The sequence below is a fragment of the Devosia sp. BK genome (genome assembly GCF_032907385.1).
In the GTDB taxonomy this organism is placed as follows: domain Bacteria; phylum Pseudomonadota; class Alphaproteobacteria; order Rhizobiales; family Devosiaceae; genus Devosia.
The window spans coordinates 1-55,604 of sequence record NZ_JAIMBX010000005.1 but is presented as its reverse complement, the minus strand read 5'-3'; the positions used below and the strand labels follow the sequence as shown (position 1 = coordinate 55,604).

Genomic DNA, 55,604 nt, shown 5'->3' with positions numbered 1-55,604 from the left:
GTTGCGGCGGCAATCATGAAGGCCGCGACGGTGTAGATGAACAGAGGCATGATGGCATATAGGATCACCTGATCGAGCCAGCCGGCGCCATATTTTCGGGTGTCCGGAAACAAAAAACAGGCGACGAAGATCGGCGCAGTGCCCAGCAATACCCACATGGCGAGTTTGGAGAGGATGAGCAGCGCCAGGGCAATTGCTATAAATATGCCCGCAGCAATCCAGATGATTGCGGCCATCACGCCGGGTAAAATCGCCCAAATGGAGGTTTGCGCGGAATAGGCGCCGGCGACCTCGTTGGCACTGTGCCAAATGTCGGAAAGTCCGCTCGTGGGTTCGGTCACGCCCGTACCTGACACGGTCAGAACAGCGCGCCCCGCATTCTCTGGAACGGTCGTCATCCACTCATAAAACAGGGTGTTGAAGTTACCCCAATTGCTCACCAGCAGCAGGATCACCAGCATTCGGCAAACCCGGCCGACAATGTTGGCAAAGCTGGCGGAAGCCGTGCCCATCATGATCTGCAAGCCGTAATAGCCAACGTAGAGATAGAACGCGATCGTCAGCAGGGGCACAACCTCGCTGCCCAGGACACCAAAGGCTGTCTCGCTAAAATTCGTGCCCGTATCGTCGATGCGCTGCAGCAGTTGGCTCAGAAAATCCATTCGACGCCCCTAGAGAGCCAGAATTGCAGCCGCGGCTTCAGCCGAGTTGACTGGTGACATCGGCCCGCAATCCTGCGGCTTGATCGCTGCATATGCCGATAGGTTGGCGGGGCGCTTGCATGGCGCGGACTTTGAGGGCGGGGGCGTCGTTGCGCACCCCGCCAACAGCCCTGCCACAACAGCGAGCATGACACTTTTCGCAAGCATCTTAGTTTTCGCTGCCGCGGTCATACTCAAGTCCTTTGGTGGTGTTGGAAATGTCGGTCAGCGTGCGAACATTGTCCGCCTGCAGCGACGACACGGCCCCGTTCATCACGCCGATCAACTCGTTGATGGTGAGGCCCGCTTGCACCTGCAACTGAGTGTTTTGGTCGATTGAACCTTTGATGTCCTCGGCTTTGCCGATCTGTTGGCTGGCCTGCTCAAAGGAATCCCGGCGGTTCGTGACACCCTCTTGGGTACCCTTCACAAGCGCGGAAACGCCCATGACAGTGTTCATCAACTGCTCGTAGGATTTATCCCCGGCAAAGTCGGAATTTTCCTCTCCCGAGAGCGACTTGACGAGCTTCATCCCGTTGATGAATAGGCTGGCAAATTGGGCAATATCGTCATTGCCCGATCCAAAATTGGGAACCCCACCCGACATGATGCTCGAAAGATCGGGCATCGAGCCGACAGAGAAACCGCTGCCTACGGCGAGGTCTTGCATTGGCTGCTGGACGCTTGAGCGGTCGCCAATAACCGCCTTTAGCGTGTCTTCTACTGTCGTCAGGATTTCCTTATTTGTATCGAGGATGTCGTTTGTCGTGCTGGCAGTGTCACGCGCAATGCTGAGATTTTCGCGGTCAATCACTGGCACTTGAGCCATTGCGGGCAGGGAGAACCCCATCATTACCGCGATGCTGATAAAACCGATTTCCTTGATCGTCATAGCTATAACTCCGGGGTCAGTTGCAGGGTTACGCGCCCAGCAGGTTCAAGCTCCGCCACACAGGACTCGGTCTCGTCGTCCCAGGTCGTGCCGGGCTCTTCGCAGATATTTTCGACCGGCTCGCTTGGGTCAGGTTCGACAGCCTTAGGCGTCGAATTGAGAGATTGTGCCGTGCTCGACTGATCGGTGAGCTGCATCGCGTTCTTGCTGTTGAGCAAGTCCGCAAAGACCGCTGCCATGCCAATTGCTTGGTTGAACAATTCGAGGTTGGCATTGCGAGCCGTCGAATTGTGATCGAACGATTCAATCATGGTACCCGGCTGTTGCTGGCCGAGCTGTGTCAGCCATGACGTGACATTGCCGAGGTTGGCGGAAGCACCCTGACTTGCTCCCATGGCATTCACCGTGGCATCGCGCATGTTGGTGTAACCCGAAGACCCGCCACCGTAATTGAGCGGAATGCTCAACATGTCGGAGCCGCCCAGAGCAGGAATCCAGCGGGTCGTGATGTTGCGAACATAGTCCTGGGTTTCCTTGAACGGCGGGATGCCGCCGTATTTGGAAACGTTGCCTGGGCCGGCATTATAGGCAGCCAGGGCGAGGGATACATTGCCCCCATGGGCGTTGAGCTGACGGCGAAAATAGCGTGCGCCGCCGCGTAAGTTCTGCTCGATGTTATACCGATTGACTCCCAAATCCTCTGCCGTTCCCGGCATAAGCTGAGCCAATCCGTAGGCGCCGGCCGAGGAGCCAATGCAGGGGTTCAGGCGGCTTTCCTGGTAGACCAAGGCCATGAAGATCTCTTCATCGATGCCTTCCTCGCGCGCTACCCGGCGAACCAGGCCCGCAATTTCTGGGTTGCGGGCCATTGCATCGTTCGGATCGTCTCGCGTGGAGGGGCGATACATGGAGCAGGTTATGTTGGTCGAAACGACCGCGCGACTGCTGTCCGTCGTACCAATTTCTGTCGTGGTGCTATCCCGTTCTGATCGTTCGCCCTCGATCGCCTCATCACTGACAGGCACTTGCGCCACTACCGGGGCCGGAGCCATCATTGCAGCCGCACAGATCGCCATCACAACAAGGGTTCGCTTCATCAGTTACTCCCCTTCATGAACAGCTCGAGCCAGTCCGCAGGGTCGTTGCCATGTTCCATGCGCAGCACTTCGCACTCGGCAATAGTCTCGCGTCTGCCAGAGAGAACCTTGACCATTTCCGGCATGGTGGAGAGATCGAGCTTGGCGATCACCGAGTCATTGCCATGCTTGATCAGAAACGTGCGCGACTCCGGCGCCGTGGTTTTGATGAAGCCAAATTCCTTGGCCGTAAGACCAAAGCGCTTGATGTAGCTTTCCTCGTCCGCCCGTGGATTGGGGAAATGGATGTTGGTCGATGACTGCTCGATCAAGGTGTGGGACACGGACGATTTGGCGATGTCGGCAGCCGACTGCGTGCCAAAACCCACGATGCCGTTGAGCTTACGGATCGTTTTCATCTTATCCATGATGAAGTGGCTAAAGGTCGGATCGGACAAAAGCTGCCAGCCTTCGTCCATGAAGAACATGACCGGCTCGCCGTTCAGCAACTCGTCCAGGCGATGATAGATATACATCAACGCCGGGGTCCGAACTTCGGTATTGCTCAGGATATTGGTCATATCGAAGCCAAAGCAGCGGGTGCCACCCAGGCTCAGAGCGTCGGTTGGGGCATTGAACAGCCAGGCCTTGTCGCCATCAAACCAGGGGCGCAGCCTTGCGGCCAGATCGTTGCTATCGGCTCGGTTTCGCCCCGCCATCAAAGCGGCCAGCGTCGCGAGATTGCGACGTTCCAGCCCTTGGCTCATGGTCTGGCCAATGCCCTGCTCGATCAGATCATTGTCCGACTGCGACAGGGTCAGCTCACCGCCTACCATCACCTTGATCAGCCGGTTCAAGAAATCCCGGTTTTCGGCATTGTCGGGCAGTTGGAGCGGGTTGAAACCCGTCGGCGTCCCGGGCGTCAGCACTTCATAGGAGCCGCCCATGGCACGGATGAAAATTTCCGCGCCGCGATCCTTGTCAAAGAACACGGCGCGGGGCCGTGGCGACACGCGGAAGCTCTGCGCCAAGAGGAAGGTCATTGCTACTGTCTTGCCTGAGCCGGTTGGTCCGGTGACAAGAAAATGGCCGATGTCGCGTTGGTGGAAGTTGAACCAATAAGGCGTTTGCGATGTGGTTTCGAGGATCGAAATCGGGAGATTCCAGTGCGGAGCCTCTTCCCGTCCCTGCGCAAAATTATGCATCGAGGACAGGCCGGTAAAATTGGAGCTCGAAAGCATCGCCCCACGCGCGATATAGCCGTGGTTTCCCGGCAATTGCGCCCAAAACGCCGCTTCAAGATTGAGGTCTTCACGCACCCAATTGATGTTCATGTCGGTCAGGCTTGCGCCCAGGTCCGACACCACCTTGCCCAGTTTTTCATTCGAGCGGCCGATTGCCAAAAGGCTCAGATGATGGACGCCAAAGACCGCCTCTTGATTGGCAAGCTGGTTAAGCGCCCGGTCGATATTCTCCTCGACGGCGCTGCCGGCCTCGTCGGATGCCGCGATCTGGCGCTTGAGGCGCGTGATGCGTTCCTGAGCAATCGGTTTGTCTGAGATTGAAAACGACTGGGTCAGGATGAATTCGTGAGGAAGCTGCAAGAGACCATCCAGCATCCCAGGCCCGGTAAAGGGTGGGTATTCCTTGATTGAGAGCATGGCGCCAAACCGATCATCGGCCTCGTCCGCCGCCTGGACCTGCATGGCGCGTTTGCCGAAGTGCAGCCGCGCCGACCCGACATAGCCATTGATCGCCATGCGGGGCAGTCGCATTTGCCGCGACACGCCACCGGACAGGATCAGCTCGAGGAATTCGCACGGCTCGGAGTACGGATCGCCGTCACGACGCACGATGCCGAGAACTCGCGCGCCATATTTGGCGAGACCGCCTGCGATATTGGCGACATGTTCCTCCAGATCGGAGGCAGACTCGCGCAGCTGCTGGGTGGTTACTGCGTTGCCGTTCGAGCGGTCCCAGAGGCGTTTGACCTGATCGCTGAGGCCGAGCGCGCCTTTCAAATCTGAGCGTACGATGGTGAGAAAAATATCGTTTGTGAACATGCGCTTTTGGGCCAGGCGGGTCTGATAGCGCTCGTCCAGTTCCCGGCAGAACGGATCGTCAAAGTCGCTCGGGAGCGACGGCTTGAGCTCCCGGCGCACCACGGTGGACCAGACTGAGAACCGGCTTGATCCGAGGGCGCGGATCAACGTGTTTTGTACCGCCGACCGAAGGTTGATTTCGGCCTGATCTTCAGTCTGGAAAAACAGACCGTTGAGCTTGATAACGCTCATCAGCGCGTCATTCTTCAATCGCACAACGCTATCCGCTACGTGTCGCGTATGGGGGATATGGCGGCTCATCAGGGCTTCGCCCTTCAAAGAGCTTCCGAAACCCATTTCATCGCGCAGCGCATTCAGCATGGTCTATGGTCCATATGAATTTGTGCCCCAAAACCCCTTGTTCCGGGTGCGGGGAGTACGGCGTGAAGTGACTTGCAGGACGTCCAGGATGCGGGCGTCGCGCGCGCAAAGGCTAAAAAGGACCAGATAGGCGACAGGCACGACGAGCAGCGACCAAAGCGAGTTGGTCGCCAGCCACGCGATAATGCCCAGCCCGACCACCAGAACGATCGCCATGTAGGGCACGCCCCAAAGAGTTGGCGACCGGGTCAGCCCGATCACCAAAGGGGTGATGTCTGGATCGACATCTTGTGCGTCCATCAGTTGCCGCCAACAGTGCCGATCAGCGCATCGACCATGGCCGGCGCGCCGAACACCAAGCCAATGCCGATCACAACGGCGCCTGCCGTGAACCAAGACAGCCGGCCAGCAAAGGCCATGAAACCAAGCGAGATGACGGCAATGATCGCCAGCGACCGGCCAAAAGGACCGGTCACAAAATCCACGATCATTTGGACGGCTGCTTCCAGAGGACCGAACGCGCCACCACTACCCCCCTGACCCTGTGCATAGGCATGGGATGGCAAGGCCATCTGCACCGCGACCGTCACCGGGACGGCCAGGCCATATTTGCGGAGGGTCTTGGTTGGCCAGTTTCTGAGCATGGATAGTCCTTTCGCTGCGCTAAAATTCCATCACCCCAGCGACAAATTCGCCGGGCTTGGTTGCTTGGATGATGCCGCCAATGGGCGCCGACGAGAGAGGGGCCGGGTCCGTAGCCGGGCTGCCCGGCGCAACTGCTGGTGTCGCTTTGCCACTAGGCTCGATCTCGATGCCCATCTGGTAATTCACGACGGTCGCAAGATAGTTGACCGTCTCGAATATCGGCGGCACTCCGCCATATTCCACGACCCTGCCTTCGCCTGCATTGTAGGCGGCAGCCACGAGCAGGGGATTGCCGAATTTCTCGGTCAGCCAAGCCAGATAGCGCACGCCACCGTCGATATTGGTTGCAGCATCGCAGGGATCCGTCACGCCGAAGCGGTCTGCTGTGCCCGGCATCAGCTGCATGGGACCGCGCGCGCCTGCCGGCGAGTTGCGCTCCCGGTCAAATCGGCTTTCCGCGTAAGCAATCGCTACGGCGAGCGAAATATCGACACTGTGGCGTTCCGCCGCCTCGGTCACCATCTGCTGGATCTGATCGACCGAAAACGGCGATGGAGCGCACTCAGCAACGTTAGAACTACCTCGATCAGGAAGATCATCCAAAAGCTCAAGTGACCTTTTAATAGGCTCGTCATACCCAATTTGGTTCGTGAAATTCTCCAGAACGGGTGACTGATCGACGCTTGAAGCCACCCCGTCAGCGCCAAACACGAAATCATCCACTGCTGGTTGAACCGATGCTGTGGGGGCGGATGCAGAATTCAACTCTGTCGATTTGGGCGGAAAAAACGAATTGATATCAATGGCTAGTGGCTGCCCATGGGTCGACGAATAGGGTGCGATGGCAGCCAAAGCGGCAACTGCTCCGCAGAATTTTAGAGGGGGCGCACTGCGTCGCATGACTGGTTCCGAGCGGTTGTCCAGGGGGTTACAAAGGGGCTAAAATCTGCTTATTAAGCTCTCGTTACGATTTCTAGTACCCCGATAGTTCCGAAATCGAAACCCCCAAACTTGTCTTAGCGATATCTAAATAGGGATACACCTAACATGACGCATAAGGGCAACACCGTTGGTCTGGCCGTCCTCATGCTTGCGGGAACGATTGGGTGGGCGCATGCGATAGAGCCCGTAGATCAGAGCTATGTCCGCTCACTGGCCGCTCCAGGCAAAACCGTACTGGTCATGGAGTATTCAGACGCAACCGGTGCCGTCGTTGAGCGCAAAGGATACGCGTCAGCCGACGGCTTTAAGGCGATCTCTGGCACTCAATTTCGCGTCAACGCAAACACGGTGGTCAAGCTCTACGGGCTTGAGGCGTGTAACGGCGACATGGTCAACCAGACGGAGGGCTATACGGGGAGCTGCGCAGACTGGGCCATGAGCGGTCTGAGCACCGAGCTGGAAAACCCCAAGGTCATCTATTGTCGAGCATTTGTGTCCGAGCAGAATGCGGCTGAGCAAGATGCTAGCTGCTATGTGTACGTCTACTTTCCCGGCGCCATGGACAGTGTCTACAACCTGGAGGAACAGCTTGTTTCCACCGGCTTTTTGAGGCTCGAAAAAGACCGTGCAGGAAATCTGCTGCGTCCCGATCTGGAGGACAGCGCTGCCATCGGTAAGGAAGGCTATGGCATGTGGGCTGACCCACGCGTGCAAGCACAATGAGCCGGTTTCCTCTAACTGCTCTCGCTGTGATCGCTGTCGGGTTTGCCTCCACGGCGGGTATTGCAGCGCCTCCCGGTTATTTTGACCTGGCGCCGGGGGTGACCCTCATGACGGGCGAGTCCTGGAGCGATGGCGCTAAGAACTACCGCCTATACGGCGTTCAATCCTGCCTACGCTCCACCACATATACGAACGGCGCTGGCCAGCTTGCCGATTGTGGCGACGCTTCGCTGGCCATGTTCGCCGCCTATATCAAGGACACCAAGCCGGTTTGCGCGCCAGTGATCGTCCTGGGCGAGCTGACCTATGTCATGTGTTATTCCAGCGTTGGCGACCAGCAACTGGATCTTGGCACCTTACTCATATCGAGCGGTTTTGCCTTCGCTGCGCTCGACAAGGATGGATTGCCCTACAGCGCTAACTACGCCGTCGCAGAGCAAACCGCCCGCGAAGAAAAACGCGGCCTTTGGCAGTTTTCCGATGTGCAGCACCCAGCCATTGCCCTTGCCATCCAGGCCAATAGACCTGCAGGAAACTCCCAGCAATGATCGCTCGCGCTGCTATTCTTACCGCTATTGGCCTGTCAGTCGCGTTGACCGGCTGCACCTCAAGCCAGCGATATATCGCAACCGACGCCCGGCTCGCACCTCCCGGCTTCTCCGGTCGCGTGAGTGTTGTTGACGGTCGAACCCTAATGTTCCCCGAGCATGGCCGGACTGTTCAGCTCATGAACATTGACACTTGCGAGCTTACGCAATGGGCGGTGGTGCAATCATCGTCCGGGTCATCCCCCGTTCCGTGCGGAGCAAATGCCAAAGCTTGGCTCACGCGGACAGTGGGAGCGCAATCGGTCGAATGCCTTGGTGCAGGTTTCACCCATTCGGGCCAAGTCCTGGCCTATTGCACTGTAAGGGGTAGAGACCTCGCGCTTGAAATGCTTCGGGTCGGTCTGGCCGTGATTAACACGCCAAGGCCGCTCCGCACTGAGTATTTCTCGGTTCAGTCCGAAGCCGTTGCCAAGCGGTACGGGATTTGGGGCACCTTTGTACTCGATATGGACGAGTGGCGCCGGCGCGCTGTCGACCAAACCCCCACACGCCAGCCGATTGCTGACTACAATCTTCTCGCTGATCGTCACCGTGACGTGACGCCGCCGATGTTCGAGAGCCGCAACCTTCCTAAAGTGACTGGCAAGTGACGCATGCCGATGCTGAACTACACATGTTCGTCGCCACCATTGTTCCAGGCGTCGCATTGGTCGCCGCACGGCTGAAACTCAACGGAAAAAAAAGAGTCTCAAGGTTGCCCCACTCAATGAGGGTCAACCGCCTCCCCGGCAAGGTGTTCACCCCCCCTGACCCGACTGACAATCATAAATCCTACGATGTATGTCAGTCGCTTGGTTTCGGTTTCCGTGCCATTCCCGCGCCCCTCCAAAAGAGCGCAGCGCAGCTCAAATTCGCGCGCGCTGAATTCCCGAAGATTCTCAACCGCCCCGCCGCGTTGCGCCCTCGTGAACAGCCCGTACGCTTTCATGTGGGCGTCTATCGCAGCTTCGGTCTGTTCGTAGCTCATACCTTTTGCGTCACTCTGTTCAGAGGGAGCTGGCGCCGCCGGCTCCCCTGCCTCGTGGTGAGCATCGGGTGTGCAAACGAAAGCCGAAGGCAGAGCCCCAGGCGTTTCCTCATCTTGATAAACAAACGACCGTATTCTTTGCGGCATGACGCCCCTATTCAATGCTCGGCGAAATGGCGACGGCAGCTTGAAATCCGACGACTCCCTAATCATTGCTGAAGCGGACAGTGTGAGCGATAAGGGCTACGCGCCGACGCGAGAGCCAAAAAACGTATCCGCTCAACCCACTGCAGACCGACTTCGAACGGTATGGAATTGAACACGTTCGGCCGCGCTTTGACCCGACGAGATTGCCGCCTAACGGAGCCCCAGACGGCGTAGTCCAACTCATAGTTTTTGTGGGCTGGAATCTGGTGTACCTGACGCTTTAGACGGACGGAACGGCTGGCTCTGCGAAATGCTCTATCTGCAATCCGCCGGCACGCTACCGGGTGCGCTTCCAAAAAAAAGGGATAGGGCTGTCCCTATTTGGGTCTGTTTTTCCATGTCAAACGTCACATTGACCCCTGAAAAAATGGAATGAAGCCGTGGAAAGCACGTACCGCGCACTGGTGGTAGAAGATCAAACCCTTATGCGCCTGGCGCTGATGGACCAGATAAGCACGGCTTTCGAGAACGCAGCGGTGCTAGGTGCGCAGACGCTTCAAATTGCTCTCTATGAGCTAGCCAAAGAAAATTTCGATCTCGTGATTATAGACCCAGGACTACCGGGTTTTGACCCAACGTCTAAGGATGACAGGCTCTCGGTAGTCAGCAGGATTATTGAAGCATCACCAACGGCTCTGCACGCGGTCATAACTGGCTCTGACAACACGGCCGAAGCTGACCAGTTCCGCGGATTGGGCGCAGTCGCCTATCTCGGCAAAACCGGGCTGGAACCAGGGATGCTCAGTGATGTGCTCGATGACATTTCATCGAGCGGATTCTCCATCCGCTTGTCCAGAGTGACGATGACCGTTCCCGATTATTGTCATTCTGCGCTGACCCCCCGTGAACAAGAAATCATCAACCTGATGGCTCGGCGGGAGCCAGGAATGTCGCGCATCCAGATTTATGAGCAGGTAGCGGGCAAGCTCGGAATCGATCGCGATTCAGCCGAAAAATACTTCAAAAAGGCCCGTGCAAAAATAATGAAGTCTGACCATAAATTGCCTGTTGGGATCTAATGCATGCATATTTTGAACGTTCACGGCGTAAAAGTTCCCGTTAAAAACAGCGACATTTCCCCGGTGATATGGCAAGCGCTCGAAAGCGGTTCCTACGAGGCAAAAGAGGCTAAAAGGGTCGCCGCTGTTGTGAAGCCAAACGACCGGGTTTTAGAACTTGGCAGCGGCCTTTCGGTCATCACAACGCTGATTTCCCGCATTGAGGGCGTCAAGGTCTGGGCAGTGGAAGCAAATCCGGCCACGGTTGCCCTAGGGCATCGGGTGCTGGAGGCCAATGGCGTCAATAACGTCAGTTTGACCCAAGGCTTACTCACTTCCGGGCCTGCCAGTGAACACACCTTCTACATTCGCAAAGACCTCTGGATGTCCTCGATCGATCAAGACCAGGGGCCTTATGAACAAACCATCACTTTGTCCTCATCCAACATCGACGAATTTATTACGGCTCACGCCATAAATGTTCTCTTCATGGATATTGAGGGTGCAGAAAGGGACTTGCTTGTTGGAGCCGAACTGCCCGGGATTCAGCGTATTTTCATTGAGCTGCACGATCACCTATACGGATTGGAGGGCATTCGCCGCATCACTCAAGCGCTGACCATTCGGGGCTTCGCTTACGACCCCCGAGCCTCCTTTGGGTCATGCGTGCTTTTTGCACAAAACGACGGCCCTCGCGAATATCAGTCAGAAGCCAGCAATGAAAATTTCAAATAGATCCGTACTTTTCGCACTTTCGCTTCTAGTTGCGCCACTGGCTGGCCCTGCGCTGCCTGTCTCGGCGGTCGACGTGTCGGACCCCAACATCATGACCATCAAAGACGCTCAAGGCGAGGATGTCGAAACTTTCAGCACGGAGCAGTTGAAGACAGTTTTCAGCCAGCAAACCTACAACACGCGCACGCCTTGGACAGCGGAGGGCGAAGCCGTTACCTACCGTGGCCCATTGCTTGCTGACGTACTGTCCAAGACCGGACAGGCCAACGGCGCGTCTGTGCGCGTGACCGCTTACGACGACTTTTATTCCGACATCACCATGGACGAGATTGTGAGCTATCATCCGATCATCGCGGTCGAACGGAACTGCACTGACCAAGATCGTCAACGTGCCGTATGTGCGCCGGAGCAAGAGTTCCGTCCCATCTCAATGGTCGAAAAGGGTCCGATGTTCATGGTCTGGCCGTATGATAGCTTACCCGACTATTACCATCCGTCGCGCAATGCCATCTGGGTCTTTTTCCCGATTTCCGTTCAGCCCCTTCCATGAAAAGGGTCATTCCCAAGCACTTCTTTGCCGCGCTCCCCTACATTGGACTACTCATCTTCCTCGCTGGCACGGTCTGGGCGTTTGTGCAGAGCGATAGTTTTAGAATTCAGACCAGTCAGTTCCTGACCCAAAGATCTGAGTTTCAGTGGCGAGCAGGTCAGGCTCGCGAAGCCCTCATTCGGCTCACCGGATACATAGAATTGTCTGCGGCAACCGGGAACGATCTCAATCCCGACGCGATGCGGCAGACCATGCTTGCACAGACCAACATCGCGCAGATTCTGTCGTTGTTATATCTGCCGACTTTGATTGATGAGGATCAAATTGCGCTCCTAGAACAGAGCCAGCATTCCTATGAAACTGCTGTTATGCCCACTATCCTGTCGGGAGCCGCCACGTCTGAGGCACTGTCTGAGCAAGTGCGTGAAATAACGAAAAACATGGCAACCACACCGCGTAATCACGCCACACAGATGATGGTTTCTGAGCAGATCAGGCAGGATATTGCACGAAACTGGATGTATCTATGGCTCGCATTAGGGCCGCTCGCACTCATCTACGTCACTATTTATCGACGCTACTCATACCTGTTTTGGCAGGACAAGCAGATCCGTGCTTTCGCTTCGCTGTTCGTCCATATGACACGATCGCGCGTGACAGCCTTGCGGATGTTCTTGGACAACGTTAGCGCCGAAAAACCCCCAAACAGGGAAATGGTGATTGCCGCCAGAAGCGCCGCACTTGAGCTCGAAGGAATAAATGATGACCTGCACCAGATCGCCCACTCGAAAAGCGAGCAACGTACAGAGGTCCTGGGAAAGTTGATGGGCGGCTTAGCCCAAAACGATACCGTGGACATCGTGGCAAACGCAGATGCTGTTCACTGGCATGTACCCGCAAGCGCCGTTAGCGTAGTGCTGGATGAGCTCGTTCAAAACGCGCTTGCGGCTGTCGAACAAATAGAAGCTCCCAAGGTCGCGGTCAAAGCGGCGATCAAACGCCCGACCTTCCCATTCCAGTCCCCCATGCTGCTGCTCCAGGTCACCGATAACGGGGTTGGAATGCCCCCTGAAATTGTCGAAAAGGCCACAATGCCCTTCTTCTCAACCAAGGCCGGCGAGCACACCGGCCTAGGCTTGACCAGTTGCGTTCAAATGGCCACGTCCCTAGGCGGCAAGCTGACGATCGTCAGCAAACCCGGCATTGGCACTACCATAAGAGTTCGAATTCCGCTTCCTAGAGCAGCTCGCTTTTCTCCTACTTAGGGGGAAAGACCGCCCGGCGCTCTCTCCCCCGCAAGAGCTGCAGCGGGGTTTCCCCATCCTTCACTTTCGGCCTTCGGCCTCCGTTGCAGGAGCGCCGAAGATCCGCATGCGCGGATTTTCGTCACCCCTTTGGGTGGGTGATCCCCCTCCCCGCTTCCGCTCTTGCCCCCCTCTCTCCGGTCCGGTCGCGGACACCTCGGAGGCAGAGGCGCGGCCTCTGCCCCTACGGGTCAGATCAAGGAGAGAAAGTATGACCACCCGCACACCCAAAACCGCCAATCGTGACACCGGAAACAGCAAGACCAATAAGGCTATCAAGACCTGCGAGGCTCCCCGTGTCGACGTTTACGAGCGCGTCACAGCTAAGATTATAGAGCAGTTAGAGGCCGGAACCCGTCCTTGGCATCGTCCCTGGGCTATCAATGCAGCCCCTCTCACCCGTCCGCTACGCGCCAATGGCCTTGCCTATCGGGGTATCAATACACTGTTGCTCTGGATGCAAGCGCAAACCTGTGGCTATCGGTCGAGCTTTTGGATGACCTACCGTCAGGCGCTGGGGTTGGGCGGTCAGGTCCGCAAAGGGGAGAAGGCGGCGACCGTTGTCTATGCCGGGGCCATCGAGCGCACCGAGCAGAACGAAAAAGGCGAGGACGAAGAAAGCCGCATCCCGTTTCTCAAAGCTTATTCCGTCTTCAATGCCGATCAGGTAGACGGCCTGCCTGAACGCTTCCATCCCGTTGCGGTAGAGCCAAACACGCCGCTTGATCAGATGCAGCGCATTGAGGCGGCGGACGCGTTCTTCACCAATATCGGCGCAGACTTACGCCACGGCGGCGACCGGGCTTTTTATCAGCCTGCCGCTGACTTTATTCAGATGCCACTCTATGAAGCCTTTGAAAGCGCAGAAGCCTATGTGGCAACCCTGGCCCACGAGGCCGTGCACTGGACGGCTCATACCAGCCGCCTCGATCGCGATATCAAAAATGGCTTTGGCAGCAAGGATTATGCCCGCGAAGAACTGGTGGCCGAGTTAGGCGCGGTTTTTCTAGGCGCAGACCTTGACCTTTTCATTGAGCCGCGCGCCGATCATGCCAATTATCTCGCTTCATGGCTGGAGGTGTTGAAGGAAGACAAGCGGGCAATTTTCCGCGCGGCAGCCCACGCTGAACGGGCCGCTACGTTCCTACATCGCCTGCAGCCTGATTATGTCGATGCAGCCACCAAGGCAGATCCCGAAAGGTCCGACCAAGCGGCCTAAGGCACACCGTCGGCCGGGCGCGACATGGTCCGGCCGACCTTCATCAGCTCGTGGACCAAGATTGATCGAACACCCATTTTGGAATGGCCGCTATCGCGAATCGCGGTACTTGCGAATAGTCGAATAAAGCGTATATTTCGTTTAATACGAAGGAGTGGTGCCATGAAGAATTTTTCCACGGTTGATCTGCTGCGCGATTTAAAAACCGTGACCATGGCGGCAGACCGCCAACCGGTCGCCATCACCCAGCACCGCAAACCCCGCTATGTCCTGATGACCTACGATGATTTTGCCGCCATGAAGCAGGACGGCGATCCGCGCCGCGTCTATGGCGCAGGGGAAACGCCACCGGACCTGGCCGCGCAGATCGATATCGCCCTGGACAAAATTATTGCCGAAGGCACTGAACCCAATGGCTGATATCCCGCCCAATGGCTCAATCATCCGCTATGCCTATCTTTGGAAATGGCAGCGCGACAATCACGAGACGGAGGGCCGCAAAGAGCGTCCCGTGTGTTTGACACTGTCATTGCCGCATGGCGACCAAACCGCCCTGATCCTGCTGGCCATCTCAGGCACCCCACCCCGCGCCGACCAAACCACGCTGGCCATCCCCGAACTCGAGCGGCGCCGCGCGGGTTTGAGCGCGTGGAAAGACGCCTGGATTACTGTTTCGGAATATAATTTCGATATCGCCGAGAAGTCCTACTATTACGATCCCCAACCCGAAGTCCTGGGCACTTTCAGCAAGGGGTTCCTGGCGCAAGTGGCCATTGCCTTTAGGCCATTCACGACGAGCAAAATTGCCCGCGTCAATAGGGTCGACTGATCAGCAGGTGCTGACCTCCTGAGGAAGGGCCCCTGCCCCACCGGGTATTCAAGGATCGCTCCTGACCCGATGTCAGATATTGACCCACGGATTCTGATTTCTCAAAGCTGCCAAACAGTGCGATGCTTTCTGACGATTGATCCTTCCGGTTGCACTTGCCAAAGCATTACCGCCATGCCTTATTGCAAATGATTTGCAAAAGCATGGATCGGCAATGGAAGCGCGCGTACCGAAGGTCTTCACAGGTTGGAGCCGAAGCGGCGGGGAGGCGTCGTTATCTGACGTACACAGATCCGTTCCTGTGAAAGGTCAGTCCTCGGTCTGGCGCCGTGCCGCTGCGTTCGTCGGCCCCGGCTATCTGGTGGCGGTGGGCTACATGGATCCCGGCAACTGGGCGACGTCGCTGGCTGGCGGCTCCAAGTTCGGTTATGCCCTGCTCGTGGTGGCGCTAGTCTCGAACATTTTCGCAATCGTCCTGCAGTCGCTCTGCGCAAGACTGGCGATAGCCTCCGGACGTGACCTGGCCCAAGCATGCCGTGATGCATTCCCCAAACCGGTGGCCTACGTGCTGTGGGGATTGGCGGAGATCGCCATCATCGCTACCGACATCGCCGAGGTCATCGGCACCGCCATCGGCCTCAACCTGATCTTCGGCATCCCGCTCGAGATCGGCGTGCTTATCACGGCGCTCGACGTCTTCCTCATCCTCTACCTGCAGAAACTCGGGTTCCGCTGGGTCGAAGCGCTGGTCATCGCTCTCCTCGCGGTGATCGCAGCCTGCTTCGTCGTGCAGATCGCCCTGGCCGACCCCAACTGGGGCGACGTCATCAGGGGTTTCGCACCGACGAGCGAAATCGTCACCAACCCGGAGATGCTCTATCTGGCGCTCGGCATCCTCGGCGCCACCGTGATGCCGCACAACCTCTACCTGCACTCCGGCATCGTGCAGACCCGCGATTACGGCGACAGCTTGCCGGAGAAGCGCGAGGCACTGAAGTTCGCCACCATCGACTCCACGGTGGCACTGATGTTCGCGCTGTGCATCAACGCTTCGATCCTGATCCTTGCCGCCGCTACCTTCAACGTGGCCGGCCAGACCGAGGTCGCCGAACTTGGCGAGGTGCACAGCCTATTGGCACCAATGCTGGGCCTGGCGATCGCGCCGACGCTGTTCGGCATCGCTCTGCTTTGCTGTGGCATCAACTCCACGGTAACCGCGACATTGGCTGGCCAGATCGTTATGGAGGGCTTCCTCGATATAAAGCTGGCGCCATGGCTGCGACGACTGATCACCCGGGGCATAGCTATCGTACCTGCTGCCGGCGTAACAATCTGGTTCGGCCAGTCCGGCACCGCTCAGCTATTGATCCTCACCCAGGTCGTGCTGAGCCTGCAGTTGTCGTTCGCGGTGTTCCCGCTAGTGATGTTCACCGCCGACAAGACCAAGATGGGTGATCTGGTGGCGCCGAAATGGCTGATCGCCCTGGCGGTCCTGATCGCAGTGGTGATCGCCGCGCTGAACGTCAAGCTGCTAATGGACTTCGTCTTCTGAGACGTTGCTGTGGAAGCCTTACGAATTAACCACATCCTGTATCGAGCGGGCACATCGGCCCGCCGGTAAGGTTCGGTTAACCGCCGCAGATTGAAATGGCGGCCATGAATGCGATCCGCCAAAAGTTGAGGTCATTGCTTCCAGCACTTTTTGTGTTGGTCCTCGTCTTCGCCTTGCATCCTGGCGCTTCCCACCCTTTAGCGATCGAGACGGCTGGATATCCCTCTATTTACGCGACGGTGCAGCACCAAGTCAGTCCCGCCGGAATGCCGGGAACCGGTCATTGTGCCACTGATTACGCATTGAGGCTTCATGCTAGCGACGGGCTCTCCTGCGATAGTGATGCGGGCAATGCCGCGTGGCCCCTGCTCGATCAAGCTTTGCAGTCCCGGGCGTTGACCTATCCGCCGAAGCGGCCACCCATCAAGACCTGATCACGCAAACGGCGCAACCTCGCGCCTCGTTTCCTGACGGGCCTTGGACTGGTGCCCCGCGTCATCACGGAATTGCGTCATGGATACCACCGATCAGACGATCGTCCTCGAAGGGACGAACAGCATACGTGCGGCCACCACGCGTCGGCGCATTACAATAATGGCCATAGTCGTGGCGATAGGTTTTGCGGTTGTGATGGGACGGCTTGTCCAACTCGGATCGACGAAGACCGAGACTGTCATCGAGGGACGGACCATCAGCGAAATCGAGGCGTCGCGTCCGCCTATCCTTGATCGAAACGGCCTGCCTATGGCCGTCGATGTCCGTGTCCCTTCCCTTTACGCCGAACCTCGGCGCATTATCGATGTCGAGGAGGCCGTCGTTGCGGTCCGATCGGTCCTGCCAGAACTTGACGAGGCCTGGCTGCGAGATCGCCTAACCGGCGATCAGGGTTTCGTGTGGGTAAAGCGTGAGCTTACACCGGCCATACGCGAGCGGATCATGCGGCTTGGCATTCCGGGTCTCGATTTCCTGACCGAAAGTCGCCGCTTCTACCCAGGCGGGACCGACGCCGCCCATATCCTGGGCACGGTCAATATCGACAGCGAAGGCATCGCAGGTATCGAACGCGGCATAGACGACGGTGGCGTCGCTGCTCTCCAGGCAGTCGGACTTGCGCGAAACCAAATCCTCGAACCGATCGAGCTCACGATCGACATGCGGGTGCAGCATGCCATGCGAACGGAGCTGGTCGACGCCATCGAGCGCTACAAATCGATCGCCGCCGGCGGTGTGATGCTGAACGCTCGGACCGGTGAAGTGCTGGCCATGGTTTCCTTGCCCGACTTCAACCCCAATGTTCCGTCCACCGCCCTCGAGGAGGGGCGCTTCAATCGGATCACCGCTGGAAACTTCGAACTTGGATCGGTCGTCAAGACTGTGTCCTTCGCCGCTGCGCTCGACAGCGGTGCCGTGACATTGGACGACACCTTCGATGCCCGTTTCCCGGTCAGGTTCGGTCGTTTCGCGATCAACGACTTCCGCGGAGAGGGAAGGATCCTAACCGTGCCCGAGATTTTCCGTTACTCATCCAATGTCGGCACGATCCAGATGATGCAGCAGCTGGGAAAGGACAACTACCACGGGTTCTTCAGCCGGATCGGCTTCGACCAGAGCATAGTCACGGAATTGCCGGAGCGGACACCGCCACGTGTGGCGACCAGTTTCTCGGAGGTGGCTGCAGCCACCGCATCGTTCGGTCATGGGTTCAGCGTCTCGCCATTGCACATGGCCCGGGCGTTGGCTGCATTCGTGAACGGCGGCAACCTGATCTCCCCGACCTTCTATCCCCGGGACGAGGAGACCGCGTTGGCCGGGTCGACGCGGGTCATCTCCGAGGCGACGAGCGCACAGATGCGTCAGCTCCTGCGGTTCAATGCGGTGGTCGGGTCCGGCTCTCGTATGAACCGCCTGGCACTCGGCTATCGTGTCGGCGGCAAGACCGGCACGGCGGAGAAGGTGATCGACGGGCGATACGGCACCGGCAAGAACCTGAACGTCTTCGTGACGGCCTTCCCGATGGAGGACCCGCAATACGTCATGTTGATCCTGCTGGACGAGGCATCGCCGGAGACGCCGCAGTCAGGGAACACCGCCGGTTGGAACGCCGGGGAGGTCTCGGGACGCATCATCTCGAAAGTCGGGCCCATGCTCGGCATCGTTCCGGAAGACAGCAGGAGCTTCGACGACAGGATAATCGCCGGCCTGCAGTAGGTAGGCTAACAGAAGGTGACCGGTGAGACACGGATTCTTAACCATGTCCGAGGAGTGTGTGGGCATGCGCGACAACCGTCCACATCGCAACCCGATAGGCCTGATCGTCACCGTCCTGGCAATGGTGCTGGTGCTGCTCGCGCCCGGTCATGCCACGGCGGCTGCTCCCTTCAGCGGAAAGCCCTCGGTAGTTCACTCCTATTCGACAGAGACCTCCGTGGTCTCGTCACACGCTACCCACAAGGGCAACACGCATGACCATTCGCATGATGTGCTTGCTTATGCGCCGCCGCCACCCCCATCGGTCTCGCCGACAGTAGAGCATACCTGTCTACGCTTGCCCGAAACTCCCACCGACGTGGAACGCCTTCCCGAGCACAAGCCCAAGGCCTGACGCGGAAGCTGCGCCAAGCTGGCGCCAACCCGTCTTGTTTTAGCCTCGCGTCACCGGATGCCAGGCTCCAAGGGCAATTCCCAAATGGATACCGACTCCATCGTCCGCTCATGGACGACGAGCGCGCGCTCGACCTCGCGCACATACGACCGCGCCGCTATTGATCATCTTGTCTCCGAGTTCGCAGGGAGGCGACCATGCGCTTGATCGTCGGCAGCATAATCGTGCTGCTCTGCGTCTTCGGCGGCTACATGGCCCTCGGAGGCCACATCGCCGTACTCTGGCAGCCTTTCGAATTCGTCATCATCCTGGGCGCCGCGATCGGCGCCTTCGTCATCGGCAACCCAGGCCATGTCCTCAAGGGCACGATGGGTAGCTTCGGTGCCCTGTTAAAAGGACCGAAGTTCAGCAAGACGGACTATGCGGACATGTTGGGCATGCAGTACGCCATGTTCAAACTGATCCAGTCGAAGGGGATTCTCGCACTCGAGCAGCACATCGAGAACCCCGCGGAGTCTCGACTTTTCAACGCATTCCCTTCGTTCGCGAAGAACCACCACGCGGTCGAATTCGTCTGCGACTACATGCGTATGGTCACCTTGGGATCGAACAACGTCCATGAGATGGAAGCGCTGATGGACGAGGAACTCGAAACCCATCATGAAGAGCAGGAGGAAATGGTAGGGGCGATCCAGTCCCTGGCTGATGGCACTCCCGCGCTGGGCATCGTCGCGGCGGTTTTGGGTGTCATCAAGACAATGGGCTCCATCAGCGAACCGCCTGAAGTCCTGGGCCACATGATCGGCGGCGCTCTGGTCGGCACTTTCTTCGGCGTTTTCGTGGCTTACGGCTTCTTCGCCCCGATGGCCCAATCGCTTCGCAGCACCTTCAACTCCGAGTCCAAGTACTACGCGTCACTCAAGGCGGGCCTGCTTGCTCACATTTCGGGACAACCGCCGGTGATGGCCGTCGAGTTCGCTCGCAAGGCATTGATGAGCAACGTCCGACCGACCTTCATCGAAGTCGACGAACTTACCCAGAACCTGCCGGCCACGGCCTGAACTCGATGGGACCGGTCACCTGGACCGGTCCTCTCACCACCCTAAATGCTATGAAGGGGTCTGATCCTTGGTGTGGACGGCAGAGGGATGTTCGGGCTCGACGAGCCGAGCGTAGACGATGACCCCTACAGCCACCAGCACGGTCACGGCGACGGCGAACGCGATGACCCGATGACGCCTAGTCATGACGCCAGAGGGCCAAATCGTACAAAGGATCGCACCCGGCTACGTCGCATGATTCGCTTCCCCGTCTGGCGCCTCTGCAGCAACGCCCACTTCCATTGTGTGGGCCAGCATCTGCAGCAGCACGGTCCTGATGTGGTCGTCCGAAACCCCATAGGCAACGCGTTTGGCACTACGCTTTCCGACCACAAGCCGGGCCGAACGGAGCAGTCTCAGGTGCTTGCTGACCAGTGACGGCGACAGCCCCAATTCCGTAGCAATGTCACCAACGGATTTCGGTTCATTTAGGCACCCCAGCACGATGCGCAGCCTGGTCGGATCGCCCAACAACTTGAAAATGGTGGTCAAGGCGACGCAATGCTCGACGTGCGCCTTAGCGAGGAGCTGGTCCGCGATATTCAAGCCTTGGCCGCCGAAGTTCTGCCTTGCGATCTAGCCGAAAGCGGGGCGAGCCAGCGACCGAGGGGTACTTCGAGCGACCTGTGGAGGAGCAGCCCCACACCCGAGGCGCAGGCGATGGTCGAGATCGCGACCGCCATATACACAACGCCATTTCCGGACGGCAGGACCGCGTAGGCTAGCCAGGACAACGCTCCCACGACATAGATGTGGGACAGGTAGGTGGAATAGGATGCATCGCCCGATCGCTCCAGCAGCGAGATCTTCGGAAGCACAGCTTCAAGCTGCACACCCAGAAAGACGGCGGCACTGGCGAATAACAGGCACCCGAGGAACGCGGTCCAGTCTTCGACCTCGGTTGCTGGCCACGCCAGTCCGAGAACCAATCCCGAAAAACCCAGCACGCCGATCGCAATCAACAGGCCCGTCGACGCGCGGAACGTCGCGTGCAGCGCCAAGAGACCCAACCCCATCCCCGCGCAGAAGGCCAAGGGCATAAAACTGGTGTAGAATATCGCCAGGTCCGATGACGGCTTGGCTACGCCCCCGAACACGGCAAGCCCGACGAACAGCACCGTCAGCGTCACCACCCGGGCGGTCGCCCCCAGAAACCAGAGCAGCGCGAAGCAAAGGTAGAAGTACACTTCGTAGTTCAGCGTCCAGCCCAGCTTGTAGATGGGGTGGATGCCGCCGCTGGTCTCGTTGAAGAACGGGATGAAGAGCAGCGACCGCCACAGCTGGGAGAAATCGAAGGTCATCGTCTTGAACAGCGACGGGGCCCAGAGGGCAAGGCCTGCGGTGAACAGCGTGACCGCCCAGTACAGCGGGATGACGCGTACCGCTCGACGGCGGATGAAGAGTCTGCCGTCGAACCGGTCGTCTCCGGTGACGGTCACCATGATGAACCCCGAGATGACGAAGAACAGGATCACCCCGAGCCATCCCCAGCGTCCGTACAGCATCGGCTTATCCGCAATGGGATACAGGAAGGCGTGCGAAGCCACGACCAAAGTCGCTGCCACGCCCCTGAGATATTGGACCGACCGATACCGGCCAGTCATTCCGCGTCCTCCGCTTGCTGGATTGACACGATCAGGTCATCCAGCGACTTCCTGTCCAGCGGGCCGACACGCCGGGTGAGAACGACCCCGTCCCGGTTGACCAGGAAGGTTTCCGGCACGCCATAGACTCCCCATTCTATCGAGGCGCGTCCGTTGGTGTCGGCGCCGATGGCGTCAAAGGGATTACCCAACTCGTCGAGGAATGCACCGGCGTTCTCTTCTTCGTCCTTGAGATTCAGTCCGAACAGCCGAACCCCGGTCCTCTCTTTCAGTTCGACGAGCAAGGGATGCTCGTCCCTGCACGGGATGCACCAACTCGCGAAAACGTTGACCACGCTGACCTGTCCGATCAGGTCGACACGGCTGAGGCCCGGGACCCCCGAACGAACAAGCGGCGGCAGCGAGAATTCAGGCGCCGGCTTACTGACCAAAACCGATGGGAGGTCGGTCGACGGGTTTCTCAGGGTGAAGGCGAAAACTCCGACGAGACCGAGCAGGGCCACCAATGGCAATCCTGCGAGCAGCAGCCGACGCGTAGGCTTGGGCGGTGCACTTTCCGGGCTCAAGGGGTGGTTGCCGCGGGCGTGGGTTGCTGGACAGGCACAGAGGAATCCGCCCCCGGCGTGCTCGTTGCCGAAGCATCGGGGGCTGGATCTGGCAGCAGCGTTGGTTCAGGCGTGGTGACCCTGAGGAAGATCGGGATGAGCAGGAACCATGCCAGAAGGAAGAGCATGAAGGCCCACAGCGCATAGTGGAATATCCGCATGGCGAGCGGTGCTTTATAGGCCATCGACGGAATCCGTTGTCCGAGTGCGAGATTTGGTCATTACGTGTGTTTCTCTCGGACAGGATCGGTTTTCCGAAGATCGAGCAGTGCGCCGCCGAACAGGATCGCCACCCCCAGGGTGATCCAGATGTCCGCGAGGTTGTTGGTGAAGAGCGGTGCGTTCACGCTCCCGAACGACAGGAAGTCGGTTACCGCCCCGTTGATCAGGCGATCGATCAGGTTGGAGGCCGCTCCCGCCATGATGCACCCGATCGCGAGATATTCCCGCTCCATGCGGGAGCGGTAGAACCAGACGGCAAAAGCCACAGTCATGACGGCGGTTACCAACGTCACCGGCCATGGCGAACCGGCGAACAAGCCAAACGAGACCCCCGGGTTGGACAGGAGACGCAAGGAAAGGCCCGGCATGAGCGGCGCCGTTTCTGTCAGGCCACTCAGATTCTGGATGGCCCAAAACTTCGCGCCCAGATCGACCGCTACAAGGATGGGAACGACATAGAGACCGACCGTGAATTTCCTCACGCCTTGCTCCCCAATCCCTTCCAGCCAAGCAGGCGCATGGCGTTGGCAGTGACCAGAACGGTTGCCCCCGTGTCGGCAAGAATAGCTGGCCACAGGCCGGTAACCCCGATGACGGTTGTGACCAGGAAGAAGGCCTTCAAGCCAAGCGAGATCGTGATGTTCTGCGTGATGTTCGACATAGTGGCCCGCGACAGCAGGATCATGTTGGCGACGTCGATGACCCGTCCGTGCAGCACGGCGGCATCGGCGGTCTCGAGGGCTACGTCCGTGCCGCCGCCCATCGCGATGCCGATGTCGGCTGCTGCGAGCGCGGGAGCATCGTTGATGCCGTCGCCCACCTTGGCGACGATCTTGCCGCTGGCCTTGAGTTCGCCGACGATGCGCTGCTTGTCCTCAGGCAGAAGTTCGGCCCGGGGCTCGATGCCCAGCGCCTTTCCGATGGCGGCGGCGGTTCGCTTGTTGTCGCCGGTCAGCATGACGATATCGGCGCCGAGATCTTTCAAGGCTTTCAGGCCTTCGACCGCGTCCGGACGCGGCTCGTCGCGCATGGCGATCAAACCGGCCACTACGCCATTTGCCAACAGAACGGAAACCGTCTTGCCCTCGTCGTTCAGTGTAACGATACGGGCATCCAGTTCGGCACCTAAAGAGATTTTCTCGGCAGCGGCCTTGGGCGATCCGAGGAAGAGCTCGACGCCATTGACGGTGCCGACGACACCCTTGCCACCGACCGCGCCTGCCTTGGTGGACTGCGCAGGCTCGATGCCATCGGCCTTGGCCTTCGCCAGAATTGCGCTGGCCAACGGATGACTGGAGCCCACTTCGAGCGCAGCGGCCAATTCGAGGACTTCGCGCTCGGTTTTCGCTCCGGCCACGATGTCGGTGACCTGTGGTTTGCCCGCGGTGAGCGTGCCGGTCTTGTCGAGGGCGACCATGTTGATCTTGCCCAAAGACTCGAGCACGGCGCCGCCCTTCATCAGCAGTCCGCGGCGCGCGCCAGCAGATAGTGCTGCCGCGATGGCGGCGGGTGTGGAGATGACCAGGGCGCACGGGCATCCGATAAGCAGGATGGCGAGACCCTTATAGATCCACTCGTCCCATGAAGCGCCGGTCAACAGCGGCGGCAAGATGGCGATCAACGCCGCGACCACCATCACGCCGGGAGTGTAGTAGCGCGAGAAGCGGTCGATGAAGCGCTCGGTCGGCGCCTTGGATTCCTGGGCCTCCTCGACCAGTGCGATGATGCGGGAGATGGTGTTGTCGGCAGCAGCAGCGGTCACCCGGATGCGCAGGGCACCTTCCTGGTTGATGGTGCCGGCGAATACAGGGTCATCGACCTGCTTGCGCTTAGGCACCGATTCACCTGTTACCGGCGCTTCGTCGATCGCGCTCTCGCCCGAGACGATGATGCCATCGGCAGGCACCCGATCGCCCGGACGCACCAGGATGATATCCTCGAGCGCGAGTGAATCGGCTGGCACTTCCTCGGTCTTGCCGCCGACTTCTTTGAAAGCTGTCTTCGGCACTAGGGTAGCAAGCGCCTTGATGCTGGCACGGGCCCGACCGGTAGCCACGCCTTCCAGCAGTTCGCCGACGAGGAACAGCAGCACGACGATTGCGGCTTCCTCGGCAGCGTTGATGAACACCGCGCCTACAGCAGCGACGGTCATCAGGGTCTCGATGGAGAACGGGGTGCCGTTGATGGCGCCGACGAAGGCACGCCGCGCGATCGGGACGAGACCGACCACCATTGCAGCGATGAAGACCCACTGTTCGGTCTGCGGGAAAATCCGGCCCGCCACGAAGGCGACCGCAACGGCGATCGCTGCAATGATCGTCAACCGGGCCTTGGCGGTTTTCCACCAAGGGCCCTCCTCGAAGGAATGGTCATGGCCGTGCAAGCCCTCGAGCGCAGCCTCTTTGCTGTCTTCGTCAGTTGCAGGAGCCCTGGTCGATCCGTGCAATTGTTCATGGACACCAGGGTCTCGTCTCGAATGATCGTGCCCTTCATGGGAGCCGTGATCGTGACCCACATGATCATCGCCATCGTCTTCGTCGTGAGCTTCTACGATGGGCTTGGATGCCGTTGATGATGTTGGCTTGGGTGGTAGCGCCGTCGCCTTGTAGCCGAGCTTGGACACCTTTCCTGCCACTGCGGCGAGGTCGGTTGCGGTGGAGTGCTTTACCGTCATCGTGCCGGAAACGACCGAGACCGAGACGTCCTCGACGCCATCGATCCTGCGCACCGCGGTATCGACCTTGGTGGCACAGCTTGCACAGTCCATGCCCTCTACACGGAAGCGTGTCGTATCATTTCCTGCGCTCATTGCACCGACTCCTTGAATTCCTTGCACTCGGCGTACATCCTCTAGCCACTCTAGGAGCAAGCATTAAATGAGTAACGGAATCGCGATCGGCAAAGTGTCCGAAGCCACCGGCGTCAAGGTGCCGACCATCAGGTACTATGAACAGATCGGGCTGTTGCCGGCGCCACCGAGGACCGAAGGGAACCGGAGGACCTATGACCTGAAGGACACCGAACGGCTGACCTTCATTCGCCATTCCCGAGAACTGGGTTTCGATATCGGCGAAATCCGGACCCTGCTGTCGCTGCAGGACCGTCCCGATCAGTCTTGCCAGGACGCCGACGCCATCGCGAAGACGCATCTGGTCGAGGTCAAGGAGAAGATCGCCAGCCTGACCGCGCTGCAGCACGAACTCGAGCGCATGGTCGTCGGGTGCAGCCATGGCCGCGTCGAGACATGCCGTGTCATCGAGATTTTGGCCGACCACGGCAAGTGCGCGCACCATATGCACGAAGCCTGATCGTCTGCACTATCAGGTCACGCCGACTCGGAGCCTACGATGACCAAAGTGTTCTTCTCCTATTCCCACGTGGACGAGGCCCTGCGAGATCAGCTTGAGATCCAGCTGAAGATGCTCAAACGCCAAGGGATCATCGAAACCTGGCATGACCGCCGCATCGTCGCCGGTCAAAAACTGGACGGTGCGATCAACGAAGAACTCATGAGTGCCGACATCGTGCTGCTGCTCGTCAGCCCCGATTTTCTGGCCTCCGAATACTGCTACGATCGCGAAATGACGGCTGCGATGCAACGGCACGACCAGGGAGAGGCCGTTGTCATCCCCGTCATCCTCCGCCCGTGCGACTGGTTTCCGGCTCCGTTCGGCAAGCTGAGGGCTACTCCTAGCGATGCCAAGCCGGTCACCCAATGGCCCGACCGCGATGTGGCCATGCTGGACGTGGTCAAGGACATCAGGAAGGCCGCCGAGCGTTTCAGCAAGGTCGAGTCAGCTTCGCCCCGACCAACGGACGGGTTTACGGCTTCGGTATCTGTCTCGGCGATTGCCCCTCGTTCCAGCAATCTCGGCCTGGCCAAAAGCTTCACGGACCGCGACAAGGACAAGTTCAGGGTTGAGGCCTTCGATTATTTCGCCAAATATTTCGAGAATTCCCTGACCGAACTCGCCAAGCGGAACGAGGGCGTCGACGGCGATTTTCGGCGTATAGATACCAACCGGTTTATCGCAGCGGTCTATCGTGGAGGAAAAGCCGTTTCCCGCTGTACTATCTTCATGGGTGGCGGGTTTTCTTCTACCGGCATCAACTATGCGGACGGAGAGACATCGTCGTCCAACTCGATGAACGAAAGCCTGACCGTGCATTCGGACGATCAATCGATGTTTCTACGCAGCATGGGCATGCAGACGTACGGTCGTGACAGGGACGAGCACCTGACCATGGAAGGGGCCGCAGAGGCCTACTGGAGCCTTTTCATCCAGCGCCTACAGAGCGAGCGATATTAGGATCAGGTAGGAGAAAACGGTGGCGATATCTCGCCACCGCCGAATATGTCAGGAACGCAGCCAGTCCAGCAATTCCGGCCCGAGCAACTGGGCGTTGATCTCGTCGTCGGAAAGGTCGACGAAACCGTCTAGGTCTCGGACGATGACGACGCCGGTGTTCTTGAACCGCGACGCGATGGTCCGAAGGAACTTGAAGTCCACGTCGTGTTCGCAGGCGCCCATGAACAGGAAATAGACCTGATCGCCGCGGCGCTCTGACGCCTCAAGTATGGATATGGTGCGGGCGTGATCGGCAGGGTCGTTTTCGCCATCGGTCACAAAGATCACGATGGATCGCTTCTTGCTCGACTGATCAGGGGTCGGCTCGAAGCCGAAGAACCGACTGACGATGCTGCCGAAGGTCTCGTCGCGCTCCAGCCAGCCGAAGTGCTGAAGGTTGCGTTCGAGTACATGGCTGTACTCGGTGCCGCCCTTCCAGCCAGGCACCCGGTCGATGACCTTGCGAAGGATGTAGTCATCGGCATCGTCGGGCGTCACCGTTCCGACGTGATGCGCCGAAGCGCGGCCATTAGCGAATGTGAAGACGTCCATCTTGCCATCGGGGTCGAGCACCATGCCGTAGGGGACGAGGCGGGCAATGAGCTTGCTTGTCGTGCCTTCCTCATGTTCGTGCTCGAACGAGCCCGACACGTCGATGTCGAAGATCAGTTCGGCCTTGATGTCGGGGGCAACGCCGGCCTTGTCGAGGGACAGGCGCAGCTTGTCGGCGGATTTCCGCAGGTCGAGTTGGAGGGTCATGGCAGTTGCTTCCTCATGATTTCAGCTGTTGCAGGATGTGGCGCAGACGATGGTCGAGTTCGCTGGCCTCGGTGGGAGTAGGACGGCGCTGGTTCCGCAACATGGTCGTCATGGCCGACAGGCTGGAAAGCCATCCCGGGACGGTGACGAGGGCGATCTCCTGAACCGCTGCTATCAAGGAGAGCGGCTGGGCGGCCTGGGCGCCGCGCAGTGCCGCCGTCTCGCGGATTTGGGCCAAGGTATGAGTAAGGCCGATGCCGCGGTCGGTATAGATGCGTGCCAACTCGGGAATCCTCGGCGACGGGCGCCCAGCCAAGTAATCCGCGGCGATAGACATCGCCTCGATCTCGACGGCCAACCGTTCGGTTTCCGCGATCTGGCGCTCGATGGCATCCTTGACAGACAGCAGCGGCTCCATCGTGCTGGCCATGAGGGCCACCAACTGGTCCAGTTCGAAACGTGCGCCGTCGAGTTCGTCCGGCGTATCGATCCGTTGGTTCAAGCGCTTGAGATATTGACCGACGCCCGGGGTCGTCTCGGCGATGGCCTTCAGGTCGATGGCCGCAAGGATCGACGACATCCGGTTCACGTATCCCGCGGCCTTGACCATGACGGGATCGTGCGAGAGTTCCAGCATGCGAGATACCGATCGACCGTATTCCTCCTGGAGCGCATGTCCCCACAGGATGGCCGAGCGTTCGGTCGCGGCATCGGCCACGACTTCCTGCAGGATGGCAACCGCACGGCGCAGCACGTCTTTGCCGGCCAAAGGGGCGATCCTGGCCAGATCGGAGACCGTTACTTCGAGCCTTCTGCGCTGTACGCCGGGAATGGCGGTCGGCTTCATAGGACCCGACGATTTCGGCGCATGCTCGATCGGCACGGGCACCGCATTGCGCGTGGCTCGGCGATCGCCAGCCGGCTTGATCACCGTTGGTCTTAGAGTTGAAGCGATGGTCGCGCCGGGCATGTCTCCCGGCTTCTTGTCCATCTTGCTGCCGATCAGGAGAAGTGGGTCAGCACGTCGTTGAAGTCGCCGTTGAAGCCGTTCCCGACCGCGGCGTATTCCCAGCCGTTCTCGCCGAGCAGCAGGCTGCCGAGCTGGACCACGTTGAACTCCTTGAATTCCTCGGAGAGGCGGTAGGCGCCCAGCTCCTTGCCGGCATCGTCGAGCAGGGTGATGGTGCACACGTCGATATCGCCGAACGCGGCTTCCTCCTCTTCCTCGTCGCCGCCGTCATGCCCGTCGCCGTGCTCGGCTTCGTGCACCGTGACGAGGATGGGAATCTCGTTGACGCCGAGCGGCAGTTTCGACCCGTCGATGAGGATGGTCTCGGTATTGTTCTGGACGCGCTTGTCGCCGCTGTGGGAAAGGCCGCCGCTCGGCGTCCTGAACGAGCCGTCAGGTTCCGCTGTCAATGCACCGCCGCGCGGATTCATCAACTTGGTGTTGTAGGTCGACAGGACGCTCGCCAGCTCGGTCACCTTGGCGCCGTTGCCGTCGTTGCGTGCCTCGAGGGCATGCACGTCGACGTCGTCCTTGTGGTCGGCATCGCACTGCCATTCGACCCGGACGGTGAATTGCGCGCCCTTGTTGAGGGAGAGACGTAGTTTGGGGGACGCGGTGCCGGGCTTCTCGAGCGATAGGGTCAGCATGTCGATCTCTTCGTGCGTGTGAATGTACCGTTGCGGCGGGCGCTAGCTGGACGCCAGTACAGCGAGGTCCTGCCGTGCCGAAGCAAGCTTCTGCCGGGCCTGGTCGAACTTTTCCTCGGTGCTCTTGCGGGCCGTCGCGACGAGGCCATGGATTTCCTTGGTCGTGGCGATGATCTGTTCGATCTGCTGCGCCTGCGCCAGGCGATTGTCGCCGGGTGCCGTGGCAGCGGTGACCGCGACGTCCTTGAGGGCGCGACCACGAATTTCGGTCAATTGCCGATCGAGCTTCTCCTGCCGACCGGCCATCTGCTGCACGCTCTTGACCGCGAACGCGCCATGGATGGAGAGCAGCGTCATCTTGATGGAAGCGAAACGCGACGCCACTGTGGTCGCGGTCTCCTGCAGCGTAGCAATGCCGGCCTGCTCGATCTGCTGGATTACCATCTGGTCGGCAGGAAGGCGTGTGTAGGTGCCTTCCAACGCCAAGGCACGGCTTTCGAGCAGGCGCAGCTTGTCGCGGAGCTCGCTCAGCCGGCCCTGTTCGACGACATCGGCGGGATTGGACTTGGCCTCCGTGGCCGCCACCTCTGTCTTGGCATTCTCCAGGAGGGCTCGGGAAACCGCAGCGGCAACAGTGAAGTCGCCGAAATGCTCGGCATAGCTCTTCTTGAGGACGTCGAGCTGCTGCAGTTCGGAGAACAGGCGCTGCATCTCGGCTGACAACTCGGTCTCGAGCTTGCCCAATTCATCGGCCAGTGTCCGGGTTCGACCGGCCACCATGTCGCCGATCTCCTCCATCAGCTCGGACGCCATGTCCTGGACGTCCTTGCCGCGAAGCTTGCCGAACAGCGAACCGAGCAGGCCAGGCTTCTCGCCGTTCTCTATGCGATCGAGGATTTCGGGAAGCTTGGCATCGTCCACGCCCTTTTCCAGGCGGTCGAACAGCGCGAAAACTCTGGTCGCCGACTTCTTGTCCAATCGGGCGAGGAAACCGTCGAGGGTACGCTGCAGCGCCTGTTCGGCTTCAAGACCGATCTGGATCACTTCGCCCGAAGGCATGCTTTCGAAGTCGATGGTTTGGAGGGCCTCACGAGCCTTGGGCTCCTGGTCGGGCCGCAGCACGACGGCGCCGGTATTCATCTGCACCGTGGGCAGTGGCGGAGCCGCCGCTTCGGTGATCGTGCTTCGGCCCGTAGATCCTATGACGGTAGGCTTCATCGACAATGTCCTCAGCACGTTCGGCTTGCGCAATGCTAGCCGCAATCATGTGGTGCTGGGTAGTCAGATCCTGCGTGTGGCAAAAGGAAGGCCGCCTTGCAACAAAGGCGTCGGCGGCTAAAGATCGGAGATGGCCACCGCCGCAGTGGTCAGGACGGGACATGCGCCGTTCGCGTCGAGCGGCGCCCCGCCGGCGGCCTGACGATTGAACACATAGCGCTTTTCGCACACGTCCACGGATGGCGGCAGCTTGGTGGCGTCGAAGATGTCAGTGCCTTCCTTGAGATTGCGCCAGAACGGCACGTGCGGGCTCGCTGCGTTTGCAGTCAGGTTGGCCTCGGTCATGCGGAACGGCAGCAGCTGCAGCTGGAACGATCGATTGCCGCCCTTGAAGGTCTCGCGCGCCATCGCGTAGATTTCCTTAATGCCGTCGTCCGTCATGGCGTAGCAGCCCACCGACTTGCAGTCGCCGTGCACCATCAGATAGGTGCCGTTTCGGCCCCAGGCCTGGTCGAACTTGTTCGGGAAGCCGACGTTGAACGACAGGAAATAGTTCGACTTCGGGTTCATCAGGCCGGGCGTGACGTCATAGAAGCCTTCCGGCGACTGGTAGTCGCCTTCCTTGACCTTGGGGCCCAGTGCGCCCGACCATTTGCAGATCGGGTAGGTCTTCAGCAGGGCGTACTGACCGGTATTGGTGCGCTTCCACACTTCCAGTTCGGAGGACTGCTTGTAGACGCGGATCACCATTGGCTCGCCCGGGGAAGACCCGATGGCGGCCATGCGGTCTACCAGCGCCTTGGGCACTGGCACGTTGTGGCGATTGTCGCCGACGAACTGGCTGCACCCGGACAAGACGAGCACGGCAACCATGGCAGCGAGCAGTCGAACAAAGGCTGGGAACATGGACATGCAGAGGACCTATCTATTGCGATGCACCCTAAGGGCGCATGGTTAGCCTGGGGTAAACTCGCGCCCCCACCTCGGAGAAACGATGTCACGGTTTCGCGAGAACGTGGTGCATTCCATTGCGACTTGTCGAGGAGGTGGCGCTCGATGTCGCAGGTCCACATCTTGCGTTGCATGACGGTCGGCATCCGTGGCAACCTGCGGCCATGAGAACATTTGCCTCGATTTTCGTCATAGCTTTCGCCGGTGTCGTTCTACCGGCCCGGGCGGTCGAGCCTCTAGTCGTTGGCGAGGGCGTGATCGTCGAGGAGGCGTGGGCCCGTTTTGGCGAAGCGGGTGCCACCGAGATCTTCCTGGTGGTGAACAACCGCAGTGCCGGCGAAGCAGTTCTGGGCGTGAAGGTCCCAGGAGCGACGGAAGTACAGGTGATCGGTGCAGCCGGTCGCGCCATCGAAACTTCGATACCGATCCATTCCGAACTGTATATGGAACCGGAAGGGGTCCGCATCGTCGCGACAGGTCTACCGCCTATGTCGACGGTGCCGGTCGAAGTCACGGTAGGAAGCGGCGACCCCGTCGTCATCCAAGCCCAGGTGCTGACGGATGGCCAGGCCGTGCCCGACCATCACGACTACCAGCACGGGTAATCACCACCGAGTGCATCGCTGCTCACTGCGATGCCGCAACCTCGTTCGCGACGAGATCGGCCAGGTTCTGCGGATCGGTCCCGGTCGGCGCTTTGCCGTTGACGAAGAAGGTTGGTGTCTGGACCACGCCCAGCGTTTCCACATCGGACATATCGGTGTTGATGACGCCGAGGATCCCGGGGCGAAGGGCATCCTGACGTGCTGTGGCGACATCGAGGCCGGCTTCGCCCGCGATCTGCCATGCCAGTTCAAGATCGGGATCGCCGTGTGCGGCCCATTCGGGCTGCCGTGCCAGTAGGGCTTCGAGGACAGGGATAAAGAGATCCTGCAGCCGGGCAGTCTCGAGGATTTTTACGGCCTCGTCCGATCCGTCGTGGAACGGTGCATAGCGCAGGACGAGCTTCACCTGGTCGGGATGGCGATCCATGATCTGCTTCACGATCGGATAGTACGCCCGGCAGGCCTCGCAGCTCGGATCGAAGAATTCTGAAATGGTGACCGGGGCATCGACCGGTCCTATGACATAGGAATGGGGTCGGACATAGCCGGCGTCCTCGAAATTGGCCACGATGCGCGAGGCCGGCTGGCTGGGCTGGCCGCCGTAGAAGAATGCGGCCACCCCGAAAACGGCGATGGCGACGATCGCGATGGATATGACGACGATGCGGGAATTCATGCGGGTCTCCTGGTGAGGGGGACGAGAAGGACTGTGATCGCGGCAAAGGCGACGGCTGACAGGAAGGGAATAGGCAGACCGAGCACGACCATGCCGTCTCCCGAGCAGGACGGGCCGGCGCTGCACGGAACAATGGGGGACGGAAGGACGCCGGCGTACATAAGAGAATGATAGGTGGCGATGCAGAGCCCGATCACGGACAGCGGCAGCGCATAACGCCATATGCCGAAGTCCGCGCGGTAGGCGGCAACGCCCAATATCAAGGCGAGCGGAAACATCGCGATGCGCTGGTACCAGCACAACACGCATGGCATCTGGCCCATGACCTCGCCGATGAAGAGCGCCCCGAGCGTCGAAACGCCGGCCACCGTCCAAGCCGCGAACAGAGCGAATGATTGGCCTTTTGTCAGAATAGGTCTCCCTTATCCGGGTGACCGTACGACCTCAAGCCACTAGAGGAGCAAGCGACTTGCTGGATGACCATCGAGCCAAAACGTCGCACGGCGGATGCGTGTGGCTCGCCTCGCCGATTGCCTGCACGATGACGAAATGCCCCATGTGCACGGGGGAAGAGGCCGAGTACCCAGTTGGGAACAGAACCCTTGGATCGGCCTAACCCATGAAGAAGACGTTGTTCGCGACCCTGTTGTTCATCATGTCGCCCATGACTGTCGGTGCCCACGACTTTAATGCCGGCTCCATCTACATCGATCACCCGATGATCCAGGAAGCGCCTCCGAATGCGCCCGTGCTGGGCGGCTACATCATGCTCCAGAACAATGGAGCGGAAGACGACCGCCTTCTAGGCATCGAGAGCGATGCCGTCGAAAAGGTCGAACTGCATCAGACGGTCATGACCAACGACATCGCCAAGATGACGCCCATGACCGAAGGGTTGCCGTTGCCTGCCGGCGCCATCGTCTGGTTGGGCGATGCCGGCACCCACGCCATGTTCATCAAGCCGAACGCTCGGTATCTCGAAGGCGACGAGGTGCCGGCCACTCTGGTGTTCGAGAAGGCGGGACGCATCGACGTGATGTTCAAGGTCGAGAAGAGGACCGGTTCGGATATGGCGCCCGGTCACCAGGGCATGGACATGGGCGAACCCAATGGCCAGTAACCCCGGACGCAACCTGCGCGCCTTCAGGCTGGTCCTCTGGGGGCTGGTCGCCGTCGCGGCGATCGGTGCGACGATGCTCTTCATAAACCGTCCTGGTACGCAGGCAGTCGAGGCATTCTACGCCAGGCCCTTTGAACTGGTCGATCAGGACGGCGCCGTCGTCACCGAGGCGAGCTATCTGGGCAAGCCCTCTGCGTGGTTCTACGGCTTCACGCATTGCCCCGACGTTTGCCCGACGGCGCTGGCCGAAATGTCGGCCATCCTCGAAGCCCTTGGGCCCGATGCCGACAAGGTTCAGGTGGTCTTCGTATCTGTGGACCCCGAGCGCGACACGCCCGAGATCATGAAGGACTACGTCGAGTACTTCGACCCGCGCATCGACGGCCTGACAGGCTCGCTCGAGGGCGTGTCGGCAATGGCGAAGGATCGCTACATCTTCTTCGAGAAGGTGCCCATGGAAGGCGGCGACTACCAGATGGAGCATCAGGCTTCGATTCAACTGGTCGATGCCAAGGGCCAGTTCTTCGGCACCCTCGCCGCCGAGGAGGGCTTCGACGTTCGGCTGGCCAAGGTTCGCCGGCTCATCGGTTCGTGAGGTCGCGAACAGTTGCTCACCGAAAGTCCTGATTGCCGCCCGATTTAACGCTAGGCTAACGATATTCGGCTGCAATGGCCGGACTTCGCGCCGAGTGAAAAATTGATCGTAGGGTTTCGCAGCGGGCTCTTGCCCATCCTGTTCGCCGTGATCGCCTTGCTGCTGAACGTGCAGCAGGCGAACGCTGCCGTGCAGGCTCCGAACACCTCCATCGGCATGATCCACGTCGACCAGCATGCCGAGCAGAATGAGCGTTGTGCCTTGCACGTTGCTGCATGCTGTTCCATGTCGATGGGCACGGTGGCTTTTGCATCCTTCGACATAGCCTATCTGGACTACCGCCCCGCGTTCGACCTCGATGCTGGTTCATCGCCATCCTTTGCGAACCGCCCCTCCGAGCAGTTCCGTCCTCCACGCCAGGTTTGATCCGTCGCCGCGACACCACGCCACCACTGCCATTTGCAGTCGGGCCGGCACGTCGCTCCATGGAACCGAACCTTGTGGACACCAAAGATGAAACGTCGAGATTTTCTCCGCCTGATACCCGCGGGCGTAATAGGCGCCTTGCCGATGACCCAGCCGACCCATGCCCAATCGCTCTGGGATATGATGAACCAGAGCCGCACCCTGACCGACGCCGAGCGGGAGGCGAACAGCGCTGCCGCCATCCAGGCCATCGACACGGTCGAACCGATCCTGTCCTACGACACGGTCAACAACCTGCAGATGGCCATTGCCCAGTACGAACCGTTCGTCGCCCGGGGCGGCTGGGAGCAGGTGCCGCAGGAAACCTATGGCGTCACCATGGGCGTTGCCCGTGATGGGGTCGTCCAGCTCAAGCGGCGTCTGCTTGCATCGGCGGACATGCCGATGGTCGAGAACGTGGACGTTGCCATGGATGCCCCGACCGATGCCGCCCTGCGCCGTTTCCAGGCTCGCCATGGGCTGCAGGTCTCCGGTCAAGTCGACGAGGCCACCTGGTACGCACTGAACGTGCCAGCCGAAACGCGGCTGCGCCAGCTGCAGCTGAACCTGGTGCGGGTCCAGACGATGGCGCAGGCATTGGCCGACCGCTACGTGGTCGTCAACATCCCGGCAGCGTTCATCGAAACAGTAGAAGGCGGCATGGTGGTGCGGCGCCACACTGCCGTCGTGGGGCGCATCGACCGGCAGACCCCCATCCTCAAGAGCCGCATCCACCAGATCAATTTCAATCCGTTCTGGAACGTGCCGGTATCGATCATCCGTCGCGATCTGATCAAGACCATGAACGAGAACCCGAACTACCTCACCGAGCAGAAGATCAGGATCTTCGACGGCGGCGGTCAGGAGCTGCAGCCGAGCCAGGTCAACTGGCAGACCGAGGAAGCCGTGAACTACAGGTTTCGCCAGGATCCTGGGCCGCTCAACTCCATGGGCAACGTCAAGATCAACTTCCACAATCCGCATGCCGTCTACCTGCACGACACGCCGACGAAGGGCCTGTTCGGCGACAACGCCAGGTTCTTTTCGTCCGGCTGCGTCCGTGTCGACCAGGTTCGGGATTTCGTCGGCTGGGTGCTGCGCGACAATGGCGACTGGGGCGACGCCGAGATCGGCAACGTCTTCTCGACCGGTGAGCGCAAGGACGTCGACGTGCGCAGTCCAGTGGAGATCCACACGACCTACATCTCGGCGTGGGCGAATCGGAATGGCGTCGTCAGCTTCCGCGACGACGTCTACGAATTCGACATGGCCGGCAAGGTCAGCTTCGAGGCATGACCGTACCGGACAAGCTGACCTTTGCTATCCACGGCTTGGGGTGCATGGATTGCGTGGCTGCGATCGAGAACGCGGTCATGCCCCTCAGGGGCGTGGCCTACGTCGGGGTCTCGCTGTCCGGCGGGACGATGACGGTTCGGCCCGGCCCCGGATTTGACCTGCCGTCAGTGGTGTCGAGGGTGCAACGCCTGGGCTACGGCGTGGGAGAGGAAGTCGACGCCGACCTGCCAGGCGCTGCAGGATGTCCTTGCCGGACACCTTCCGCGGTTGGCGGCCGCACTCAGGTGCAATAGGTTGGCGCCATGACATCAAGATCATATCTCTGGCCGGGCGTGCCGCTGGCGCTAGGCTCGGCAGTTCTCTTCGGCGCGTCCGCGCCCTTGTCGAAGATCCTGATGGGGTCGGTCGATCCTTGGCTGCTGGCCGGTATCCTCTACTTGGGCGCGGGTGTCGGACTGGCCATCGTGCACTGGGGTCGCCCCCTCATTGGACTGACCTCCCCGGAGGCGCCCTTGCGTCGGAGGGACCTGCCATGGCTTGCTATGGTCGTGATATTCGGCGGCGTGCTCGGACCCCTGCTGCTGATGCTGGGGCTTTCGCAGACCAGCGCAGCGTCCGGTTCGCTGCTGCTCAACCTCGAGGCCTTGGCGACAATGTTCATCGCCTGGGCCGTGTTCCGCGAGAACGTGGATCGCCGATTGCTGCTCGGCGCTGCGGCCATCCTCGCGGGTGCCGTGCTGCTGACATGGACCAACGATGGCCTGAAGTTGGATTCGGGAAGCCTGCTCATTGCTGCCGCTTGCTTGAGTTGGGGCATCGACAACAACCTGACGCGAAAGCTTTCGTCTGCCGATCCGGTGCAGATAGCGATGATCAAGGGACTGGTCGCCGGCACCACCAACCTGGCACTCGCACTTTCCCTGGGCGCCGACCTTCCAGGCATTGAATTCATCGGTGCCGGTGCAGTCCTGGGCTTCCTGGCTATCGGTGTGAGCCTGGTGATGTTCATGCTCGGGCTTCGCCATCTTGGAACCGCCCGAACAGGAGCATACTTTTCCCTCGCGCCTTTCATCGGGTCGGTGCTGGCACTTGCGATCTTTCGCGACCCCATAACGTGGCAACTGGTCGGAGCCGGAATTCTGATGGCCACCGGCCTTTGGCTGCATCTCGCAGAACGCCACGACCATGCACACGACCATGAAGTGCTGGAGCACGACCATGCCCACGTCCACGACGAGCACCACCAGCACACCCACGTGGGCCCGGTGATCGAGCCGCATTCGCACTGGCATCGCCACGAACCGATGCGGCACAAGCATCCCCACTATCCAGACCTGCACCACCGTCATGGTCACAGTCACGGCTAGCCGGACCGGCCAAACCGAGTTTGAGTGAACGACCAAAGGCTACTGCAGACCGGCAAGACCGGTCTTGGGCTGGAAGACTGCTTGATGAACGGAATCGGCAAAAAGTTATTGACCTTGCCATGGTGGGAAGGTCGAGAGTGTCCCTCAGCAGAGCTGACGATGGGTGACGGGTGTAGACTGTCGCCGAAGGCTTCCATTTGACGTCGTTTGGTCATGCTTGGAAATGAAGGAAATCAACATGAAAATCTTCAAGACTGCACTGCTCGCCACCATCGTTCTTACGGGAGCTTCGTCCGTCGCCTATGCCCAGGATGCGGCAGCCGGCCACGACATGTCCGCCATGGGTGGCGATGCCGCTCTGGGGGCAGAGCTGCCAGACATCTGCAAGAGCGCCGAGGGCATGGCAGGCGACATGTCGATGGACAATGCCCATGAGATGGACGAGGCCCACACCGACCTGATGGCCGGCATGGACGTCACCAACAAGCAGATGATGGACGCCATGATGGTCGAGGACATCGACGTGGCATTCGTGTGCGGCATGATTCCGCATCACCAGGGTGCCATCAACATGGCCAAGGCCGAGCTCGAGCACGGCGACAACCAGTGGGCCAAGGACATGGCGCAGAAGGTGATCGATGCGCAGGAGCAGGAGATCGCTGACATGGTGGCATGGTTGGAAGCAGAAGGCGCGAAGGAATAGCTGCAACTGACGGAACGACCACCAACATACCTATTTGAGTTTTCAGGCCGTGCTCTGAATCGAAGTGGCAAACCGCTTCCATGCAGAGCACGGCCTGCTATCCGAGCATAAAACCGAAGCAGGCAGACCGCTCAACACCCGAAGCGGCACGGTCATTGAAGCACCGCTGATTGCGTGCACGTCTTCAGTCCGGGCAAGGACGACATTAAGATTTCCAATCCGCCCTGTGAAACTGTCGGCGATGTTCAGCGGATCACATCCAATGTCTTTGAAGGCAAGCGTGGGCAACTGCCGGAATTATCGAGACCGTGCCTGATAGCGACGACGAATAAAGGCCCCAGTTAGCTTAGCGGCTCAACTACCCCGGGCGCATCCCTGACGGGACCAGGCTCTATTCCGCTACGCTCCACCGAACCCCACGATGGGTTTCGGCCTATCCAGGTCACGATCCTTTGCGCATGGGCGCAGACAAGTCCGCGCCAAAGGCCATACCGTTAGCTCGCTTTAGATCGAGGGGAGAAAGGCGTCGCCTCTCTCCCCTGCAAGAGCTCCAGCGGGGTATCCCCATCCTTCACTCCCGGCCTGCGGCCGTCCATTGCAGGACCTAGCCCCTTCGGGTGGGTGAGCCCCCTCCCCGCCTGCGCCCTTGCCCCCCTCTCACCGTCTCATTGGCGACGCCTAGAGGGCAGAGGCGGGGCCCCTGCCCGATGGGCAAAGGCTAGACCGCTTCGCGGGACCAAAGGAGAGCAAACCATGACCCCCACCGAAATCCAGCCAATCGTGTTGAACAAGCTAGACGCCGATCCCAAGAATGTTCGTAAAACCTATGCTCCCGATAGCGTCGAGAGACTGGCTGCCTCCATCGGCAGCGTTGGTATCCTGCAAAACCTCATCGTCCGTCCCGGCAAGAAAGGCCGCTTCTTTGTCTCTGCCGGTGGCCGCAGACTGGCAGCTCTCAAGCTGCTGCAGGACCGTGGCGCGATCCCGGCAGATCACCCCGTCAATTGTCAGATGCGCGACGAAGACAGCGCAGTCGAAGTGAGCTTAGCCGAAAATGTCATGCGCGAGGCCATGCACCCGCTCGACGAGTTTGAAGCCTTCAAGGCCCTCAGCGATCAGGGCAAGTCTCCGGATCATATCGCATCCCGTTTTGGCGTAACTGAGAACCTCGTGAAACGCCGCCTTGCCCTTGCTAAGACCGCGCCGGAACTGCGCGAATTGTTCCGCTCAGGAGAGATAGAGCTTTCCCAATTGGCCGCCTTTACCGTGGTCGACGATCATGCGCGCCAGTTGGAAGTCTGGAACAATCTTGGCCAGTGGAGCCGCCACAGTGCAACAATTCGGCGCATGCTGCTGGCCGAGCAGACCACAACCGACACGCCCCGCTTTGCCGTCGTTGGAGAGGCCGCATACTTGGAAGCGGGCGGCATTTTACGCAAAGACCTGTTCGATGAGAGCGGCAGCGGGGTTATCGAAAGTCCCGACATACTAGAAGCCTTGTTCGACAACGAGGTGGACGCTGCCAAGGCCAAGCTTCTGGCCGAAGGGTGGGCGTGGGTCGAGTTTTTCGAGGCCCTGCCCCACTGGTATTATGGCTCGGTCCGCGTCTACCCCACCGACACCGAGCTTTCCCCGGATGATCAGGCCGTGCTTGATGGGTTGGAAGCGGAATTGGAAAGCCTTGATTTCGAGGGGTCCACGCTGGACCTGCAGGAACGGGAACTGCGACAGGCCGCGCTCCACGAGCAAATCGAGCAGCTTGACCGCAAGACCAGTGTTTACTCCGAAGCCGATTATCTGACCGCTGGCGCGTTCATCACCATAGGCAATTTTGGGAAATTCCGTATCGAGCGAGGAATGATGTCACGCGGGCCCAAGGAAGAAAGCGCTGAGGCCGAACAGGCAGAGCGCGAGGATGAGAATGAAGTAACAGACGGCAGTGTCGTGGCGAAACCTGCAAAGAGCACCGGGTTGGACGATCTGTCGTTTTCACTGGTCGAGGAGTTGAGCGCTCGCAAAACCGCAGCGCTGCGTGTTGCCCTTGCCAATAACCCGGACGTTGCCCTTGTGACGGTCGTTCATGCCATGCTGCTGCGCGTGGGCTACAGTTACGCGCGGGAACAGAGCGCCGTGCAGGTCAGCGTGACCCCCGAATATCTCAAAGGCTCCATTTCTGATTACGAGGATTACGCTCCGGTCGTCGAGTTCGCCAGCCTGTGGGAAAACCTTGGCCACGCCATTCCCGGCAACCCAAGCGATCTTTGGGACTGGCTGACGGACAAGACCACCGACGAACTGCTGTCCCTTCTCGCGGCTGCCGCTGCCAAAGGCGTCAACGTGGTCGAGAGGAAGTTCTCCGACCGAGGACAGGCGTTCGAGCATGGCAAAGTGCTGAGCCAAGCCCTCGCCCTTGATATGGCCGACTGGTTCACCCCAACCGCTGAGAACTACTTCAAGCGGATCAGCAAAGACCAGATCGCCACGGCTGTAAAACAAGCCATTGGCGATGATGAGGCGACCAAGGTGGCGAGAATGAAGAAGGGTGACGCCGCAGCCTATGCCGAAACGCTCTTTAAAGATCGCCGTTGGCTGCCCCCGCAGCTGCGGGCACACGTTCCACAGGAACCGGCTTGCTGATAGCTCTCCCAAGCCGAGCCGGTCGCGCCTTACGCGACCGGCCTTCGACTACTCCCAAAAATCGCGGTAGCCGCGATCCCCGCATCGAACCGGGATCGCGGCTTTGTCGCCCGCTTTACGCGCGCCAAAAGCGGGGTCATCCGGGCCGAGTCGGCTCAGAGCGAAAGCTGGTGCCACTCAAGGCGTTCGTATGAAGCCGGCGGCATGCGAATTGTCAGCTGACAATTTCGTAAAAAATGCTGCAAAATCAACGTGGTTTCGATTCTGCAAGCTCGCATTAGGAGTCTGTTAACCCAATATTCCTTGACCGCCTGATGGGAGTCGGGTCAATTTGCGGAAAATAACCAGAGTGGCTCTATTTTGCGACTTTCACGATGAAGCCAGTTGTAGCTGCAAATTCCCGACCCCAGGGCGGCCCAGCGTTTGATGAAACGATCTGGGAAGACTCTCAGGCTTTGGGCTCGCAGCTCCAAGTCCTGCGGGAACGTCTGTTTCCGCCTGAGGCTCAAAAAGAGCTCCGCACCTTCTCGACCGCCGAAACTGCAAAACTGATCGGCGTCACCGAAAGCTATATCAGAAACCTGGCGACGGACGAAGCTGGGCCCATCCCGGAAAAGGCTACGACCGGGCGGCGCCGCTATTCCCTGGAACAGGTTCATGCCCTTCGGCAGCACCTGACTAAGGGGAAGACCTCTTACGTCCCTTGGCGCAAGGAGGGCGAACACCTACAGGTCATCGCCGTCACCAACTTCAAGGGTGGTTCGGGCAAAACCACGACGGCCACCCATCTGGCTCAGTACCTTGCGTTGCATGGTCATCGTGTTCTTGCCGTCGATCTTGATCCACAGGCATCGATGTCAGCCCTGTTCGGCTATCAGCCCGAATTCGACGTGGCTGACAACATGACGCTCTATGGCGCCATCCGCTACGACGAGCAGCGCCGGCCGCTTTCTGAGATCGTTCGCAAGACCTATTTCGCTGGTCTCGACTTGGTGCCCGGCAATCTCGAATTGCACGAGTTCGAGCATGACACGCCGCGCGTGTTGTCGAGCGGCACGCAGGACGACGATGGCCTGTTTTTCATGCGGGTCGCGAGTGCCTTGCAGAGCGTGGCTGACGACTATGACGTCGTCGTCATCGACTGCCCGCCCCAGCTTGGCTTTCTCACCATGTCGGCGCTGTGCGCCGCGACGGCCGTCCTGATCACCGTTCACCCGCAAATGCTCGACGTCGCCTCAATGAACCAGTTCCTGGCCATGACCTCGCAATTGCTGGCAGTGGTGCGCGATAACGGCGGCAATCTCAACTATGACTGGATGCGATATCTGGTCACCCGACATGAGCCCAATGACGGCCCCCAGAACCAGATTGTTGCCTTCCTGCGCAATCTTTTCGGAGAGCGCGTGCTGACGCCAATGATGGTCAAGTCGACGGCCATTTCTGACGCCGGCCTTTCCAAGCAGACCGTCTACGAAGCCCCGCGTGAATCCATGAACCGCCAGACCTACGACCGGGCGCTTGAATCGATGGATGCCGTCAACGGCGACATTGAGAAGCTGGTCCATCAGGCCTGGGGGAGGGCGGTCAAATGAAGAAACCCGACGGGCGGGGCAGGGACATTCTGCAGAGTCTGGTCGCCGCAGGCAAGCCGGGACGTCCTGACGATGGATCGACTTCGCATGCTCGGCCCTCTGGAGCCGTCAAGGCCATGAGCCTTGGCCTTGACCGCCTGTCGGCCGAGGCTGCTCAAGCCAAGGTGTTGCGCGAAGAGCTGGCCAGTCGAGAAACGACCCAGGAGCTTGACCCGGCGCTGTTTACTGCCTCGATCGTTTCTGATCGTATTTCTTCGGCGAGTGATGGACGCCTGCAGCAGCTCAAGGCAGCTATTGCCGAAAACGGGCAGCAGATACCTGTCATTGCCCGTCCACACCCGACCGAAGAAGGGCGCTTCCAGATTGCTGCCGGTCACCGGCGTTGGCGCGTGGCTCAGGAGCTTGGGCTCAAGCTCAAGGCCATTGTCCGCAAACTGTCTGACCAGGAAATGGTCATCCTGCAGGGGCAGGAGAATGGGCCGCGCGAGGACCTGACCTTTGTCGAGCGCGCGCGCTTTGCCATGCAGATGGAAACCCACGGTTTCGATCGCGACACGCTGTCGGCCGCCCTCAGCGTCGATAAGCCAGAGATTTCACGTCTGCTCACCGTTGCCCAAGCCCTCGGCGAGGACCTGATCGTGGCCATTGGTCCAGCGCCCAAGATTGGCCGGCCCAGATGGCTCCAGCTCGTCAAAGGCCTCGAGCCCGCCGGCGCCCGCGAGGCGCTCGACGAGGTGTTGGGGTCATCTGACTTTCAAAGCGGGGACAGCGATCAGCGTTTCGCCATGGCGTTGCAGGCCGTCGGGTCAAAGCAGCGAACGGCCAAGCGTAGGCTTGCCTCTCCCGACCGAGTTGCATGGGTTGAAAAGAAGGGGCGCCAAGTCCGCCTTGTCTCCGACAGCCCGGCCTTCGCTAGCTTTATCCAACAACGCCTTCCCGCACTCCTTGAGGAGTTTGCGGGCAGTGCCGAAGCCAAAACAGAGAAACAGTCGAAAGGATCAAGCCGCTGAATATCAAACGCTTTTGGTGAATTGTCAGCTGACAATTAGCACTGGGAGCACATGAAACCGGGCAAAGAAAAAGGCCCCCGAAACGACATTCCGGAAGCCCTTCTCATGAGTGGTATCAAGAGAATCGCACTTCCAGGAATCACAGTCAAGGCCTTCGGGCACTGAGCGTCGATTCGGCGAGCAGATTTCTATTGCCTAGAGATAGGTGAAGAAGGATGCAGACCCATACTGTAACGACGCCCTTTGGGCGGCGGCCGATGACGCTTGGCATGATTGCCAGTCAGGTCACGGCCCAGACTGCGCCGGAAGGCGCGACCGTGCATAAATGGCACGTCTTCAGAGATATCAAGGAAGCCCGGATTGCCCTGGGCGCCACCGATCGGGCGCTGGCCATCCTCGATGCCCTGCTATCCTTCCATCCGGAGACGGCGTTCTACGGCGATAGTGCGCTCATCGTTTGGCCGTCCAACGAGCAGCTCATCGGCCGCGCGAACGGGATGTCGCCGACGACGCTACGCCGGCATTTGGCCAACCTGGTCGATTGTGGCCTGGTGGTTCGCCGCGATAGCCCAAACGGCAAGCGCTACGCCCGCAAGGGGCAGGGCGGTGACATCGAGCAGGCCTATGGCTTTGATCTCTCTCCGATCGTTGCTCGCGCTGTCGAGTTCAAGGAGCTTGCGGAGGCCGTGCGTGCCGAGAAGAAGGCCTATAAGGTCGTCAAGGAACGGCTGACTATCTGCCGGCGCGACATCGTCAAGATGATCGAGGCGGCGATCGAGGAAGGCGTTCCCGGCAATTGGGGCAGCGTGCATCTCGAATATCAGTCCATCATCGGCCGTCTTCCCCGGACTGCACCGCGCCAGGTTCTTGAGGCTGTGGCGGCCGAGCTGGATGACCTTTGGACCCAGATCCGCGACGTGTTGGAATCGTTCGTAAAAACACAGAATCTGAACGCCAATGAGTCCCAAATTGACCGCCACATACAGAATTCAAATACCGAATCTAAAAATGAACTTGAAAGTGGCTTAGGAGTAAAAAGAGAAGAAGGCGGCAGCGCCGGCGAAACTGACAACCTGCGGCGCTTGCCGAAGCGCGAACTGCCCCTCGGCATTGTGCTAGATGCGTGCCCAAACGTCCGCTGGTTGACGAAAGGTGGCGATATCAGCCAGTGGCGTGAATTCCTGGCCGCCGCAGAACTTGCCCGGCCAGTTTTGGGTATCAGCCCGAGTGCCTGGGAGGATGCCCAGGTCGCAATGGGTGAGCAGCCGGCCGCCATTACGCTGGCCGCGATCTATCAAAAGTCCGATCAGATCAAATCCCCCGGCGGATACCTGCGAAATCTGACGGAAAAGGCAAAGGAAGGGAAATTCTCGCCCTGGCCAATGATCATGGCGCTGCTCAGGGCGAAGCTTGACGCCGCGAAGGCAACCGGGGCGGGCATTGCTGAGGCCGAGACCGAACTTGGCGCCGCAAAACGGCTCGATCGCACCGAGAAGCGGCTCGAAATCAGCGAAAGCTTGAGGAGCACCCTGGGTAAGCCCAACCGGTGACCGGCTCTTGCCTTGTAGTTGCGGTTCGGATGCCATATATTACGCGCACTGGATATGACATATGCTGGCTGAGGAACATCATGGCCTTGATCGCGAAGACGGTAGACGTGGGAGCGCCGCTCATTCTGTCCTATATGGATCCGGCCGGTCAAATTGCGGCTGAGCGTGTTGCGGATGGGTTTGGTATGTCTAAGTCCCAGCTCGCCGAGACCGCGGGACTGGCGCGTGAAACGCTCTATCGCGCGGAACGGATCGGTGCACCAAAAGCGCAGGGCCGTTTGCGCGAAATGCTGGAGATTATCAGCAGGGTCACCGAGTGGGCAGGCGGTAAGGATCAGGCCATGGCTTGGTACCGTGCTCAGCCGATACCGGCCTTTGGTGGACGAACCGCTGAAGCACTGGTCAAAGACGGAAAAGCGGCAGCGGTACGCGAATATCTCGATCATATGGCTCTAGGCGGCTTTGCGTGAGGTTTGTCGGAACCTGCTATCGCGCTCACGATCCTCGCTGGTCATTCAAGCCGAGCTCCGGAGAGGGAGCGGCAATCCGCGGTGCTCGGTTTAATCCCAAGGGCGTTCCTGCACTCTACCTAGGGCTTAGCATCATGACGGCGATCAAAGAGATCAGCCAGGGTCTCCCGCATCGGCTCGATCCTACCGTGCTCTGTTCCTACGATGTGGACTGCGAAGATGTCATTGACCTGACAACAGAGCGGGGGAGGGGGGCTGCGTCGGTCTCGGCCAGCGAGATGGCCGGTGACTGGGCATGGGCTCTTGCCGTTGGTGAACGGCCGGCTTCTTGGGCGATTTACGATCGTTTGGTGTCACAGGGCGCTGCCGGCATTGTTGTGCCGAGCTATGCCGTTGGAGCTGATGCTAACGATCGCAATTTGGTGTTGTGGGAATGGGGTTCGGCACTTCCGCATCTAGTCGAAGTCTTTGACCCGAGCGGCAGGTTGCCGCGCGATCAGCTATCGTGGAGCTAATTATGGACAGCAACCTCTCGATGGCAATTCAGCCCCCATGGGCCCCACCGACGTGACCTTACCATGCGACGAAAGTGTGTGAATGCAGCAAGATAAGGCCACCCAGGCCGATTCCCCGAAGCCGCCGCACAATAGCTTCGGTTACAGGCGGCCGCACACTTCCCGGCACAAAATCGGGCTTCGCCCGTTCCACCCTTAGTGCAAAGGACCTGTATGAGCGACCAGACTTCTATCATCCACGACCTGGGCGTCGAGTCGACTTTCGACCCTGCCGCCGAACTTGCGCGCCGCGTGGGTTTCCTCAAGGACTATCTCAGGGACTCGGGCTTGCGGTGCTATGTCCTCGGCATCAGCGGGGGCGTCGACTCCACCACGGCCGCCATGCTGGCCCAGCGGGCGGTAGGTGAGCTGCGCACAGAGGGATACGAGGCCAGCTTCGCCGCGGTGCGGCTGCCCTATGGACAGCAGGCGGACGAGGCGGACGCGGAGGCGGCCCTGGCAGCGATTGGTCCCGACCACCTCTACTCCATCAACATCAAGCCGGCCGCCGATGCGATGCTGGCGGCCGCCAAGGTGTCCGGACTGGCCTTTTCCGGTGCGGCACAGGAGGATTTCATCCTCGGCAACATCAAGGCGCGGCAGCGCATGATTGCTCAATATGCCCTCGCCGGTAGTCTGGGCGGCCTGGTGATCGGCACCGATCATGCGGCAGAAGCCGTCATGGGCTTTTTCACGAAATTTGGCGACGGTGCGGCCGACATCCTGCCGCTCTCCGGACTCAACAAACGCCGCGTGCGCGCCATTGCCGCACTTCTGGGTGCGCCTGACAGGCTCGTCATGAAAGTGCCGACGGCGGATCTCGAGAACAACGCGCCGCTGCGGCCGGATGAGGACGCCTATGGCGTCACATACGACCAGATTGACGACTTTCTGGAAGGGAAGCCGATCAACGCGGCGGCAGAGGTCCGCATCCTCGAAGCCTATAGAAAAACGGCCCACAAACGGGCCTTGCCTGTGGCGCCCGCCTGGGGTGCGCCCTAAGACGTCGAGGCAGATTTGGATGCCTGGATGGCCTGCTGGCGCTCGGGCCATGTGCTCTTGATATAGTCGAGCACGGCGCGGATTTCGTCGTCGGTTAGCACGCCGGCGAAGCCCGGCATGTCGCTTTCATAGCCCGGCAGGATCGCTCCGGGGCCTTCCTTGGTGATGCGGAACAGCTGCGCATCGGAATGGTGCCAAGTATGCCCCGTCGCGTCATGCGGCGGCGCGGGTAATTTGCCGTCGGGTTTGCGAACGCCCCAGTCAGGTTGCCCTTCGAGGTTAGCGCCATGGCAGCTGGCGCAGCGTTCGGCGTAAATCTGCTGACCGGCCGCCAGATCCTGGGCGCGCGCTTGAGGAACAGCATAGACTGTGGCGACGAGGGCTAGTGCGTATGCGCGGTATGGCACTGGCTATGATCCGCAAGGGCTTCAATGATCTGGCAGTCGCACACGCGCCCGTTGCCGCACTCGGCGATCATGCGCTGCAGCTCGGACTTGAGCGCCATCAGGCTTGAGATGCGCCGCTCCACCTCGGCAAGGTGGTTGCGGGCGATGCTGTCGGCTTGGTGACAGGACGCCTGCGGTGTCGAGGTCATGTTCAAAAGGGCGCGGATGTCGTCAACCTCGAAGCCAAGCTCGCGGGCATGGCGGATGAAGTTGAGCCGATCCACCTCCGTCTGCGCATAGCGGCGCTGGCCACCGTCGGTGCGCGGCGCCGAGGGGAGCAGGCCGATCTGCTCGTAGTAGCGGATGGTTGGCACCTTGACCTGTGACCGCTTGGACAACTCGCCGATAGAAATATGCATAAGATGCTTGACCCTCTAGTGGCTAGAGGGATTACCATCTTCCCCAGAATAAGGAAAGGGTATGGTCATGGGCGCATCGGCTGCCATGAAAGAGGTCCGGTATCACGTCACGGGCATGGACTGTTCGTCCTGTGCCGCCAAGGTTGAAAAGGCTGCGCGCGGCATTGCCGGCGTGCAGGACGTCAAGGTGTCGATCGCCTCGCAGATCATGACGCTCGAGGTCGATGACCCGGTAGCCCGTCTGCCCGCCGTGGAAAGCGCTGTCACCGAGCTGGGCTACCAGCTCGACCGCGTTAAGGCGCCCAAAGCCGTGTCGGGCGAACACGACCATGACGAGGATGGCGACGACGATCGCATCCCGGACCTTTCGCACGTCACGCCGGCCTACAAGCGCGCGCTCTGGATCGTCGTGCTGCTCAACGTCGGCTACGGCATTATTGAAATCGGCGGCTCGATACTCTCAGGTTCACAGGCCCTGCAGGCCGACTCCCTCGACTTCCTGGGTGACGGGTTGATTTCCTTCCTCGGCCTGATCGCCGTGGGCTGGGGTCTGGCCGCGCGCGCCAAGGCAGCGCTCATTCAGGGCATTTTTCTTGCCGTACTCGGCTTTGGCGTCGTCGGCTCGACCATCTATCGGGTCTTCGTCGAACATGAGCCGCAGACCCTGCTGATGGGCAGCTTTGCCCTTGTGGCCTTCGTGGTCAACGTGCTGGCCGCCGTGGTGCTGATCCCGCATCGCAAGGGTGACGCCAACATGCGCGCCGTCTGGCTGTTTTCACGCAATGACGCGATCGGCAACCTCGCCGTCGTGCTGGCGGCGGTGATGGTCTGGGCGCTGAACAGCCCGTGGCCGGACCTGATTGTTGCCTTTGCCGTTGCGGCGCTGTTCCTGCAGTCGGCCTGGTCGATCATCCGCGACGCCCGTTCGGACCTGCGGCAGGCAAAGTCATGAAGCAGCGCGACGCCTCCCTCTTCGTCATCCTCGGCGCCATCGGCCTCGATGCCGCCACCAAGGAAGCGGCGTTGATGTTCCTCGAGGGCCGCACCGTGCCGGTGCTGCCTTTCTTCAATCTCACACTCGGTTTCAACCGTGGCGTCAGCTTCGGGCTGTTTTCGGCCGAAGGCGCGGCCGGCTGGTGGATGCTGGTCCTCGCCACCCTGGCCATCAGCCTGGTGGTCGGCTGGCTGTGGCACCGCGCGCCCACGCTTCCCGACCGGCTGGGCTACGCCGCCATTCTGGGCGGCGCGCTCGGCAACCTGGTCGACCGACTGCCAGACGGCGCCGTCACGGACTTCATCGACCTGCACGCGGGCGGCTGGCACTTTCCGACCTTCAACCTCGCCGACGTCGCCATTTCGGCGGGCGTGCTTCTGCTGCTCCTTTCTTCAACTCTTTCCGCCAGAATGCAGCGGGCCTGACCCTTGCTAGGAAATTACCCCATGCCTTCGTTTCGGCCCTTGGCGGCCCTTTTGCTGCTGGCCACCACGCTGCTGCTGGCGGCCTGCTCGAGCTTCACGGGCGATCGCCGTCACCTGGTGCCGTTGAGCGGCCCCAATCTGGCGCAGCTCTCCGCGATCGGCTCCACGCCGGGGGCGCCGATGATGATCCGCATCTTCAAGCAGAGTTCGGAGCTGGAGGTCTGGAAACAGGCGCATGACGGCTCCTATCGCCTCATGAAAACTTACGCCATCTGCACCTGGTCGGGGGCGCTCGGCCCGAAGATCGCCGAGGGCGACCGGCAGGCGCCGGAAGGCTTCTATACGGTGACGCCGGGCCTCATGAACCCGAAGTCGGCGCTCTACCTGTCGTTCAACCTGGGCTTTCCCAACAAGTTCGACCGGGTCCACGGGCGCACCGGCTCCAACCTGATGGTGCATGGCGACTGCTCGTCGGCGGGCTGCTACGCCATCACCGACGACGGCATCAAGGAAGTCTACGCGCTCGCCCGCGAGACCTTCGCGGCCGGCAATGCGAGCTTTCAGGTGCAGGTCTTCCCGTTCCGCATGACGGAGGCGAACCTCGCCGCCCAGAGTGCCAGCCCGCACTACGCCTTCTGGCAGAACCTCAAGCAGGGCTATGACCGCTTTGAGGCCACCAAACGGCCACCGACGTGGGATGTCTGCGAGAAAAAATATGTGTTCGACCTGCCGGCAGGCAGCGGCGCGCTTGATCCGGCCGGCGCCTGCCCGGCCGCGCCGGGAATGACGGTAGCAACAATGGAGGCACTGCAATGACCGACGAACTGATGGAAAGCCGCTATCACGTAGGCGGCATGGATTGCGCCTCCTGTGCCACCAAGATTGAGACGGCGGTAAGTCGCCTGCCGGGCGTCAGCACGGTCAACACCTCCTACACCTCGGAGACCCTGCGGGTGCAGCACACGTCGGCCCTGGCGCGTAGTGCAATCGAGCGGCAGGTCAAGGCCCTGGGCTACACCATAGCGTCGACCGACAAAGCGGCAGCCGAAGGGGAGGGTGACGAGCACCTGGAACTTGGCAGCGGGCCCTGGTGGCAAAGCAAGAAGGCCAAGCTCACCATCGGCTGTGGCCTGGCACTGGCCGCCGCCTACATCGCTGGCCGGCTGATTCCCGGGATCGAGCATTGGGCCTTTCTGGCCGCCTTGGCGGTTGGCCTGGTGCCGGTCGCCCGCCGGGCCATCTCGGCGGCGTTTGCCGGCTCCCCCTTTTCTATTGAAATGCTCATGACGATCGCCGCCGTGGGCGCCGTCGTCATCGAGGCGACGGAGGAAGCCGCGACGGTGGTTCTCTTGTTCCTGGTCGGTGAAGTGCTCGAGGGCGTGGCCGCGTCACGCGCCCGTGCCAGCATTCAAAGCCTGACCGCCCTGGTGCCGAAAACGGCCCTGCTCGAGCAGAACGGCACCACCACGGAAGTGGCGGCCGACAGCCTGGCCGTGGGCGCCACCATCCTCGTCCGCCCCGGTGACCGGATGCCGGCCGATGGCGAAATCATCGAGGGCGAAAGCGCCATCGACGAAGCGCCTGTGACCGGCGAAAGCGTGCCCAAGCGCAAAGGCCCCGGCGACATGGTCTTCGCCGGCACCATCAACGCCGACGCCGTGCTGCGCGTGCGCGTCACGGCCGCCGCCCGCGACAACACTATTGCCCGTGTCGTCAAGCTGGTGGAGGAAGCACAGGAGAGCAAGGCGCCGACCGAACGCTTCATCGACCAGTTTTCCCGCTACTACACGCCGGCCGTGCTGGTTGCTGGCGCCCTTGTCGCCGTGGTGCCGCCGCTCCTCATGGGCGGCGTCTGGTCGGAATGGATCTATAAGGGCCTCGCCGTCCTGCTGATCGGCTGCCCGTGCGCTTTGGTCATTTCGACACCTGCAGCGATCGCGGCCGGTTTGTCGGCCGGCGCGCGCAGGGGCCTGCTGCTCAAGGGCGGTGCCGTCCTCGAGGGACTGCGCAAGATCACGACGGTCGCCCTGGACAAGACCGGCACACTGACCGAGGGGAAGCCCGTCGTCACCGACATCGTGGCCTATGACCGCAGCGAAGCGGACGTGCTGTCGCTTGCCGCTGCGCTCGAGACCGGCTCGAGCCATCCGCTGGCCGTGGCCATCCTCGCCCGCGCCAAGGCCGACAAGGCGCCCGTGCCGCCTGCCGGCGACGCCAAGGCGGTGCCCGGCAAGGGCGTTTCCGGCCGGGTCGGCGGCAAGACCCTGTTCCTGGCCTCGGCTCAGGCCGCACATGAACAGGTGCCCCTCTCGCCCGAACAAACGGCGCAGGTCACGGCCTTCAACGACGAAGGCAAGACCGTTTCCGTGCTGCTGGTCGACGACAAGGTCGCGGGCCTCCTGGCCATCCGCGACGAACCCCGCGCGGACGCGGCCGCAGGGCTCGCCGCGCTGAAAGAAGCCGGCATCACCACCGTGATGCTGACCGGCGACAACAAGCGTACGGCGGCGGCCATCGGCAAGAGCCTCGGCATTGAGGTGCGGGCGGAACTGCTGCCGGAAGACAAGCAGCGGATTGTGCGCGAACTGCAGGGGCAGGGCCGCGTGGTCGCCAAGATCGGTGACGGCATTAATGACGCGCCGGCGCTTGCCGCTGCCGATATCGGCATTGCCATGGGCGGGGGTACCGACGTCGCTCTGGAAACGGCCGACGCGGCCATTCTTCACGTCCGTGTGATCGACATCGCCAACATGGTGGATTTGTCGAAAAGCGTCATGGGCAACATCACCCAGAACATCACGCTGGCCCTTGGCCTCAAGGCGGTCTTTCTGGTCACGACGGTGATCGGCATCACGGGCCTTTGGCCGGCGATCCTCGCCGACACCGGCGCCACCGTCCTGGTGACGCTGAACGCGCTGCGCCTCCTTGGCTGGAAGGGTCGGAGCGCGGCGTAGCTCGCCCCGGCTCTAGATATCGGGCAGCCTCCTCAGGCGCAGCAGGCGCTCACGCTCGGCGTACAGCAAGAAGACGCGACTGCCTGTTGAGCAGCCCGGTGACGGGGCTTGTAGATCGCCGCAAGCGGCTCGAGATTCATCATGACGTCCGCCCCGATCTGACGTGTTGGATATTCTGCCCAATCCGGATATTGGCCCCTTCACCAAGGAGGATGGCGAGGTCGTCATCGATCAGGATGGCCGGCGCATTGGTTGATGCTTTTTTCCGACCTGCCCAACCCGCAGCGCGATGCCGTCGCGCTGGAGGAACTGGCGCAGTTGATGCCCCGGCCGCTTGACGACAAGCCGCGGATTCTCCTGCTCTACGGCTCGCTGCGCAAGCGCACTTACAGCCGTCTCCTTTTGGGAACTCGCGGACCGGACACGAACGGCCGGCATTTGGTCGCAAGCCGTCGTCTGCTCGCCTATAGGCCGACCGCCTTGGTGAGATTGACACGAAACCGATCGCGACGCCGCTGATAGCGCCGGGTCATCTCAGCCGAAGCATGGCCGAGTTGCTTTTGCACATAGCGTTCGTCTACCTCCGCCGAGCTGGCCAGGCCGGCCCGTAGCGAGTGCCCAGCAAATTTCCCCGCCCGTTCGCCCTCTGAGAGATCGCCCCGCACCCCAGCAGCAATGGCCGCGCGCTTGACCAAGCGGGCAACTTCCTGGTCTCGCAGCCGGTCGGGACCGACCGACTTGCCTTCTCCGGTTACCCGTCGAAACAACGGCCCGTGCGCGATGCGCCCCAGTTTAAGCCAAGTTTCCAGCGCTGCCACGGGGCAGGTGCTGTCGGAAGAGCCGCGGCCGATCTCCACCTCTCGCCAGCCATTTTTGCCACGAAGGGTCAAAATCATGCCGCGCTCGAGGATTTCGATCCAGCCTGAAGAATCCTCGGTTTGATCGGCGGCAACGTCGAGACCGACGACTTCCGAGCGTCGCAGGCCGCCAGCGAACCCCATCAGCAGCATGGCGCGGTCGCGCAGCCCCCGCAGGGTGCCGCGATCAAGCGTTTCCAACATGGCGATCAGGTCCTCGGGCAGCACGGCTTCCTTCTGTACCGGTGGCCGGCCGTGGATGTTGCGGATGCCGTCGAGGACCGTGGCGATGTGGCGATCGCCGCGCTCAAGCCGTTCGCCCAACTGCCGATAATGCCAGGACAATGCGGATAGCCGTCGTTCAATGCTCGAGACGGCTGCCGGCTTCCGATTGCTCGTCGCGGCGCCGGAGGCGCAGGCTGTGATGTAAAGGCCGACAATCTGCGGATCGGGCGGCAGCTGATCAAGACCCTGGCGCCGGCACCACGAACCGAAATGCTTCCAGTCCGAGTCATAAGCGCGGCGCGTGTTCGGCGCGCTAGCTGCCTCGACATATTCCCTGGCGCGATCGGCGAGTGCTTCCAGATGTGCCGGTACAGCAGAAGCGCTCTGCCGGGCAGGGGAGGGCGCCTCGGCCGAGGGATCGTCGTTTTTTTCGACCATTTCGACGTCGCCGTCTAATGCTGGCGAAATTCCGACGGGTATAGGCGTGCGCTGTGGTCGAACAGAGCCGTGCTGAGGGTCGTTTTCGGTGCTCGCGTCGAGATTTCGGGCCATTCCCTCTATAATGAGCAAAACGAATGATAATGCAAGATTATCGGTCATTATATATTGCCGACAGATGGGGCGGATAACCGGCAATATGGTGGTTCTAAGCGCCGCTGTGTGCTAACCTTCAAACATGAAATCGCGCGCTGATTTGCTGCTTGTCGATCCGCCCACAGTACCAAAAGTACCGGTGTGGGCACGGCCACGCGGTCTAGTGTTGCACGATGCCGATGCGGCCTATCTGGCCGGAGCGGCATTGAATTCCTTAGATTATCTGGTGCGTCAGGACTTTTCCTGGGCCGGCGCCTGGCGCCAGCGACTAGCGCTGCGGAGCGCCGTCGCGGCTGTGAATTTGACCGGCCGGCGCGAGGACGAATCCGCCCTGCGCGACACCCATTATCTGCGCGGCATGGGCGACGATCCTGGCCCGTCCGGTCACCTGCTGACGGCCTGGCGCCGGCTCGCCAGCCGCACGACCAGTTGTGACGCGGAATCGGTGCGGCCGGTCGCCGAGCATCTCGGCCTCAAGTGGGATGACGCGCTCACCGAGGTGGTGGCCAATGCCGAGGACTTGGTGGTGTCGTCGCGGCCGGCGCCGGTGTTGGCGGCCGAGATCGCCAGCATAGTCTACAGGGCCCGGCCGGATGCCGAGTTGCTGGCCTTCTGGTTGGCCGATGCCCTGCTGGCCCAAAAATTCAGGTGGCCTATTCCCGTGCCGCTGCTAATGGGGCAGGTGGCCTCATCGGTCTTCAAGTCTGGCGAAAACAGGAAGCGCATCCGGCCAGGAGCGGAGGGGTGGGGCAGCGCAGTGTTTTTGGCCTATGCCACAGCGACGGCAGAGGCCTGCGATCTTGGGATAGAGCTGGCGCTGCGGGCGGCAAAGCTGACGACGGTGGCACCGAAGTTGCGCGCCAAGGGTTCTGGCGACGTCATCAAGCTGCTGCTGTCCGATGACGCGGTTCTGGGGTCCTGGTCGAGCCCGAAGCTGTCGGCGCGGGGCGCCCGGCGGCTGTTTGATCGGCTGGGCGAGATGGGTGCGGTGCGCGAGCTCAGCGGTCGGCCGACGTTTCGGCTGTACGGGTTGTGAGGGCAGAGCAGATGGCCAGGCGCAAACGGACAGATGCCGAACCGCCGATCTTCGATGCCGAGCTGACCGACATGCCGGCAGACCTGCGCTGGCGCGAATGGACAAACCGGATCGAGGCCGTGCTGTTCGCGGCACCGAGGCCCGTGGATCGGGAAGCCCTGGCGCGGGTGATCGGTCGCGAGGCCAGCATCGACCTGCTGATCGATGACATTCGCGAAGGGCTGCGGGGCAAGCCCTATGACGTGGTGAAAATCGCTGGGGGCTGGGCGTTCCGCACCCGAACTGCCTATGCCGATGCGATTGCCACGTCTGCAGCCGTGCCTGACCGTGCGGTCGATCTGACCCAGAACGAGGCCATGGTTCTGGTGTCGATTGCCTACCATCAGCCGGTGACGCGGGCAGGGGTGTCGGAAATCCTAGGCCGTGAAGTGTCGCGCGACGCGATCGGGGCACTGCGGGAGAAAAATATGATCACCGCAGGACCCCGCAGCCCGACGGCGGGGGCGCCGTTCACCTATGTGACGACAAAGGGGTTCTTGGAGCATTTTGGGCTCGGTACCTTGCGGGATCTACCGGAAATCAATGCGCTGCAAGATGCAGGACTGCTGTCGGATAACTCAGACGCATCGGGTGAC

General features: G+C 60.5%; 61 protein-coding genes and 1 pseudogene (1 of these 62 running past the window's edge). 38 read left to right on the top strand and 24 right to left on the bottom strand.

The window, feature by feature from the left end; all coding sequences use genetic code 11:
* The 7 genes from DevBK_RS19545 to DevBK_RS19515 form a co-directional block, all read right to left on the bottom strand.
* Positions 1–662, bottom strand: partial view of a type IV secretion system protein gene (locus DevBK_RS19545; protein ID WP_317186688.1) — the 5' portion only. Its footprint begins 361 nt before the window's first position; 662 of the gene's 1,023 nt are visible here — the first part of the coding sequence; its start codon is at positions 660–662; the stop codon falls past the left edge of the window.
* A 208-nt stretch (positions 663–870) separates the two neighbouring features.
* The gene (locus tag DevBK_RS19540; RefSeq protein WP_317186687.1) at positions 871–1,593 is read right to left on the bottom strand and encodes a type IV secretion system protein; all 723 of its coding nucleotides are present in this window, start codon (positions 1,591–1,593) and stop codon (positions 871–873) included.
* 2 nt (positions 1,594–1,595) lie between these two features.
* Positions 1,596–2,690 carry a lytic transglycosylase domain-containing protein gene (locus DevBK_RS19535; RefSeq protein ID WP_317186686.1) on the bottom strand — a complete coding sequence of 365 codons (1,095 nt, stop codon included), beginning with the start codon at positions 2,688–2,690 and terminating at the stop codon, positions 1,596–1,598.
* Positions 2,690–5,092 (bottom strand): VirB4 family type IV secretion/conjugal transfer ATPase, encoded by a 2,403-nt coding sequence (locus tag DevBK_RS19530; protein WP_317186685.1) that lies wholly within the window; start codon positions 5,090–5,092, stop codon positions 2,690–2,692. Before DevBK_RS19530 ends, DevBK_RS19535 begins: the two co-directional genes overlap by 1 nt.
* Before the next feature lie 3 nt (positions 5,093–5,095).
* A complete protein-coding gene (locus DevBK_RS19525) occupies positions 5,096–5,392 on the bottom strand; it encodes a type IV secretion system protein VirB3 (RefSeq protein WP_410494111.1) in 297 nt (98 codons plus the stop codon).
* The gene (locus DevBK_RS19520) at positions 5,392–5,736 is read right to left on the bottom strand and encodes a TrbC/VirB2 family protein (protein ID WP_317186684.1); all 345 of its coding nucleotides are present in this window, start codon (positions 5,734–5,736) and stop codon (positions 5,392–5,394) included. The genes DevBK_RS19525 and DevBK_RS19520 overlap by 1 nt, the downstream gene beginning before the upstream one ends.
* 19 nt (positions 5,737–5,755) lie before the next feature.
* Positions 5,756–6,589, bottom strand: a complete 834-nt coding sequence (locus DevBK_RS19515) for a lytic transglycosylase domain-containing protein (protein ID WP_317186683.1) — start codon at positions 6,587–6,589, stop codon at positions 5,756–5,758.
* A 234-nt stretch (positions 6,590–6,823) separates the two neighbouring features.
* Between DevBK_RS19515 and DevBK_RS19510 the strand changes: the two genes are divergently transcribed.
* From DevBK_RS19510 to motA, 14 genes are all read left to right on the top strand, one after another.
* On the top strand, positions 6,824–7,402 hold the full coding sequence (locus DevBK_RS19510; RefSeq protein ID WP_410494113.1) for a hypothetical protein: 579 nt from the start codon (positions 6,824–6,826) through the stop codon (positions 7,400–7,402).
* A 107-nt stretch (positions 7,403–7,509) separates the two neighbouring features.
* Positions 7,510–7,950 (top strand): thermonuclease family protein, encoded by a 441-nt coding sequence (locus DevBK_RS19505; RefSeq protein WP_410494110.1) that lies wholly within the window; start codon positions 7,510–7,512, stop codon positions 7,948–7,950.
* Entirely contained in the window at positions 7,947–8,600 is a 654-nt protein-coding gene (locus tag DevBK_RS19500; RefSeq protein ID WP_317186680.1) for a thermonuclease family protein, read from the top strand. Before DevBK_RS19505 ends, DevBK_RS19500 begins: the two co-directional genes overlap by 4 nt.
* Before the next feature lie 964 nt (positions 8,601–9,564).
* Positions 9,565–10,203, top strand: a complete 639-nt coding sequence (locus DevBK_RS19495; protein WP_317186679.1) for a DNA-binding response regulator — start codon at positions 9,565–9,567, stop codon at positions 10,201–10,203.
* A 3-nt stretch (positions 10,204–10,206) separates the two neighbouring features.
* Entirely contained in the window at positions 10,207–10,917 is a 711-nt protein-coding gene (locus DevBK_RS19490) for an FkbM family methyltransferase (protein WP_317186678.1), read from the top strand.
* 91 nt (positions 10,918–11,008) lie between these two features.
* The gene (locus tag DevBK_RS19485) at positions 11,009–11,467 is read left to right on the top strand and encodes a hypothetical protein (protein WP_317186677.1); all 459 of its coding nucleotides are present in this window, start codon (positions 11,009–11,011) and stop codon (positions 11,465–11,467) included.
* Positions 11,464–12,732, top strand: a complete 1,269-nt coding sequence (locus DevBK_RS19480; protein WP_317186676.1) for a sensor histidine kinase — start codon at positions 11,464–11,466, stop codon at positions 12,730–12,732. Before DevBK_RS19485 ends, DevBK_RS19480 begins: the two co-directional genes overlap by 4 nt.
* A gap of 250 nt (positions 12,733–12,982) precedes the next feature.
* Positions 12,983–13,990 (top strand): ArdC family protein, encoded by a 1,008-nt coding sequence (locus tag DevBK_RS19475; RefSeq protein WP_317186675.1) that lies wholly within the window; start codon positions 12,983–12,985, stop codon positions 13,988–13,990.
* 162 nt (positions 13,991–14,152) lie between these two features.
* Positions 14,153–14,410 (top strand): type II toxin-antitoxin system Phd/YefM family antitoxin, encoded by a 258-nt coding sequence (locus DevBK_RS19470; RefSeq protein WP_317186674.1) that lies wholly within the window; start codon positions 14,153–14,155, stop codon positions 14,408–14,410.
* The gene (locus DevBK_RS19465; RefSeq protein WP_317186673.1) at positions 14,403–14,819 is read left to right on the top strand and encodes a hypothetical protein; all 417 of its coding nucleotides are present in this window, start codon (positions 14,403–14,405) and stop codon (positions 14,817–14,819) included. Before DevBK_RS19470 ends, DevBK_RS19465 begins: the two co-directional genes overlap by 8 nt.
* Before the next feature lie 214 nt (positions 14,820–15,033).
* Positions 15,034–16,371: an Nramp family divalent metal transporter gene (locus DevBK_RS19460; RefSeq protein ID WP_317186672.1), complete on the top strand. Its 1,338-nt coding sequence runs from the start codon at positions 15,034–15,036 to the stop codon at positions 16,369–16,371.
* Between the two features lie 513 nt (positions 16,372–16,884).
* Positions 16,885–18,579 carry a penicillin-binding protein 2 gene (locus DevBK_RS19455; protein ID WP_317186671.1) on the top strand — a complete coding sequence of 565 codons (1,695 nt, stop codon included), beginning with the start codon at positions 16,885–16,887 and terminating at the stop codon, positions 18,577–18,579.
* Between the two features lie 43 nt (positions 18,580–18,622).
* On the top strand, positions 18,623–18,973 hold the full coding sequence (locus DevBK_RS19450) for a hypothetical protein (protein WP_317186670.1): 351 nt from the start codon (positions 18,623–18,625) through the stop codon (positions 18,971–18,973).
* Positions 18,974–19,170: 197 nt separating this feature from the next.
* Positions 19,171–20,034: a flagellar motor stator protein MotA gene (gene motA, locus DevBK_RS19445; protein WP_317186669.1), complete on the top strand. Its 864-nt coding sequence runs from the start codon at positions 19,171–19,173 to the stop codon at positions 20,032–20,034.
* Between the two features lie 48 nt (positions 20,035–20,082).
* On the opposite strand, the gene DevBK_RS19440 is transcribed toward motA, so the two are convergent.
* The 7 genes from DevBK_RS19440 to DevBK_RS19410 are packed head-to-tail and all read right to left on the bottom strand — an operon-like array spanning position 20,083 to position 25,313.
* Entirely contained in the window at positions 20,083–20,220 is a 138-nt protein-coding gene (locus DevBK_RS19440) for a hypothetical protein (protein WP_317186668.1), read from the bottom strand.
* A 39-nt stretch (positions 20,221–20,259) separates the two neighbouring features.
* Positions 20,260–20,619 (bottom strand): ArsR/SmtB family transcription factor, encoded by a 360-nt coding sequence (locus tag DevBK_RS19435; RefSeq protein ID WP_410494109.1) that lies wholly within the window; start codon positions 20,617–20,619, stop codon positions 20,260–20,262.
* Complete coding sequence (locus DevBK_RS19430; protein ID WP_317186667.1) at positions 20,616–21,677, bottom strand: acyltransferase; 1,062 nt, start codon at positions 21,675–21,677, stop codon at positions 20,616–20,618. The genes DevBK_RS19435 and DevBK_RS19430 overlap by 4 nt, the downstream gene beginning before the upstream one ends.
* Complete coding sequence (locus DevBK_RS19425) at positions 21,674–22,180, bottom strand: DsbE family thiol:disulfide interchange protein (protein WP_317186717.1); 507 nt, start codon at positions 22,178–22,180, stop codon at positions 21,674–21,676. Before DevBK_RS19425 ends, DevBK_RS19430 begins: the two co-directional genes overlap by 4 nt.
* A gap of 59 nt (positions 22,181–22,239) precedes the next feature.
* Positions 22,240–22,467 carry a hypothetical protein gene (locus tag DevBK_RS19420; protein WP_317186666.1) on the bottom strand — a complete coding sequence of 76 codons (228 nt, stop codon included), beginning with the start codon at positions 22,465–22,467 and terminating at the stop codon, positions 22,240–22,242.
* Positions 22,468–22,503: 36 nt separating this feature from the next.
* Positions 22,504–22,986, bottom strand: a complete 483-nt coding sequence (lspA, locus tag DevBK_RS19415) for a signal peptidase II (protein WP_317186665.1) — start codon at positions 22,984–22,986, stop codon at positions 22,504–22,506.
* Positions 22,983–25,313, bottom strand: a complete 2,331-nt coding sequence (locus tag DevBK_RS19410; RefSeq protein WP_317186664.1) for a heavy metal translocating P-type ATPase — start codon at positions 25,311–25,313, stop codon at positions 22,983–22,985. Before DevBK_RS19410 ends, lspA (DevBK_RS19415) begins: the two co-directional genes overlap by 4 nt.
* Positions 25,314–25,380: 67 nt before the next feature.
* On the opposite strand from DevBK_RS19410, the gene DevBK_RS19405 reads away from it, so the two are divergent.
* Positions 25,381–25,812, top strand: a complete 432-nt coding sequence (locus DevBK_RS19405) for a helix-turn-helix domain-containing protein (RefSeq protein WP_317186663.1) — start codon at positions 25,381–25,383, stop codon at positions 25,810–25,812.
* Between the two features lie 39 nt (positions 25,813–25,851).
* Positions 25,852–26,814, top strand: coding sequence for a toll/interleukin-1 receptor domain-containing protein (locus DevBK_RS19400; RefSeq protein WP_317186662.1), 963 nt, complete (start codon positions 25,852–25,854; stop codon positions 26,812–26,814).
* Between the two features lie 48 nt (positions 26,815–26,862).
* Here DevBK_RS19400 and DevBK_RS19395 read toward each other — a convergent pair whose 3' ends face one another.
* The 5 genes from DevBK_RS19395 to DevBK_RS19375 all read right to left on the bottom strand — a co-directional run bounded on the left by DevBK_RS19395 (position 26,863) and on the right by DevBK_RS19375 (position 31,398).
* A complete protein-coding gene (locus DevBK_RS19395) occupies positions 26,863–27,612 on the bottom strand; it encodes a VWA domain-containing protein (RefSeq protein ID WP_317186661.1) in 750 nt (249 codons plus the stop codon).
* A gap of 13 nt (positions 27,613–27,625) precedes the next feature.
* Complete coding sequence (locus DevBK_RS19390) at positions 27,626–28,603, bottom strand: hypothetical protein (RefSeq protein ID WP_317186660.1); 978 nt, start codon at positions 28,601–28,603, stop codon at positions 27,626–27,628.
* Positions 28,604–28,614: 11 nt separating this feature from the next.
* Positions 28,615–29,268 carry a TerD family protein gene (locus DevBK_RS19385; RefSeq protein ID WP_317186659.1) on the bottom strand — a complete coding sequence of 218 codons (654 nt, stop codon included), beginning with the start codon at positions 29,266–29,268 and terminating at the stop codon, positions 28,615–28,617.
* A 42-nt stretch (positions 29,269–29,310) separates the two neighbouring features.
* Positions 29,311–30,486, bottom strand: a complete 1,176-nt coding sequence (locus tag DevBK_RS19380) for a hypothetical protein (protein WP_317186658.1) — start codon at positions 30,484–30,486, stop codon at positions 29,311–29,313.
* Between the two features lie 117 nt (positions 30,487–30,603).
* Positions 30,604–31,398 carry a murein L,D-transpeptidase family protein gene (locus tag DevBK_RS19375; RefSeq protein WP_317186657.1) on the bottom strand — a complete coding sequence of 265 codons (795 nt, stop codon included), beginning with the start codon at positions 31,396–31,398 and terminating at the stop codon, positions 30,604–30,606.
* A gap of 203 nt (positions 31,399–31,601) precedes the next feature.
* On the opposite strand from DevBK_RS19375, the gene DevBK_RS19370 reads away from it, so the two are divergent.
* Entirely contained in the window at positions 31,602–32,042 is a 441-nt protein-coding gene (locus DevBK_RS19370) for a hypothetical protein (RefSeq protein WP_317186656.1), read from the top strand.
* Between the two features lie 22 nt (positions 32,043–32,064).
* Here DevBK_RS19370 and DevBK_RS19365 read toward each other — a convergent pair whose 3' ends face one another.
* The gene (locus DevBK_RS19365) at positions 32,065–32,718 is read right to left on the bottom strand and encodes a DsbA family protein (protein ID WP_317186655.1); all 654 of its coding nucleotides are present in this window, start codon (positions 32,716–32,718) and stop codon (positions 32,065–32,067) included.
* Positions 32,715–33,104, bottom strand: a complete 390-nt coding sequence (locus DevBK_RS19360) for a disulfide bond formation protein B (protein WP_317186716.1) — start codon at positions 33,102–33,104, stop codon at positions 32,715–32,717. Before DevBK_RS19360 ends, DevBK_RS19365 begins: the two co-directional genes overlap by 4 nt.
* A 233-nt stretch (positions 33,105–33,337) precedes the next feature.
* Here DevBK_RS19360 and DevBK_RS19355 point away from each other — a divergent pair, with 233 nt between their 5' ends.
* The 14 genes from DevBK_RS19355 (at position 33,338) to nadE (ending at position 47,079) form a co-directional block, all read left to right on the top strand.
* Positions 33,338–33,838, top strand: coding sequence for a copper chaperone PCu(A)C (locus DevBK_RS19355; RefSeq protein WP_317186654.1), 501 nt, complete (start codon positions 33,338–33,340; stop codon positions 33,836–33,838).
* Entirely contained in the window at positions 33,828–34,433 is a 606-nt protein-coding gene (locus tag DevBK_RS19350; protein WP_317186653.1) for an SCO family protein, read from the top strand. Before DevBK_RS19355 ends, DevBK_RS19350 begins: the two co-directional genes overlap by 11 nt.
* Positions 34,434–34,562: 129 nt before the next feature.
* On the top strand, positions 34,563–34,859 hold the full coding sequence (locus tag DevBK_RS19345; protein WP_317186652.1) for a hypothetical protein: 297 nt from the start codon (positions 34,563–34,565) through the stop codon (positions 34,857–34,859).
* 144 nt (positions 34,860–35,003) lie between these two features.
* Positions 35,004–36,194 carry a murein L,D-transpeptidase gene (locus DevBK_RS19340; RefSeq protein ID WP_317186651.1) on the top strand — a complete coding sequence of 397 codons (1,191 nt, stop codon included), beginning with the start codon at positions 35,004–35,006 and terminating at the stop codon, positions 36,192–36,194.
* The gene (locus tag DevBK_RS21030; RefSeq protein WP_410494108.1) at positions 36,191–36,487 is read left to right on the top strand and encodes a heavy-metal-associated domain-containing protein; all 297 of its coding nucleotides are present in this window, start codon (positions 36,191–36,193) and stop codon (positions 36,485–36,487) included. Before DevBK_RS19340 ends, DevBK_RS21030 begins: the two co-directional genes overlap by 4 nt.
* A 9-nt stretch (positions 36,488–36,496) precedes the next feature.
* Complete coding sequence (locus DevBK_RS19335; RefSeq protein WP_317186650.1) at positions 36,497–37,561, top strand: DMT family transporter; 1,065 nt, start codon at positions 36,497–36,499, stop codon at positions 37,559–37,561.
* A 238-nt stretch (positions 37,562–37,799) separates the two neighbouring features.
* On the top strand, positions 37,800–38,264 hold the full coding sequence (locus DevBK_RS19330; RefSeq protein WP_317186649.1) for a DUF305 domain-containing protein: 465 nt from the start codon (positions 37,800–37,802) through the stop codon (positions 38,262–38,264).
* Positions 38,265–39,017: 753 nt separating this feature from the next.
* On the top strand, positions 39,018–40,901 hold the full coding sequence (locus DevBK_RS19325; RefSeq protein WP_317186648.1) for a ParB/RepB/Spo0J family partition protein: 1,884 nt from the start codon (positions 39,018–39,020) through the stop codon (positions 40,899–40,901).
* 374 nt (positions 40,902–41,275) lie between these two features.
* Positions 41,276–42,493, top strand: coding sequence for a plasmid partitioning protein RepA (gene repA / locus DevBK_RS19320; RefSeq protein WP_291361999.1), 1,218 nt, complete (start codon positions 41,276–41,278; stop codon positions 42,491–42,493).
* Complete coding sequence (gene repB / locus DevBK_RS19315) at positions 42,490–43,503, top strand: plasmid partitioning protein RepB (protein WP_317186647.1); 1,014 nt, start codon at positions 42,490–42,492, stop codon at positions 43,501–43,503. The genes repA and repB overlap by 4 nt, the downstream gene beginning before the upstream one ends.
* Before the next feature lie 215 nt (positions 43,504–43,718).
* Positions 43,719–45,053, top strand: a complete 1,335-nt coding sequence (repC, locus tag DevBK_RS19310; protein WP_317186646.1) for a plasmid replication protein RepC — start codon at positions 43,719–43,721, stop codon at positions 45,051–45,053.
* Between the two features lie 80 nt (positions 45,054–45,133).
* Entirely contained in the window at positions 45,134–45,523 is a 390-nt protein-coding gene (locus tag DevBK_RS19305) for an MbcA/ParS/Xre antitoxin family protein (RefSeq protein ID WP_317186645.1), read from the top strand.
* Positions 45,520–46,038 (top strand): RES family NAD+ phosphorylase, encoded by a 519-nt coding sequence (locus DevBK_RS19300; RefSeq protein ID WP_317186644.1) that lies wholly within the window; start codon positions 45,520–45,522, stop codon positions 46,036–46,038. The genes DevBK_RS19305 and DevBK_RS19300 overlap by 4 nt, the downstream gene beginning before the upstream one ends.
* A gap of 213 nt (positions 46,039–46,251) precedes the next feature.
* On the top strand, positions 46,252–47,079 hold the full coding sequence (gene nadE / locus DevBK_RS19295; RefSeq protein WP_317186643.1) for an ammonia-dependent NAD(+) synthetase: 828 nt from the start codon (positions 46,252–46,254) through the stop codon (positions 47,077–47,079).
* On the opposite strand, the gene DevBK_RS19290 is transcribed toward nadE, so the two are convergent.
* On the bottom strand, positions 47,076–47,486 hold the full coding sequence (locus DevBK_RS19290) for a cytochrome c (RefSeq protein ID WP_317186642.1): 411 nt from the start codon (positions 47,484–47,486) through the stop codon (positions 47,076–47,078). The two genes, nadE and DevBK_RS19290, sit on opposite strands and share 4 nt — an antisense overlap.
* Positions 47,462–47,884 (bottom strand): helix-turn-helix domain-containing protein, encoded by a 423-nt coding sequence (locus DevBK_RS19285; RefSeq protein WP_317186641.1) that lies wholly within the window; start codon positions 47,882–47,884, stop codon positions 47,462–47,464. The genes DevBK_RS19290 and DevBK_RS19285 overlap by 25 nt, the downstream gene beginning before the upstream one ends.
* A gap of 61 nt (positions 47,885–47,945) precedes the next feature.
* Between DevBK_RS19285 and DevBK_RS19280 the strand changes: the two genes are divergently transcribed.
* The 5 genes and pseudogenes from DevBK_RS19280 to DevBK_RS19260 form a co-directional block, all read left to right on the top strand.
* Positions 47,946–48,836, top strand: a complete 891-nt coding sequence (locus tag DevBK_RS19280) for a cation transporter (RefSeq protein WP_317186640.1) — start codon at positions 47,946–47,948, stop codon at positions 48,834–48,836.
* Positions 48,833–49,303 (top strand): signal peptidase II, encoded by a 471-nt coding sequence (gene lspA / locus DevBK_RS19275; protein WP_317186639.1) that lies wholly within the window; start codon positions 48,833–48,835, stop codon positions 49,301–49,303. The genes DevBK_RS19280 and lspA (DevBK_RS19275) overlap by 4 nt, the downstream gene beginning before the upstream one ends.
* 21 nt (positions 49,304–49,324) lie before the next feature.
* Positions 49,325–50,119 carry a murein L,D-transpeptidase family protein gene (locus DevBK_RS19270; protein ID WP_317186638.1) on the top strand — a complete coding sequence of 265 codons (795 nt, stop codon included), beginning with the start codon at positions 49,325–49,327 and terminating at the stop codon, positions 50,117–50,119.
* Positions 50,116–52,257 carry a heavy metal translocating P-type ATPase gene (locus DevBK_RS19265; RefSeq protein WP_317186637.1) on the top strand — a complete coding sequence of 714 codons (2,142 nt, stop codon included), beginning with the start codon at positions 50,116–50,118 and terminating at the stop codon, positions 52,255–52,257. The genes DevBK_RS19270 and DevBK_RS19265 overlap by 4 nt, the downstream gene beginning before the upstream one ends.
* A gap of 151 nt (positions 52,258–52,408) precedes the next feature.
* Positions 52,409–52,513, top strand: a pseudogene (locus tag DevBK_RS19260) (arsenate reductase); the annotation flags it as partial.
* A gap of 208 nt (positions 52,514–52,721) precedes the next feature.
* Here the strand turns inward: DevBK_RS19260 and DevBK_RS19255 are convergent.
* Entirely contained in the window at positions 52,722–53,777 is a 1,056-nt protein-coding gene (locus tag DevBK_RS19255) for a tyrosine-type recombinase/integrase (RefSeq protein ID WP_410494107.1), read from the bottom strand.
* A 238-nt stretch (positions 53,778–54,015) separates the two neighbouring features.
* Between DevBK_RS19255 and DevBK_RS19250 the strand changes: the two genes are divergently transcribed.
* Together DevBK_RS19250 and scpB are read left to right on the top strand one after the other, a co-directional pair.
* Positions 54,016–54,969 (top strand): DUF1403 family protein, encoded by a 954-nt coding sequence (locus DevBK_RS19250; RefSeq protein ID WP_317186635.1) that lies wholly within the window; start codon positions 54,016–54,018, stop codon positions 54,967–54,969.
* Positions 54,970–54,980: 11 nt separating this feature from the next.
* Positions 54,981–55,604 (top strand): SMC-Scp complex subunit ScpB (gene scpB / locus DevBK_RS19245; RefSeq protein WP_317186634.1); only part of this gene is annotated, 624 nt, incomplete at its 3' end.

Excerpts from the sequence above, each read along its gene's own strand:
- DevBK_RS19540 (WP_317186687.1), bottom strand. The coding sequence starts at position 1,593 with ATGACGATCAAGGAAATCGGTTTTATCAGCATCGCGGTAATGATGGGG.
- DevBK_RS19535 (WP_317186686.1), bottom strand. The coding sequence starts at position 2,690 with ATGAAGCGAACCCTTGTTGTGATGGCGATCTGTGCGGCTGCAATGATG.
- DevBK_RS19530 (WP_317186685.1), bottom strand. The coding sequence starts at position 5,092 with ATGCTGAATGCGCTGCGCGATGAAATGGGTTTCGGAAGCTCTTTGAAG.
- DevBK_RS19525 (WP_410494111.1), bottom strand. The coding sequence starts at position 5,392 with ATGGACGCACAAGATGTCGATCCAGACATCACCCCTTTGGTGATCGGG.
- DevBK_RS19520 (WP_317186684.1), bottom strand. The coding sequence starts at position 5,736 with ATGCTCAGAAACTGGCCAACCAAGACCCTCCGCAAATATGGCCTGGCC.
- DevBK_RS19510 (WP_410494113.1), top strand. The coding sequence starts at position 6,824 with ATGCTTGCGGGAACGATTGGGTGGGCGCATGCGATAGAGCCCGTAGAT.
- DevBK_RS19505 (WP_410494110.1), top strand. The coding sequence starts at position 7,510 with ATGACGGGCGAGTCCTGGAGCGATGGCGCTAAGAACTACCGCCTATAC.
- DevBK_RS19500 (WP_317186680.1), top strand. The coding sequence starts at position 7,947 with ATGATCGCTCGCGCTGCTATTCTTACCGCTATTGGCCTGTCAGTCGCG.
- DevBK_RS19490 (WP_317186678.1), top strand. The coding sequence starts at position 10,207 with ATGCATATTTTGAACGTTCACGGCGTAAAAGTTCCCGTTAAAAACAGC.
- DevBK_RS19485 (WP_317186677.1), top strand. The coding sequence starts at position 11,009 with ATGACCATCAAAGACGCTCAAGGCGAGGATGTCGAAACTTTCAGCACG.
- DevBK_RS19480 (WP_317186676.1), top strand. The coding sequence starts at position 11,464 with ATGAAAAGGGTCATTCCCAAGCACTTCTTTGCCGCGCTCCCCTACATT.
- DevBK_RS19475 (WP_317186675.1), top strand. The coding sequence starts at position 12,983 with ATGACCACCCGCACACCCAAAACCGCCAATCGTGACACCGGAAACAGC.
- DevBK_RS19470 (WP_317186674.1), top strand. The coding sequence starts at position 14,153 with ATGAAGAATTTTTCCACGGTTGATCTGCTGCGCGATTTAAAAACCGTG.
- DevBK_RS19465 (WP_317186673.1), top strand. The coding sequence starts at position 14,403 with ATGGCTGATATCCCGCCCAATGGCTCAATCATCCGCTATGCCTATCTT.
- DevBK_RS19460 (WP_317186672.1), top strand. The coding sequence starts at position 15,034 with ATGGAAGCGCGCGTACCGAAGGTCTTCACAGGTTGGAGCCGAAGCGGC.
- DevBK_RS19455 (WP_317186671.1), top strand. The coding sequence starts at position 16,885 with ATGGATACCACCGATCAGACGATCGTCCTCGAAGGGACGAACAGCATA.
- DevBK_RS19450 (WP_317186670.1), top strand. The coding sequence starts at position 18,623 with ATGTCCGAGGAGTGTGTGGGCATGCGCGACAACCGTCCACATCGCAAC.
- motA (WP_317186669.1), top strand. The coding sequence starts at position 19,171 with ATGCGCTTGATCGTCGGCAGCATAATCGTGCTGCTCTGCGTCTTCGGC.
- DevBK_RS19440 (WP_317186668.1), bottom strand. The coding sequence starts at position 20,220 with ATGACTAGGCGTCATCGGGTCATCGCGTTCGCCGTCGCCGTGACCGTG.
- DevBK_RS19430 (WP_317186667.1), bottom strand. The coding sequence starts at position 21,677 with ATGACTGGCCGGTATCGGTCGGTCCAATATCTCAGGGGCGTGGCAGCG.
- DevBK_RS19420 (WP_317186666.1), bottom strand. The coding sequence starts at position 22,467 with ATGGCCTATAAAGCACCGCTCGCCATGCGGATATTCCACTATGCGCTG.
- DevBK_RS19410 (WP_317186664.1), bottom strand. The coding sequence starts at position 25,313 with ATGAGCGCAGGAAATGATACGACACGCTTCCGTGTAGAGGGCATGGAC.
- DevBK_RS19405 (WP_317186663.1), top strand. The coding sequence starts at position 25,381 with ATGAGTAACGGAATCGCGATCGGCAAAGTGTCCGAAGCCACCGGCGTC.
- DevBK_RS19400 (WP_317186662.1), top strand. The coding sequence starts at position 25,852 with ATGACCAAAGTGTTCTTCTCCTATTCCCACGTGGACGAGGCCCTGCGA.
- DevBK_RS19395 (WP_317186661.1), bottom strand. The coding sequence starts at position 27,612 with ATGACCCTCCAACTCGACCTGCGGAAATCCGCCGACAAGCTGCGCCTG.
- DevBK_RS19390 (WP_317186660.1), bottom strand. The coding sequence starts at position 28,603 with ATGGACAAGAAGCCGGGAGACATGCCCGGCGCGACCATCGCTTCAACT.
- DevBK_RS19385 (WP_317186659.1), bottom strand. The coding sequence starts at position 29,268 with ATGCTGACCCTATCGCTCGAGAAGCCCGGCACCGCGTCCCCCAAACTA.
- DevBK_RS19380 (WP_317186658.1), bottom strand. The coding sequence starts at position 30,486 with ATGAAGCCTACCGTCATAGGATCTACGGGCCGAAGCACGATCACCGAA.
- DevBK_RS19375 (WP_317186657.1), bottom strand. The coding sequence starts at position 31,398 with ATGTCCATGTTCCCAGCCTTTGTTCGACTGCTCGCTGCCATGGTTGCC.
- DevBK_RS19370 (WP_317186656.1), top strand. The coding sequence starts at position 31,602 with ATGAGAACATTTGCCTCGATTTTCGTCATAGCTTTCGCCGGTGTCGTT.
- DevBK_RS19365 (WP_317186655.1), bottom strand. The coding sequence starts at position 32,718 with ATGAATTCCCGCATCGTCGTCATATCCATCGCGATCGTCGCCATCGCC.
- DevBK_RS19355 (WP_317186654.1), top strand. The coding sequence starts at position 33,338 with ATGAAGAAGACGTTGTTCGCGACCCTGTTGTTCATCATGTCGCCCATG.
- DevBK_RS19350 (WP_317186653.1), top strand. The coding sequence starts at position 33,828 with ATGGCCAGTAACCCCGGACGCAACCTGCGCGCCTTCAGGCTGGTCCTC.
- DevBK_RS19340 (WP_317186651.1), top strand. The coding sequence starts at position 35,004 with ATGACCCAGCCGACCCATGCCCAATCGCTCTGGGATATGATGAACCAG.
- DevBK_RS21030 (WP_410494108.1), top strand. The coding sequence starts at position 36,191 with ATGACCGTACCGGACAAGCTGACCTTTGCTATCCACGGCTTGGGGTGC.
- DevBK_RS19335 (WP_317186650.1), top strand. The coding sequence starts at position 36,497 with ATGACATCAAGATCATATCTCTGGCCGGGCGTGCCGCTGGCGCTAGGC.
- DevBK_RS19330 (WP_317186649.1), top strand. The coding sequence starts at position 37,800 with ATGAAAATCTTCAAGACTGCACTGCTCGCCACCATCGTTCTTACGGGA.
- DevBK_RS19325 (WP_317186648.1), top strand. The coding sequence starts at position 39,018 with ATGACCCCCACCGAAATCCAGCCAATCGTGTTGAACAAGCTAGACGCC.
- repA (WP_291361999.1), top strand. The coding sequence starts at position 41,276 with ATGAAGCCAGTTGTAGCTGCAAATTCCCGACCCCAGGGCGGCCCAGCG.
- repB (WP_317186647.1), top strand. The coding sequence starts at position 42,490 with ATGAAGAAACCCGACGGGCGGGGCAGGGACATTCTGCAGAGTCTGGTC.
- repC (WP_317186646.1), top strand. The coding sequence starts at position 43,719 with ATGCAGACCCATACTGTAACGACGCCCTTTGGGCGGCGGCCGATGACG.
- DevBK_RS19305 (WP_317186645.1), top strand. The coding sequence starts at position 45,134 with ATGGCCTTGATCGCGAAGACGGTAGACGTGGGAGCGCCGCTCATTCTG.
- nadE (WP_317186643.1), top strand. The coding sequence starts at position 46,252 with ATGAGCGACCAGACTTCTATCATCCACGACCTGGGCGTCGAGTCGACT.
- DevBK_RS19285 (WP_317186641.1), bottom strand. The coding sequence starts at position 47,884 with ATGCATATTTCTATCGGCGAGTTGTCCAAGCGGTCACAGGTCAAGGTG.
- DevBK_RS19280 (WP_317186640.1), top strand. The coding sequence starts at position 47,946 with ATGGTCATGGGCGCATCGGCTGCCATGAAAGAGGTCCGGTATCACGTC.
- lspA (WP_317186639.1), top strand. The coding sequence starts at position 48,833 with ATGAAGCAGCGCGACGCCTCCCTCTTCGTCATCCTCGGCGCCATCGGC.
- DevBK_RS19270 (WP_317186638.1), top strand. The coding sequence starts at position 49,325 with ATGCCTTCGTTTCGGCCCTTGGCGGCCCTTTTGCTGCTGGCCACCACG.
- DevBK_RS19265 (WP_317186637.1), top strand. The coding sequence starts at position 50,116 with ATGACCGACGAACTGATGGAAAGCCGCTATCACGTAGGCGGCATGGAT.
- DevBK_RS19255 (WP_410494107.1), bottom strand. The coding sequence starts at position 53,777 with ATGGTCGAAAAAAACGACGATCCCTCGGCCGAGGCGCCCTCCCCTGCC.
- DevBK_RS19250 (WP_317186635.1), top strand. The coding sequence starts at position 54,016 with ATGAAATCGCGCGCTGATTTGCTGCTTGTCGATCCGCCCACAGTACCA.